We start from the raw sequence: 57,671 nt of genomic DNA on the forward strand, positions 1-57,671 counted from the left end.
GTAACATTTTTTAATTTTAATTTTATTGAGGTATTATCATGGCAACAGGAACAGTTAAGTGGTTCAACGAATCTAAAGGCTTCGGCTTTATTACTCCAGAAGATGGCAGCAAAGATGTATTCGTACATTTCTCAGCTATCGCTAGCGAAGGTTTTCGTACATTAAACGAAGGTCAGCAAGTGAACTTCGACGTAGAGAATGGCCCTAAAGGCCCACAAGCTGTAAACGTAACAGCTTAAGTTTCTATTCGTATGAAAAAGCCTCGCTTAATGCGGGGCTTTTTTTTGTCTACACACTTTGTAGGTGTTTTTTAAGGTATGATTGATTTGAGGTATATTTAAGGGTTAGAGGTAATGGCTGATATATTTGATCAAGTTAATGCGGCACTGCTACCAAGTGCATTTATTATATTAATGGGTGTTTTGCTGAGGTATTGGGAGCCTGCGGGTCTTACATTACATGAAACTCGGCGTGTCATCAGTACCTTGGTGATTAATCTGTTTTACCCGGCACTTATTTTTTCTGTTATTCCTAATGTGACCCTATCGGGAGACATTTTTAGTGCTCCGATGGTATCAAATGTAGGTATTGTTGTTGGCATGCTTGCGTGTTGGGTTTTCTACCCTTGGTTAAAACGTCAAGGTTTGGGTAAACCTGAACTGGGCGCGTTAATGTTGGTTTGTGGTTTAGGGAATATTATTTCTCTGGGAGTGCCGTTACTACAGGCGATGCAAGGTGACGAGGCCGCAAGGTTCGCTATTTATGTCGATATTATGGTCATTACACCAATGTTGTGGATTGTTGGTTTGTGGATAGCGATAGAATGGGGTGATAATAACGAGCAAAAGCAAACTCCGTTAAGGTTTATTAAATCATTATTAAGCCTGCCGCCCATATGGGCCTTTGTTGTTGCAATTTTGATGAATATTTATGACATTAGTTTGCCGCTGTTTCTTCAAAAGGGCACCACGATGCTGGGAAATATTACGATGTCGGGTATGTTGTTGGTCGTGGGGATGTCGCTCTCATTTGGTAGCCTAAGGAAGCACAAAGGCATTGCTATTTTGGCGTCAGCAGTAAAGCTACTTGTCGTCCCAGCGGTCGTTTACTTTACAGCAAATGCAACCATGACAGATGTTAAAACAATACATGCGACGGTCTTGGTAGCAGCTACGCCGTCGATGATGGCAACAATGATTTTAAGCGAGCGTTATGGTTTGAATACGGAGCTATTGTCTACTGTATTAGTGGCAAGTACGGCATTATTTTTTATTACTTTGCCGATTTGGTTGGTGGTGCTGTAGGTTTTTTTTCGCTAGGGTCTTTGAGTTGATTTTGTAATTCATCCAGAGATGATTCAACCTCTTTAATGGGGGCGGAAATACTGTTATCGAGGGTGTTTTTAGCACGTTCCACGGATTGTTTTAATTCTTCGACACGAATTTGTTCGTCAATTTCATATTTAACTGTTTTTACCATACCGCGTGCCTTACCGAGCCATAAGCCTGTGGTACGTGCTACACGTGGAAGCTTCTCTGGGCCTATGACCAGTAGTGCGATAATACCAATGAGGCAGATTTCAAAAAAACCGATATCAAACATGCTTTTTAGTGTTAAGAGTGGCTGTTTATTAGAAGAGTTATAGGGGCAGTATAAGATAAACAACAGAGGTTAACCAAGAGTCATCAATCTTAGGTGATAGATTTCCCTTAAAAAAATGATCATGTAGAATGCTGTCTAATGAAAGAATTAGCTTTAATGGGCTTATTGATAGGTTGCTATATAGTGTAAGCCGTATCGTTGAATGCCTTATTATGAGTTGTCGGTAAAGGAACCTATTTGTAGTTATAAACTCAAAGGGGTGGTAAGTATTTATTAATATTGAGGAAAATATGTCTGTTACATTAACTGAAAACGCTGCAATGCAAGTGCAGGATCAATTGAATAAACGGGGTAAAGGGTTGGGCTTACGATTGGGTGTTCGTGAGTCTGGTTGCTCGGGTTACTCTTATGTCATTGATTTTGCAGATGAAGTTGAGTCTGAGGATACTGTTTTCGAAATGCATGGTGTTAAAGTCATCATCAATGAAGACTCGTTGAGTTTTTTAGATGGGATGGAGTTGGATTTTGCAAGGGAAGGTATTAATTCTGCCTTCAAGTTCAATAACCCAAATGTGAAAGATGCGTGTGGCTGCGGTGAAAGTTTTACCGTTGAGCCATAATTTTTTTCCTGTGCATAATTTAGTCTTCGTGATAGTTTTTACGGCTTATTAGCTGATTGCTAGAAAGGGCCGTAATCTGTAGACTACACACATTGTGACAGTTCGCTGTCAGATAACCTAATACCGTGAATTTACACGGGTTTTTCTAAAATTAATTTTTATTGTTGGAGTGATACTATGGCGCTTGAGCGTACTTTTTCTATTGTAAAACCGGATGCAGTTGCAAAAAATGTAATTGGACAAATTTATGCTCGCTTTGAAGAAGCGGGATTAAAAATTGTAGCGTCTAAAATGTTGCAACTTTCTCGTGAGCAAGCAGAAGGCTTCTATGCTGTGCATAAAGAGCGTCCTTTTTATAATGACTTGGTTTCATTTATGATCTCTGGCCCTGTCATGGTTCAAGTGCTTGAGGGTGAAAATGCTATTTTGAAAAACCGTGAAGTGATGGGTGCAACAAACCCAGCTGAAGCCGAAGCAGGTACTATTCGTAAAGACTTTGCAGATAGCATTGATGAAAATGCAGTTCATGGCTCAGATGCGCCTGAAACAGCGGCTGAAGAAATTAAGTTCTTCTTTAATGATGATGAACTGTGCGAACGTCTTCGTTAAACACTGATGAACTCAAAACAAAACTTGTTGAATTTAGATCGTAAGGGTCTGGAAACATTTTTTACTGAAATAGGTGAAAAACCATTTCGTGCGAAACAAGTTTTGAAATGGATTCATCAAGAAGGCATTTCTGATTTTGAGTTAATGACGAATATCAGCAAGGGGTTGCGAACACGCCTTGCTGATATTGCTGAGGTACGCGTACCTGAGATAGTCTTCGAACAAAAATCTGATGATGGAACCTATAAATGGGTGCTTGAGTTAGATGGGCAAAACCGTATCGAAACAGTTTTTATTCCTGAAGAAGGTCGCGGTACCTTATGCGTGTCATCGCAAGTAGGTTGTGCGCTTGAGTGCACTTTTTGCTCTACGGCGACACAAGGTTTCAATCGTAACTTATCTGTTGCTGAAATTATTGGGCAGGTATGGGTGGCGGTTAAGGCGCTAAAAGGTAAAGCCAATCTAACAAATGTTGTGATGATGGGAATGGGCGAGCCGCTACTTAACTTCAACAATACCGTTACGGCCTTACACTTAATGATGGACGATTTTGCATACGGCTTAGCCAAACGTCGTGTCACAGTCAGCACCTCTGGTGTTGTGCCAGCGATGTATCGTTTGGCCGAAGTGAGTGATGCGAGCCTGGCAGTTTCTCTTCATGCGCCGAACGACGAATTAAGAAACGAATTAGTACCAATTAATAAAAAATATCCAATTGCTGAGTTGTTAGAAGCCTGTAAGTATTATATTAAAGGCGAAAAACGCCGAAAAATAACCTTTGAATACGTGATGTTAAGCGGCGTAAATGATTCGGTTGAGCAAGCGCATGAATTAAAGCGCTTATTGGCTGATGTGCCGTCCAAAGTGAATTTGATTCCTTTTAACCCCTTTCCTAATACACACTACAAACGCTCTAGTAATAATGCGATCCACCGGTTTACCAATGTCTTGAAAGAGGCTGGACTGATAACAACAACACGTAAAACACGTGGAGACGATATTGATGCTGCTTGTGGGCAATTGGTTGGCAAGGTGAAAGATAAAACAAAACGACAGCTAAAGAACCAGAGGGTAACCGCGGTATGAATAAATGGATTATTCAAATAATAATGCTGTGTTTTTTGGCTACCCTTGTAGCTTGCCAGCCGCAACACGTTAAAGAAAATAGCGCCTCATCTATCCAAGGCACAGAAAAAAGCCCTGCTGATGTTTATGTATCCCTTGGTGTGGAATATATGAAAAGAGGGATGAATGAAGTGGCGTTAGAAAAACTAAAGAAGGCAATAGATGTTGACCCTTTTTCCAGTAACGCACATAACGTTCTAGCCGTACTCTACGACCGTTTAGGCGAAAAATCATTAGCCGGTGAACATTATAAAAAAGCAGTGACTCTAAGCCCAAGGAACTCAAGTGCACAAAATAATTATGCACGCTATCTATGTAGCATGAATGAATTTGAGTTGGCAGATCAACACTTTAATATAGCAGTTAAAAATCCATTGTATCGGTCTGCGGTGGCGGCGTTAACGAACGCAGGAACGTGTGCATGGAAAGCGGGGCAATTAGATAAAGCAGAAAGCTATTATCGTACGGCCTTACAGCGAAATAACCGTTCGGCTGTGACATTATTACAAATGGCCAAATTAAAATTTGAAATGCAGAACTACTTATCCGTACGGGCTTATCTGCAGCGCTTTAAAGAAGTAAGCAAGCATACACCAGCCTCTTTATGGTTAGGTATTCAAGCAGAAGATAAGCTGGGCGATAGCGATAGTGTTGCCAGTTATATTCTTCAATTAAAACGACTTTATCCAGACTCGCACGAAATGGGCTTGTTAGAAAAAAGTAAGTTCAACCGTTAACAATAACACAAGGCCAATGAGTAAAAAGTTACAAGCCATTCGTGGTATGCATGATATTTTGCCCGATAAAACACCATTGTGGCAGCGATTAGAAAAAGCGATGTCAACAGTGTGTCAACAATACGGTTATTCAGAAATACGCATGCCGTTAGTTGAAAGTACGGATTTGTTTTGTCGCTCGATCGGTGAAGTGACCGATATCGTTGAAAAAGAAATGTACACATTCGATGATCGCAATGGAGACTCACTGAGCTTGCGGCCAGAAGGAACAGCAAGTTGCGTAAGAGCTGGTTTAGAGCATGGTTTGTTTTATAACCAAGTTCAACGTTTATGGTATCAAGGCCCTATGTTTCGTCATGAACGTCCGCAAAAAGGGCGTTATCGACAGTTTCATCAAATTGGTATTGAATGTTTTGGTATGTCGGGCGCAGAGATTGAAGCTGAAGTCATTCTTATGTCGTATAGACTCTGGAAAAACCTTGGTTTAGCAAGCGAATTAACCTTAGAGATTAATACATTGGGTACGCTCGAAGAGCGGACAGCCTATAAAGATATTTTGGTGGCGTACTTTAAGCAACATTTAGAACAATTAGATGAAGATAGCACACGTCGATTAGCCACGAACCCACTGCGCATATTGGACAGCAAAAACCCAGCCATGCAAACATTAATCGAATCAGCGCCACAATTAATAGATTCTTTAGGTGAGCAGTCCACGCAACATTTTGAAACGTTGCAAGGCTATTTGATGGATGCAGGTATTCGATTTAAACATAACCCACGGTTGGTTCGAGGTTTAGATTATTATTCACACACGGTGTTTGAATGGACCACTACATCACTAGGTGCACAAGGAACTGTTTGTGCTGGTGGTCGTTACGACGGTTTGATCGACCAACTGGGTGGTAAGCAAACCCCTGCTGTTGGTTTGGCAATGGGCGTTGAACGTTTGGTACTGCTGTTGGAGCAGCGTGAATGGCCTGAAGCAACACCCTTGGCTTATATCGTTTATCAAGGTGAGCCGGCTAGAAAAGAAGCGATACAATTGGCTGAACGTTTACGGGATCAATTGCCAGAAGAAGGCATTGTTCTTCATTGTGGCAATGGTAGCTTAAAAAGTCAGTTTAAAAAGGCAGACAAGGTTGGTGCCAAGTTCGCGCTCATTCTAGGTGAAGCAGAAATTGAAGAAAATAAAGTGAGTATTAAGTTTTTACGTGACAGACAAGAACAACAACAAGTGCCGAATAATCAAATAGACGCATTTTTAAAAAATAACAGTTAAAACGGAAAAGATGATGGACACTTATCAAACAGAAGAAGAACAGGTTGAACGGATCAAAAAATGGTGGGCAGATAACTCTCGTTCACTTATTGCTGGAGTCGTGTTGGGTTTAATAGGCCTTTTTGGTTGGCAAAGTTGGCAGGGCCAGCAGCAAAACCATGCGCTGGAAGCTTCAGATGCCTACCAGCAATTGGCCCAATCAATGGAAAGTTCAACGTTTGAAGCGGCAATTGTCTTGGCTGAAGAAATTGATAAAACCTATAGCGATACACCTTATGCAGCGTTGGCTGGCTTGCAAAAAGCCAAAGCACAACTTGAAACTGGTGATCGTAAAGCGGCAGTTGAATCACTAGAAAAAGTGGCTGATTTGGATGGCAATAAAGCCCTTCAACATATTGCGCGTATACGTGCGTTTAGAATTAGACTGGCTGATGGTGATGCGAATGGCGTTGTGAGTGATCTTGAATCAGTGATTTCGGGAGAAAACGGGATTAACCCAGGACAATTTATTGGCCAATACGAGGCATTAAAAGGTGATGCATATCGCCAGTTGGGTAATGTAGAAAAAGCTAGATCTGGCTATATGGCAGCATTGAGAAACGCAACATTAGATAGCCAGTTGATCCAGTTAAAACTGGATGATCTAGGACCGCCGACTATTGTTGACGGTACAGAAACTGTACAAGAGATAGAAAAATGAGTCGGTTAAGCCTAGTTATTTTGCTGCTTTTTTTAGCAGGTTGTGCGGGAATCGTAGAAAAAACCAAATCGGCCGGTAAGAGCTTGGAAAGTGGCATTATCGATATGATGAGCACATCCGAAGAAGATGAGTCTGCACCTCCACGTGAATTGGCTGAAATTGTTGAGGAAGTTAGCCTTACACCTGTCTGGCAGCAAAAAGCAAGTGAAGGCAAAGGCTCTAAATACCTGAAGCTTGAAATGGTCGTGTCAGATGGCAAGCTTTTCGTAGCGGATTTAAAAGGCAAGGTCCTTGCAATAGATCAAATGACGGGTGAACTAATATGGGAAGTCAAAACTGAACTTCCGATCTCAGGTGGCTTAGAGGTGGGTTATGAACATGTCTTCTTTGGCACCACAGATGCTGATGTTGTTGCACTAAAATTAAATGATGGTGATACAGCATGGACTTCACAAGTCTCTAGTGAAGTATTGTCAACACCGAGGTTTTCAGATGGGCTTCTTGTGGTTCGTAGTGTTGATGGCGCAGTGAATACACTGGATGCTGCAAACGGTGAAGAGCGTTGGTCGTATATTCGCGATGTACCAGCATTAAGTTTACGTGGTACCAGTTCTCCGGTTGTTAAAAGTGGAGGTGTTATCTGTGGCTATGCTAATGGTAAATTGGTGGTGTTGCGATTAAAAGATGGTCTGCAGATCTGGGAAACAAGTGTTGCCGTAGCGAGAGGCCGTGGTGCACTATCACGGATGGTAGATGTGGATTCAGATCCATTAGCAGGAGAGCGTTATATTTATGCAGCCACCTTCAATGGCGGGGTTGTAGCCGTTGATGTAAGGTCTGGCCAAATTGTGTGGCGTCGCTCAGAAATGTCGTCATATAAGAAAATGATTGCAGACTGGGTGTCCATTTATGTTGTTGATGTGAATAACCACCTATGGTCTGCTGACCAAAATGATGGCAGCATTAATTGGCTACAGGATAGTTTAGAGCACCGCCAATTAACACCCCTTACTCAAGCTGGAGATTATTTGTTAACGGCTGATTACGAAGGCTATCTTCATGTGATAAATAGCACGGATGGCGCGTTGGTTGGACGTTTAAGAGTGAGTGATGTCGCGATTTCTACAGCGCCTATTATTGATGATGGCTTGATTTATGTGCAAGACATAGAAGGTGTTATAACGGCCTTACGAATGGACACTCTGTCGGTCACGGAAGAGTAAACGATGCTACCTGTTATTGCCTTAGTTGGCCGACCTAATGTCGGTAAATCAACATTATTTAATTACTTAACGCGTACACGTGATGCATTAGTTGCTGATTACCCAGGGCTTACCCGTGATCGACAATATGGGTTAGTAAAACGTGCAGATATCAAATCTCTAGTGGTTGATACGGGTGGAATTACGGCAACTGCAGACGGCATTGATGGCGTTGCTGTAGAGCAGGTCGAGCGAGCACTTGAAGAAGCTGATGTGGTTTTATTTTTGGTTGATACGCGCCATGGTATTCACCCTATTGATGAAGAAATAGGGCAAAATTTACGAAAACTTGGCAAACAAATCGTACTTGTTGCAAATAAAACTGATGGTTTAGATGTTAATACACATATCGCAGAATTTCATAAAATGGGCTTCGATAAACCATGGCCGATTGCAGCAACACATGGGCGAGGTGTGGTTGAGCTCTTAAGACATGTATCAAACATTTTGCCGAAAATAGAGTCATTTGATGACACATTGGCAGGAGAAGGAATCAGGGTTGCTGTCATTGGGCGACCTAATGTAGGCAAATCGACACTGATTAATCGCTTGCTGGGTGAGGAGCGGGTCGTCGTTTTTGATCAGCCCGGCACTACGCGTGATAGTGTTTTTATCCCTTTTGAACGTGATGGCAAACAATATACATTGATTGATACGGCTGGTGTTCGTCGTCGTTCAAAAGTATCAGAAGCCGTTGAGAAATTTAGCATTGTGCAAACACTACGTGCAATTGATGACACGCACGTGGTCATTTACATGATTGATGCGAGTGAAGGGGTGACCGATCAGGATGCGAGTTTGCTCGGAATGGTACTGGAATCAGGACGAGCATTGGTTATTGGTTTAAATAAATGGGATGGCTTGTCGGAAGATCAACGAGAAAAAGTGAAGCGTCAAATTGATGTGAAATTAAGTTTTCTTGAGTATGCGGAACGTTACTTTATTTCTGCGTTGCATGGCAGTGGTGTCGGTAAGTTATTTGAATCAATTGGGGCGTTATATCGATCTGCGATGATTGATATGTCAACACCACGGTTAACCGAAATTCTTGAAAATGCGATCAAAGCTCACCAACCCCCATTGGTAGGTGGTCGTCGGATTAAACTGAAATTTGCACACCAAGGTGGGCAAAACCCACCTGTCATCATCATTCATGGTAACCAAACGGTGTCGGTTCCTGGTAGTTATAAGCGATATTTAATGAATGCCTTTAGAGAAAAGCTAGGGTTAGTGGGAACACCGGTAAGGATAGAGTTTAAATCGCCGGATAATCCTTATGCTAAAAAAACAAGGAAGTCGGCGACAAATATCGAAAAAGGCAAAGTCAGTAAATTAAAAGAGAAAAGAAAAAGCAAACCTAAACATCGATAACTAAACCCTTCTTAGGCCGTAGGGTCACTCGCTTTTTCCTGAATTTTAATACCCTGGCCTTCGTGTTTGAGGTTTAAAAGCTCAGGATATTTTTTAGTACGTTTCTTTAAGCTGTGCCGAATTGAACGAATGAGGTACCTGGTGTTAGTGTCCCAAGGTAAGTCAAATTCATTTTTACAGTGTGTGCAGGTAAAAGTGGCTGTTTCACCATCATGGATAATAGTGGTGATTGTCCAATGGTCGCATTTAGTGCAAAGGTCTTTGATATGCATAGTGATGATTACTTGTTTTTGCTAAGTTTGTGTATATGGTCGCTAATAAAAAATGCAGGGTCAACCTTGCTTTTATTAAGATAAATATTCCAATGCAAGTGGGCACCTGTTACTCGACCGGTGGTGCCAATTTCGGCTATTTTTTGCCCTTGTTTAACAGTGTCTCCTGTGCTGACAAAGGTTTTGTTTAAATGGAAGTAGCCGCTAATCAACCCCTGTCCATGATCAACCAATACTGTGTTGCCGTTAAAAAAATAATCCCCGACGTCTAGAATAGTGCCTGCAGCTGGTGAGGTAACAGGGGTGCCCGTAGGCGCTGCGATATCTAAGCCGCTATGTGGTTTTCTCGGTTGATTATTAAAAAAACGTTTTAAGCCAAACGGACTGCTGAGTCGGCCATGCGTTGGTAAGCTAAACTCAACTTGTGGGGGCGTGTCAGACCAAGTAGATAAGGCTTTAGAGAGCGTTTTTTTCTCGCGATTGATACGCTCCATATCCATTTTATTTGGGTTGATCATGCGTTTATTTTTGGGCGTTTTTTTTAAAGTAATGTATTGAGCTGGGTAGGTTTTATCGCTAACTTCAAATGTCGTGACTTGAGCCGTTTGTTGATCTAGCAATTTATGAGTGCCAGGTTTTGCTGACAAGGGAATTCCAACAATAGCCACCCATTGATTATTTTTAAGTAGGGTTAACACTTTATTATTTTGATAATAGAGGGCCGGCTGTGTTTGAGACTTCAGTGGAATAACGGCAATACCACCGGGTACGGGATGATGTTGAGGGAAAGCGTGCGCCGTTTGCATAAACAAAAGGCTAATAGCGAGTACATAAGCGTTAAGTGTTTTCATGGATACTTTCTATATTGGTTTTCAATACCCCATTCGTTAATTGAATATTGATTTTTTCACCTAAAACAACCTGATGAATATTTTTCACGATTGTACCATCAGCCTCACGCTTGCTGATGCTATAGCCTCGCGCTAAAGTAGCTAAGGGGCTGAGTGTCTCAAGCCCTTTGTTACAGTCGGTAAAACGTAAGCGTGCTTGTTGTAAGTTCAGTTGTATTGGTTTAGGTAAGCGTTGTTGAAGACGTATTAGCCGTTGTTCTAAAGCGTGTGCCTGATGACTAGGGTTATTGTTTAAGAGGCGGGCGCGTAGTTCGGATAGGCGGAGTTTTCGCTGTTGTAAAACACGTTGAGGTGTTTGCATTAAACGAGCATGGTAATCATCTAAGCGCTGGGCATGAGCTTGCAATTGTGCGCCTGGGTGGGAACGCTTTAATCGGTGGTGGAGGTGATTTAAGGTTTGTTTTTTATCTGATAAATGACTCGATAATGTATTTGTTAACTGCTTAGCTAAATAATTAAAATGACTCAGCCATTGGTGTTGGTCAGGGCTGACCCGTTCGGCTGCTGCGGAGGGTGTGGCGGCGCGATGATCCGCAACAAAGTCAGCGATGGTAAAGTCTACTTCATGACCAATGGCGCTAATAATCGGTATAGATGAGTGATAAATTGCTCGTGCAACAATTTCTTCATTAAAGGCCCATAAATCCTCTAATGAACCACCGCCACGAGCGAGAATAAGAACGTCACAATCTTTACGCTCATTAGCCAACTTGATGGCACTTACAATTTCGTTTTTAGCACCATCGCCTTGCACGGTAACGGGGTAAATCAGCACAGGTAAGGCGGGGAAACGGTTATTTAATACGGTTAAAATATCATGAATAGCCGCCCCGCTGGATGAGGTGATAACGCCGACTTTTTTGGCTAATTCAGGCAGTGGTTTTTTATGTTGCTCATCATAAAGCCCTTCGAGTGACAGTTTGTTTTTTAACATCTCAAACTGTTGTCGAAGAGCGCCTTCGCCAGCAGCTTCCATGTGTTCAGCAATTAACTGGAAATTTCCACGAGCCTCATAAAGGCTAACCCGAGCTTTTAAGGTAATGCGCATGCCATTGTCTGGTTTGAAACCTACTTTGCGAAGTTGGGCGCGAAACATGGCACATTGCACTTGGGCTTTATCGTCTTTTAAGGTGAAGTAAATATGCCCGGACACAGGACGAGATAAGTTAGATATTTCACCTTCGATGCAGAGTGTTAAAAATGTTCCCTCAAGCAAAATTCGTGTTTCCCGACACAACTCGGAGACGGTATAAATGTGTGTATTGTCGCGCATAATGTCGGAAAGCTATCTATTAGATGATTATTAACGGAGCATACCTTATAATGAGCTGCTTTTTCTACGACAAGCCCGAGATAATATGCGATTCGAACAAGAAGCTTTAACATTTGATGATGTTTTGTTGGTGCCAGCTCATTCTACGGTACTTCCTCGTGATGTCAGCCTGACAACACAGCTTACACGTGGCATTTCTCTAAATATTCCTATTCTATCTGCCGCGATGGATACAGTAACTGAGGCTCGTTTAGCCATTGCGTTGGCTCAAGAAGGCGGCATCGGCATTATTCATAAAAACATGACGGTTAAGCAGCAAGCGCTAGAGGTAATGAAGGTGAAGCGTTTTGAAAGTGGTGTTGTTAAAGACCCGATTACTGTTACGTCCGATACGACCATTCGAGATGTTATTGCAATAACCCGTCAACACAATATTTCAGGTGTTCCAGTTGTTAATGGCACAGACCTTGTGGGTATTGTAACCAGCCGTGATTTACGTTTTGAAACGCACCTAGATGGCTTAATTGAATCAGCGATGACGCCTAAAGAAAAGCTGGTTACTGTTCAAGAAGGGGCGAGTAAAGAAGAGGTCATTGGTCTGTTGCATAAACACCGTATTGAAAAAGTGTTGGTGGTGAATAAAAACTTCAAACTTTGCGGCATGATTACCGTTAAGGATATTCAAAAAGCTAAGGACTATCCGAAAGCATGTAAGGATAACCAAGAACGTCTTCGCGTTGGGGCAGCCGTTGGAACGGGGCATGGAACAGAAGAACGCATTGAAGCTCTAGTTGATGCTGGGGTTGATGTGGTTATTGTTGATACTGCCCATGGGCATTCTCAGGGCGTTTTAGATCGTGTTTCGTGGGTAAAAAAGAATTACCCCGATTTGCAAGTTATTGGTGGCAACATTGCTACCGCTGATGCAGCCTTAGCATTGGCAGATGCGGGTGCCGATGCGGTTAAAGTAGGTATTGGTCCAGGGTCTATTTGTACCACACGTATCGTTGCCGGTGTTGGTGTGCCACAAATTACAGCAGTTGATAATGCTGTTCAGGCATTGAAAGGAATGGGTATTCCCGTTATATCTGATGGAGGCGTACGCTACTCTGGCGATGTGGCAAAAATTATTGCTGCTGGCGCCAGCTCGGTAATGTTAGGTAGCCTACTTGCAGGTACAGAAGAAGCACCGGGCGAAGTGGAGTTATTTCAAGGCCGTTCCTACAAAAGCTATCGCGGTATGGGCTCATTAGGAGCGATGTCTCAACAAGAAGGGTCAAGTGATCGTTATTTCCAAGAAAGTAGTGATACTGAAAAGCTAGTGCCAGAAGGTATTGAAGGTCGCGTGGCTTATAAAGGCAGCATGGTCAGTATTGTACATCAGCTTATTGGCGGCTTACGCTCTAGTATGGGGTATACCGGCTGTGAAAGCATTGAAGAGATGCGGCATAAAGCAAAATTTGTTCGAGTTACCAGTGCTGGCATGCGTGAAAGCCATGTCCACGATGTGACGATTACCAAAGAAGCACCAAATTATCGTGTTGAACGATAATAAAGAGGTTTAGTTTGAATACACAGCAACACGAAGATATCCATTCTCATAAAATTCTAATTTTAGATTTTGGTTCGCAATACACACAATTAATTGCTCGACGCATACGCGAAATAGGTGTGTATTGTGAAATTTATCCATACGATGTTGAATCGCAATCGATTCGCGATTTTAAGGCGAATGGCATCATTTTGTCAGGTGGCCCCGAAACTGTTACAAATGGTGATGCGCCCCAAGCGCCCAGCATTGTTTTTGAATTATCTGTGCCTGTCTTAGGTATTTGTTATGGCATGCAGACAATGGCGGCTCAAATGGGTGGTCGTGTTGAGGCATCTGAGGTTAAAGAATTCGGTTATGCCAGTATTCGAGCACGTGGACATACAGAGTTATTAAGAGATATTGAAGATCATACCACGCCAGAGGGTTATGGCATGTTGGATGTGTGGATGAGCCACGGCGACAAAGTGGTTGAGCTGCCTGAAGGTTTCAAATTGATGGCAAGCACCGAAAGCGCTCCTATCGCAGGTATGGCTGATGAGGATAAACATTTTTACGGCCTACAGTTTCACCCGGAAGTAACGCATACAAAACAAGGAGGGCGAATTTTAAGTCGCTTTGTTTTGGATATTTGTCAGTGTGAGGCATTGTGGACGTCAAAAAACATTATTGACAGTAGTATTGAATCTGTTCGCGAACAAGTTGGTAACGAACAAGTGGTGTTAGGTTTATCGGGTGGTGTTGACTCTTCTGTTGTTGCTGCGTTATTGCATAAGGCGATTGGTCAACAGCTGATCTGTGTATTTGTTGATACGGGTTTGCTTCGTTTAAACGAAGGGGATCAAGTAATGGCCATGTTTGCTGAACACATGGGGGTTAATGTTATACGTGTTAATGCCGAACAACGCTACCTTGATAAATTAAAAGGTGTTTCTGACCCTGAAGAGAAAAGAATTATTATTGGTAATCTATTTGTTGAAATTTTTGATGAAGAATCAGCAAAGTTAACCAATGCAAAATGGTTGGCCCAAGGCACCATTTACCCGGATGTTATTGAGTCAGCAGGGGCTAAAACAGGTAAGGCGCATCTTATCAAGTCACACCATAATGTAGGTGGCTTACCAAAAGACATGAAGTTAAAGCTGGTTGAACCTTTACGTGAGCTTTTTAAAGATGAAGTTCGGCAAATTGGGGTGGAGCTTGGCTTACCATCGGATATGGTCTATCGTCACCCGTTTCCCGGTCCAGGCCTTGGCGTAAGAATATTAGGTGAAGTAAAAAAAGAATACGCAGATTTATTGCGTCTGGCCGATGACATCTTTATTAGCGAATTATATAAACACGACTTGTATCATAAAACTAGTCAGGCATTTGCGGTGTTTTTACCGGTTAAATCAGTGGGTGTTACTGGTGATGGTCGGCGCTATGAATATGTTATTGCATTACGTGCAGTTGAAACGATCGACTTTATGACAGCGCGTTGGGCGCAGCTTCCTTATGACTTTTTAGGACATGTGTCGAACCGTATTATTAATGAAATATCAGGTATTTCCCGTGTTACCTACGATATTTCAGGAAAGCCACCTGCCACGATAGAGTGGGAATAACTCCAGAAAACAGGTAACAGGCTGAATGAGTTTAAAATATTCAGCTTGTTACCTTTACTTCTTGTGCTATTAAGCTGTGTTAGGCAAATTCTTTCAACACTATAATTCGTGATACTCTTGCCCTTAAGTTAGGGGGTGAATAATGCCTATGCCGTGTCAAAAGTGCTATGTAGGGCACAAAAAATCGACAACTCCCTAATATTATTTAAAGCGTGTGGCAAAAAAATGCTATTTTGACCATAGCTACACCCTCATTGTATTGAACAGCACTACATAAGCGAGGGTTGGCAGAAAGCTTTATATATGCAGGCCTTTATGGAAGCTATGTGAAGTAACGCCAACATGCCACAAGATCAGCAGGAGTTTTAAAGATGAGTAATAAGTCCAGCCATAAACCAAGCTTGAAATGGCCCGTAAGAGTAAGAATTTTGCAGGCCCTCGTTGTTACGGTTGTTATTGGCCTAGCTGCTTGGCTGTGGTGGCTTGCACAAGCAAAGGGTTTGCCAGAAGGTTTTGCTGCAGGTAATGGGCGGATCGAAGCGGTAGAGATAGACGTTGCGGCTAAGACCGCAGGTCGGGTCAAGGATATTTTGGCTAACGAAGGTGATTTTGTCCAAGCTGGGCAGCAACTGGCAAGGATGGATGTGGCGGTTCTAGAGGCGCAACTGCGCGAGGAAGAAGCGCAACTGAGACGTGCACTTATCGGCATTGAAACCGCACAAAGCCATGTAACCCAGCGTGAAGCTGAGAAGCGGGCAAACGAAGCATTGATTGCTCAGAGGAAGGCTGAGCTTGATGCCGCGAAGAAACGCCTTATCCGTTCGCAAGAGTTAGTATTGAAAGGGGCTGGGCCTGTATCACAGCAAGATGATGACCGCGCCGCTTTTCAGGCCGCGAAGGCCGCCGTAAGTGCTGCTGAGGCTCAGGCGGCTGCCGCACAAGCTGCTATAGGGCGAGCTAAATCTGATGTTATTGGAGCAGAAGCTTCTGTGGAAGCGGTACGAGCGGGCATCCAGCGCATTCAAGCAGATATCGAAGACAGCGTCCTGAAGTCGCCGCGTGATGGCCGTATCCAATACCGTGTTGCACAGCCGGGCGAGGTGCTTTCTCCGGGGGGCGTGGTGCTGAACATGGTCGATCTAGCAGATGTTTATATGACTTTCTTTTTACCGACCGAGCAAGCTGGACGTGTCGCTTTAGGTGCCGAGGCTAGGCTCGTACTAGATGCAGCTTTGCAATATGTTGTCCCAGCCAAGATTTCCTTTGTTGCCGATGTGGCGCAGTTCACTCCCAAGGCAGTAGAAACGGAAGAAGAGCGTCAGAAGCTAATGTTCAGAATTAAGGCGCAGATTGACCCGCAACTGCTCAGGAAACATCTTTACCAAGTCAAAACCGGCCTTCCCGGTATGGCTTATGTACGGCTCGATTCGCAGGCAGGCTGGCCCCCTGAGCTGCAAGTCAAGCTGCCAAAATGAATCAAAATAACAGCGAAAAGACGAATAAGCACGATCAGTTAGCTATACCGGTTGCCCGCTTGCAAGCCGTCACCTTACGATACAAGAAGGCGCATGCGCTTGACGGCATTAACCTTGATATTCCAGCCGGTTGTATGGCTGGGTTGATTGGCCCAGATGGAGTTGGTAAATCGAGCTTGTTGGCGCTGATTGCCGGCGCTCGCGCAGTTCAAGATGGTAAGGTCGAGGTACTTAGCGGTGATATGGCGAATGCGCGCCACCGACGAAGCGTGGGGCCGCGGGTTGCTTATATGCCACAGGGCCTGGGGCGCAACCTCTATGCGACACTGTCAGTACGTGAGAACCTCGACTTCTTTGGTCGTCTGTTTGGGCATGACGGTGACGAAAGGGCGCGTCGAATCGAGGCGTTAACCGAAGCCACAGGGTTAAAGTCGTTTCTCGATAGAGCGGCAGGTAAACTTTCAGGTGGAATGAAGCAGAAGTTAGGCCTTTGTTGTGCATTGATTCACGACCCGGATCTCCTGATTCTTGACGAGCCGACTACCGGTGTCGATCCGCTCTCACGACGCCAGTTCTGGGAGTTGATTGACAGAATCCGTTTCTCTCGCCCCGGCATGAGTGTGCTAGTGGCAACCGCCTATATGGAGGAGGCAGCTCGCTTCGACTGGTTAGCCGCGATGTATGGTGGCCAGGTATTGGCTTGTGATAGCCCCGAAGGCTTGTTACAGGGTCAAGGAGTGGATTCGTTAGAGGCGGCATTTATCCAGTTGTTGCCAGAAGACAAACGACGAAACTATCGTGCTGTGGACATACCACCGCGACTGAAAGATGGTGCGGATACTGCGATTGAGGCGCAAGATTTGACCATGCGATTTGGTGACTTTACTGCGGTAGACCATGTCAACCTGCGTGTCCCACGAGGTGAGATTTTCGGCTTCCTAGGTTCGAATGGTTGCGGCAAGACCACGACCATGAAGATGTTGACAGGTCTTTTACCGCCGAGCGAAGGCCGGGCTTGGCTGTTTGGACAAGAGGTGGACCCACACGATCTTGCAACGCGCCGCCGCGTTGGTTATATGTCACAGTTCTTTTCGCTGTACACGGAGCTGACGGTACGACAGAACTTAGCGCTGCATGCCCGGCTGTTTCATGTGCCCGCCGCTGATATTTCGCGACGTGTGGAAGACATGATTGAGCGTTTTGACCTAGCCACCGTAGTGGATAGTTTGCCGGGTGGATTGCCTGTTGGTCTTAGGCAACGTTTATCGCTAGCGGTGGCGATGATCCACAAGCCAGAAATGTTAATCCTCGATGAGCCGACTTCGGGCGTCGACCCAGTTGCGCGCGATGCTTTTTGGCGTATGTTGGTTGAGCTGTCGCGTGATGATGGTGTGACTATTTTTATTTCTACCCATTTTATGAACGAAGCTGAACGTTGTGACCGTATTTCGCTGATGCATGCGGGTCAGGTGCTGGTAACTGACACGCCTGATGCTTTGATCAGGCAGCGGGGAGTGGAGACATTGGAAGAGGCGTTTGTGGCGCATTTAGAAGAAGCATCGGAGACAGAAACTGCTGAAAAACAAGCAGATGAGAGAGCATCGCTCGATTCAATAAATGCCTCGACAGCTCACGTTGAGTCGAAGGGTTGGCGGCGCTGGTTCGACTCTCGACGGATGATCAGTTATGCCCGACGAGAAGGGTTGGAGCTGCGCCGTGATCCGATACGGCTGACCTTAGCATTGGTCGGTAGCGTGATATTAATGTTCGTGATGGGCTACGGCATCAGCCTAGACGTGGAGGACCTTACGTTTGCGGTGCTAGATCGAGATCAGACGGCGATGAGTCGCGACTATACACTTAATCTTGCTGGCTCACGCTACTTCATTGAGCAAGCACCGATTACCAATGTTGCCGATTTGGATCGGCGAATGCGCGAAGGCGATATCAGTTTGGCCATTGAAATTCCGCAGGGCTTCGCGCGCGACATCGCCAGGGGGCGACAGGTCGAGATTGGTGCCTGGATTGATGGCGCGATGCCATCACGAGGTGAGACTACTCGAGGTTATGTGCAAGGGATTCATGCCCAGTGGCTCGCGACCAAGGCGCGTGAAGCCGGCTACGCTGAGGCTTTGGCAGGTCTCGTTAATATTGAGACTCGGTTCCGTTATAACCCAGATGTTAAAAGCCTAGTTGCTATGGTGCCGGCTGTTATTCCGCTTTTGTTGATGTTGATTCCGGCGATGCTCGCGGCGCTCAGCGTGGTCCGGGAGAAGGAGCTTGGCTCGATTACCAATTTTTATGTTACCCCAACAACGCGGCTCGAATTTCTGCTGGGTAAGCAGCTGCCTTATGTGATGCTATCTTTTTTGAGTTTTTTATTGCTGACACTGCTTGCGGTGACTGTTTTCGGTGTGCCGCTGAAGGGTAGCTTTCTGACCTTAGCAATAGGGGCACTGCTTTATGTTGGTTGTGCAACTGCGGTGGGTTTGCTGATCTCTACTTTCATGCGCAGCCAGATTGCGGCAATCTTCGGTACTGCAGTATTGACCATCCTGCCAGCAGCCAATTTTTCGGGCATGATTGATCCAGTGTCATCTTTAGAAGGAATGGGGCGGATGATTGGTGAGGTTTACCCAACGACTCATTTTTTAACAATCGCACGGGGTACTTTCTCAAAGGCGTTGAACTTTTCCGACCTGCATGCGTCTTTCCTTCCGTTGGTATTGGCTGTGCCGGTGTTGATCGGCTTGTCTGCCGTAATGCTTAAGAAGCAGGAGCGATAGTCCATGCGTCTTGCTAATATTTTCCACATTGGTGTTAAGGAGTTGCGCAGTGTCGTGCGTGATCCGATTATGCTTGTGTTGATCGTTTATGCCTTTACCGTTTCAGTTTACACGGCCGCTACGGCCATGCCGGAGAGTCTCAACAAGGCGCCGATTGCGGTTGTAAACGAGGATCGCTCTCCGCTGTCATGGCGTATTGTTAGTGCTTTTTACCCACCGTATTTTGTTCCGCCTGACGTGATTGATCAAGCACAGATGGATGCTCGCATGGATGCTGGCCTTGACACCTTTGCACTGGATATTCCGCCGAACTTTCAACGTGATGTGCTAGCGGGGCGGCGGCCAACGATTCAGCTTAATGTTGATGCCACGCGGATGAGCCAAGCCTTTACCGGTAGCCGATATATACAAACCATCGTTGCTGACGAAGTACAGACCTTTGCGCAGCGCTACCGTGAGGTGCCTGAGTTGCCGGTCGACTTGGCGCTACGGGCGCGATTCAATCCCCAGCTTAATAAGTCGTGGTTTGGTGCGATTATGCAGGTCATCAACAACGTGACGATGTTGTCTATTGTTCTTACTGGCGCGGCGCTGATTCGCGAACGCGAGCACGGCACCGTCGAGCACCTGCTGGTAATGCCGGTTACGCCTTTTGAGATTATGACCAGCAAGGTCTGGGCAATGGGGCTGGTTGTACTTGTTGCTACCGCCTTTGCATTAACCGCGGTTGTGCAAGGCTGGCTGTCGGTGCCGATTCAAGGCTCACTGGGGTTATTCCTAGTTGGCGCGGCATTGCATTTGTTTGCGACTACCTCAATGGGTATTTTCCTCGGCACTGTCGCCCGTTCGATGCCACAGTTTGCTCTGCTACTGATGTCGGTGTTACTGCCGTTGCAGATGCTCTCCGGTGGCTCGACGCCGCGCGAGAGCATGCCGGAGCTAGTTCAATTGGTCATGTTTGCTGCACCGAATACACACTTTGTGATGCTTGCTCAGGCGATTCTCTATCGTGGCGCTGGTTTTGCCGCTGTCTGGCCGCAATTTCTTGCCATTACGGCGATCGGAGTCGTGCTGTTTTCACTTTCGCTATCACGCTTTCGGCGTACTATTAGTAGCATGGCATAAGAAGATTCTCTGGGCGATGAGTGAATGAGAGTAACGGCCTAACTGCTCGATTTACATAAAACTGGTAGCATTTATAGTGGTTATGTTAGTGATGTGGTAGGTTAGTTACATATGAATCAAACGCTCCTAAAGTACAAGTTAGTGTTGCTTCCATTAGTGTTGGTCATGCTTTTAGATTTTGCGTTGTTGGCGATTAACTACTATGTTACTGCTCAAATTGAAGTATCTGCTAAGAACATCAATATCGCGGGTCGACAGCGGATGTTATCGCAGAAAATTATAAAGTTAGCGTCTCTTATTCATAATTCATCGCAGCATCAGACAGTTCCTCTGGGTGATATGGATAAACTGGCTAAAGCAGTTGCCTTATTTGATGAAACATTAAATGCTTTTAGTGAAGGTGGTACGGCTACAGCGGCTTCAGGTGAGGTCATATTTATTGACAAGCTGGTTGATGAAGATGCTAGAGAACGCTTATTTGACGCTCAGTATATTTGGCGACCATTGCATGAGGAATTAAGCTATTTTCTATCATCTCAAGCAGTTTCAGCATCATTTTCCCACCAGATGATGAAGGACTTGGCTAAGCATGATGAAGAACTATTGAGCTTGATGAATGAACTAACCATTAGTTTAGAAGAAGAGGCTAAGGCTGAGACATTTTTTTTAAGAAGTATTCAAACAGCGACAGTTTTACTTATTTTTGTTTGCTTTTGTATTGCTACAATAAGACTTATTCGTAGAGAAGACTATTACGATAATCTGATGGAAAAAACGACAGATATTGTGATTGGGGTTGATGTTAAAACAGCGCTGACCACTTTTGTTAGTGGGTCTGTGGTTGAATTACTTGGCTTCAACCAACAACATTACCTTTTAAAGCCAGCGAGTTTGTTTTTTGTAAAAGAATCGAAAGCTGTTTTTTCGGAAATATTGGAGGCAGTTGATAAGACAGGCCGTTTACCTACTAGTCGGTGTGAGGTGCGATTGCTAAAAAGTGATGATAGTATTTTAGTCGCAGACATTGTGATGCAAACCGCGTTGAGTGAGAACGGCAAAAATGTAGAAGTTACGGCTGCCATTAGAGATATATCGGAAAGGAAAGCAGCTGAAGCCATTCTTATTGAGCAAGCACATAAAGACGAGTTAACGGGATTGCCCAATCGTATTGTGTTTTATGAGTTGGCGGAACATGCGCTTAGTATTGCGCAAAGAAATAAAACGAGACTGGCGATACTGTATATCGATTTAGATCAATTTAAACCTATTAACGATACCTATGGGCACGGTGTTGGCGATACGGTGTTGCAAACAACGGCGAATCGAATTGCTGCTTGCATTAGGAAATCTGACAGTGTTTTTCGTATTGGTGGCGATGAATTTATTGTGTTACTTGAAGGGCAAGTGGATGATGAGGGGGTAAGGAGTCTTGCCGAGAATATTATTCAATCAGTTTCTAACAGCATAATGGTCAACGGTGATAGTTGTCAGATTGGTGCCAGTATTGGCGTTGCATTTTATCCAGACGATGGCGCAGATATTGATGTGTTAACACAAAAGGCAGATAAAGCGATGTATACAGTGAAACATTCAGGACGAAACAATGTGGCCTTTGCTGAATAAATAATGCTTATGAATGATGAGGCTTGGATGCGCAGAGCGATCAATTTAGCGCATAAAGCAGAAGAAGTTGGTGAAGTACCTGTCGGTGCAATTATCGTCAAAGATAATGAGTGTATTTCTGAAGGTTATAACCTGCCTATAAAGAATAATGACCCAACTGCACATGCTGAAATAGTGGCTATTCGTGACGCTGGTCTGCAACTTGATAATTACCGCCTTGTTGATACAACCCTTTTTGTCACTCTTGAACCTTGCGTGATGTGTTTGGGGGCTATTCAACATGCGCGAATTAAACGCATTGTGTTTGGTGCGTTAGATGAAAAAAGGGGGGCTGTTTGTAGTGCGCTATCACTCACTAAAGCTAGTTATGCAAACCATCATGTTGAATGGACAGGGGGCGTGCTGGCAAAGGAGTGTTCTGAGTTATTAAGCGCTTTTTTTAAAAAAAGGCGTAAATGAAAGGGCTATAGGAAATGTTAAGGCAGTTATCAGCTTAATCACGATGGCTTACTATGTTATTTCAACTGTGTTGATTATAGCGCAAGGAAAATAATGGCAAAATACAGTGAAAAGAGGTGGCTTGCTAACGATGGAATGCCTATGCATGCCGTTAGGTGGCAGCCTGATGTTGAGCCGATAATGACGGTGTGTTTAATTCATGGTTTGGGCGAGCATAGTGGTCGCTACAAAGACATGGTTGAATACTATACATCCTGTGGTGTTGAGATTGTTTCGTTTGATTTGCGAGGGCATGGAAAGTCTGGTGGTCAACGTGGTCATAGTGCTGATTTTCAACAAATGATACGGGATATTAAGTGTTTTATAGATGAAGTATCAAATATTGACGTTGCCAAGCCCTGGTTTATCTACGGTCACAGCTTGGGTGCAACACTGAGCATTCAATATGCGCTGTCACATCCAATTGGTTTCAAAGGCGTCGTGTTGAGTTCACCCTTGTTTAAACCTGCATTTGAGCCAGCTAAATGGAAATTACTATTGGGTCGACTTGTGCAAACAGGGTGGCCAACTTTATCGTTATCGAACGAGATAAACGAAGTCGCCTTATGTCGGGATAAAGAGATATTGAAAAGCCGAGCGGAAGATTCTTTAATTCATCACCGGATTTCAGCTCGATTAGGCATTCAAATGCTAAGTGAGGGCGAGCAACTGTTACGAAAAGCCTCAGAAGTGGACTTTCCAGTCTTGTTGATGCACGGTGATGCTGATGCGATCACAAGTCATACAGCGAGTACCATATTTTCTGAGCGCGTCGGTCAGCAATGCCGTTTGAAGATCTGGCAAGGTTTTTATCATGAACTTCATCATGAACCAGAGAAAGAAAAGGTTTTTGAGTACGGTTTAAATTGGATGAAAAGAGAGTTACAGCGCTTGTAACTCGATATTTAGTGTGGCGTCGGTATCAATTTTGTTTTGTTCATCACTTAATGAGTTAGGCTCAAGTTTTTTAAGCATTTTGATATATTGGCGAACATTATCAATATAGGTGACGGGTTCTTTACCACGTGCGTAGCCGTATTTTGTTTTTTGATACCACTCCTTTTCAGCAAGTAGTGGTAGTCGCTGTTTTACATCAATCCATTTGTCTGGGTCGCCGCCTTGTTGTTGGGTCAATATGCGCGCATCTTCTAAGTGGCCAAAACCAATATTATAAGCGGCCAAGGCCATCCATGTTCTGTCGGGTTCTTCGATCCGTTTAGGGATTTTTTTTATTCGAGTTGATAAATAATGTGCGCCGCCTTCAATGCTTTGCTCGGGGTCTAATCGATTAGTTACGTTCATTTGTTTGGCAGTGGCTTTAGTCAGCATCATAATGCCGCGAACACCCGTTGGCGAAACAGCGTGTTTGTTCCAGTGAGACTCTTGATAGGCAACAGCCGCTAGTAATTTCCAGTCAAGATTATATTTTTTTGCAGCTAAATGAAAAGACTTAATGAGCTTAGGGAGCCGAGTGTCAGCATGGTGCCAGAAGGTACAAATTCCAACGTAATCTAATTGTTTAGAATAGCCGAAGTGCTTGTCTTGTAGCTGCTCTAAGACACCGGTGGATTTAAGTTCTGCGAGAAATTTAACCGCTTCATTATATAAGCTGTGGTCTTCACCAAGAGGAAAAGCCCACGCTATTTTTTCAGGTTTTGAAATATCAAAAGCAACGTTTAAGTTGGGAAATTGACCGCGAATGAGTTGAAATTGATTGGAGTCGACGACGGTGTAGTCAAGTATATGATCGTTCACTAGAGAAACTAACTCTAGAACAGTTGAATCGGTGCTTTCTATCCAAGACAGGTTTTTATGTGTTTTTTGAATGCTACGTAAGTTTTCGGCATGACTGGTGTTGGCAATAACTTCTAAAAAAGAACCGCTCAGTTTCGCCACGGACTTAGGGCGACGCGTTCGATAATGATATACAAGCTGTTGCGTGACTTCGTAATAAGGCGGCGTGAAATGTAAGCGTTTTTTTCTGTCTGGGGTGATACTTAGTCCAGCAGCTACAAAATCAGCCTCATCCTCAGTTGATAATTGCACCAATTGTTGAAATTCTTTTGCAATAATGAAGCGTATATTAACACCGAGCTTTTCCGCAAACAGTGATGTTAATTCATACTCAAAACCATGGGTTCCGGCTTCGTCAATGATATACGTTGATGGATCTATTCGCGTCAGAACAACAAGCTCACCACGGTTAAGTACTTTTTCTAATGATGAAGGCGCTGGTGTGCAGCCTGAAAGTACAGACACAGCAAGAAAAATAAAAACGTATTTTATGCGTGAGGGGTTAAGCATAACCGATAGGCTAAAGGGGTTTGTACATAAACGTAATAAATAAACTCTGATAAAGTTTTAGTGTTAGGTAGCTAGATATTAGCAAAAGCAGGGTATTTTACATAACCCAATTGAAAGTAGGGGCGCTCTGAATGAATGCTATAACTGGGTTATTGGTGAGTAATAATTTAAAAAGTTACGACAACCAGATTAGCAAACACTGCCGTGGTGCTAACCTGATTGTTTAATAAGCCGAGGTGAAGCTTATAATTAGAGCCTGCCTCCTGAGTTGAAAGGCTTTAATTACTTAACTACTTGGTTGAGTTCGCCAGAGTCGTAACGAAGTACCATTTCTTCTAGGTTAATGGGTTTAATACTGCTTGCCTGTCCAGATGTTCCAAACGCGTCCATACGATCTTCGCATATACGTTGCATTGCGTCGGTTGATACAGCTAGGAACTTTCTAGGGTCAAAGTTTTTGGGGTTTTCTGCTAAGTGCCGCCTGATAGAACCAGTACTAGCTAAGCGTAAATCGGTGTCGATATTCACTTTTCGTACACCATACTTGATGCCCTGTTGGATTTCATTAACTGGTACGCCATAGGTTTCACCAAGGTCGCCGCCAAAATCATTGACAATTTTTAGCCAATCTTGAGGAACCGATGAAGAACCATGCATTACAAGGTGAGTATTAGGCAGTCTTGCGTGGATCTCTTTTATGCGTTGAATAGCTAAAGTATCGCCAGTTGGGGGTTTGGTAAACTTATAGGCACCATGACTGGTGCCAATGGCGATAGCCAATGCATCAACCCCCGTTTTTTTAACAAAATCAGCAGCTTCCTCAGGGTCGGTTAGCATTTGTTCGTGTGTTAAAACGCCAGAGGCGCCAACTCCATCTTCTTCACCTGCTTCACCAGTTTCAAGAGAACCGAGACAACCGAGCTCACCTTCAACAGACACACCACAAGCGTGCGACATTTCAACTGTTTTCCTAGTAACCTCAACATTATATTCATAACTACTGGGTGTTTTGCCGTCAGCTTCTAAAGAACCATCCATCATGACAGAGGTAAAACCTAACTGAATAGAGCGTTGGCAGATGGCAGGGCTGGTGCCGTGATCTTGGTGAAAAACCACAGGAATGTGTGGGTACTGTTCAACCGCAGCGAGAATTAGGTGTTTTAGAAATGCTGAACCAGCATATTTTCTTGCCCCGGCAGAACCTTGAATAATAACAGGACTATTAGTTGCGTCTGCTGCTTGCATAACAGCATGAACCTGTTCCATGTTATTGGCATTAAAAGCTGGTACGCCGTAGTTGTTTTCAGCAGCGTGGTCGAGTAGTTGGCGTAGAGAAATTAAAGCCATTTGAAATCCCCTTATAGAATTAAGTTGTTTGGTGACGAATGAGTGTTATTCGTTGATAAGGCTAGTTTAACTTTTATGGCAGCGTGTTTCTATTTTAATAATGTTTCAACTATAAAAAAACCACTACCGAGTGGTAGTGGTTTCCAACATAGACTTAATTTGATGTTTATTTTTTTGGTGTTAGAGCCGCTGCGCTTTCTTTAACAATGTTAAGTACTTGCTCGTTATAAGCTTTCGTGTCTTCGAATAAAGATTTGCTATCAGCAACAAATTTTTCAAGGCTTGATTGAGCGAGTTCGACTTGCTCTTTGGCAAAAGCATTAAGTGCCTCAGGATTATTAATGTTAGTTGCTGCTTTGATGCGGGCTTCAGCTAATTCGGCATAGTTTTTAGCAGCTTCTTGTTGTGCCGCGGCCATTTTTTTAAAATGAGTTTTGTTTAATTCAATTAATTTAGTGATAGGGGCTGCAAAAGCATTAAAGTCGTTCATGAAATTTCTCCAAATAAGGTTGAGTAAATCTAATTTAAAACAAAGGTTAGAAAGGCCAGTTTAAAGTAAAATTTATTGCGGCGCAACATTTGTTTTGTGAGGTGCTTCAACCCTAATAAAAGGTAGCTAACAATAGTTAATTAAAGAAACAAAAAATAATCAGGCTATTTTTTTGTTTCTTTATCAATTTCTTTTTTTAGCTGAACGGTGCTTTCCTGAAAAAGTTTAATTACTTCAGCGTTATAGCCTGTCATGGTTTCAAACATAACACGGCTGTTATCTACCATTTTTTCATAGTTACTTTGGGCGAGTGCCATTTGATCGGTGACAAAACTAGCTAATGCAATAGGGTCTTTAATTTTTGTTGCAGTTTGCATGCGTTGCTGAACAAGTTTTTTATAATCTTCGGCTGCTTTTTTTTGAGCGTCCATGAGGGTGTCGAAGTGATGAGTATTTAATTCAACAAGTTTTGATATAGGTTGAGTGAAACTGTTTAAGTCCTTAATCATTATGATCTCCTGATAAATTTTCACTAAATACATGACGAATACTTTTTTGTATATCTAAGGCAGCCTGCTTGGGATCTCGAGCATCACGAATAGGTCGCCCAACTACAATATGGTCGGCTCCATTATAAAAGGCTTGTTCAACGCTGACGACTCGTTTTTGGTCGTCATCTGGCTTATTATCGACGGGTCGAATACCAGGCGAAACAACCAAGAAGTTTGGACCTAATGAGTCCCGTAGTCCTGGGGCTTCTAGTCCAGAAGAAATAACACCATCACAACCCAGTTCAATAGCTCGTTTGGCGCGTGAGGTGACGAGTTCTTCAACATCGCATTTAAACCCTAAGTCATCTAGGTCGCCCCTATCTAAACTGGTTAAGACGGTAACAGCAAGAACTTTCAGCTGGCCTTTTTGCTCGGCGGCAGCCTGCATAATGGCGTTGTTGCCGTGTATGGTGACAAAATCAACTTTCTTATCGCTAAGCTGTTTAACAGCACGACCAACTGTTGCAGGCACATCAAAAAATTTGAGATCAACAAAGATGCGTTTATTTTGTTCATTGAGCCAGTCGATTAGCTCAAAATAATCACCAGACATGAATAACTCAAGTCCAATTTTGTAGAAAATAACGCTGTCGCCTAATAGCGTGACTAACGCTTTAGCCTGTGGAATATCAGGGACATCCAAAGCAACGATGAGTCGTTCATTAACAGGAATAGGTTTGTTAGAAAGCCATGACATGAGGCGCCGCTCCATAGTGTTTAAAGTATGGTGGATATTATAACGCCCTGTCGCCCGCTTGCCGATGGAAATTTGTCATGGCATGGGTTAAGCAAATATTCAGCTTTTTGGTTATGATGTACGTTATTAATGATAAGACAATAGCTAGCATGGCGAAGTATTTAAACTAACATTATAGCTAGATAAGGAAGCCGTTAAATTAGGGTTTGGATTATGGGCATAAAAAAACATAAAAAGGGTTTAGGCCAGCAATTAAACCTTGCTTTGTTGATAGGAGCTATTTTTTTATCAGTCATCTCATCAGCTTTAATTTCATATAAAGCCTATGAGCAAGAGCGGGCCGATTATGTTCAACACGGTAAGAGAGTAGCTGAAGCTTTAATCGATCAGCTTTCAACTCCTTTTTCTGGCGGTATTGAAGAACTATTAGGCTATTTAGCGACCCCTTTTTTTAAACTTGAGGGTGTGCAAAGCATCATTATTTTTGATGCAGATTTCAAAGAAATATCATCGGTCAAAAAGAACACAGAGTATGAGTTAATAAGCGGCTGGCAAGATGTTGACTTGGAGGGAACGAGGCTAGAGCGTGAGACGGAACAAGCCTTTTACTTTACCGCTCGGCTCAATAATAATGGGGAAATACCTGCTGCATACTTAATGCTGATACTTGATAAGCCGTCCTTAGTTCAGTATGCCCAGACACTATTTGTCGCCAACGTAGGCATTATTATTGCGGTTGCGTTGGTTTTATTAGTACTGATGAGCTTGCTAGTTCGGCGTTTAACAAGGCCGTTAAAAGACTTTTCATCGATCATGATTCAAGCAGCATCAGGTGAGATCGGGCTTAGAGCCGAACATGAGGTTGCTGCGGAACTTGGCCATATGTCTGAAGCGTTCAATCAGATGATGAAGGTGCTGGAAACGCGAAGTAGTGAACTTGAACAGTCGAGGGATCAAGCCGTACAAACAGCTAAAATTAAATCAGATTTTGCAGCGAACCTAAGCCATGAAATTAGAACGCCACTTAATGGCATTTTGGGCATGGTTAATTTGCTCAAAGAAATGGGCTTGCCACAGCATCAGCATGAATACCTTGAGGTAGCGAGTAAATCAGGTGACTCCTTATTGCAAATGATCAATGATGTGTTGGACTTTAGTAAAATGGAATCGGGGAATTTTCAGCTGGCACTGGAGGATATTGATTTAAGGTTGTTGCTTGAACAGCTAGCGTTGTTATATGCAGAGAAAATACAAGTTAAAGATTTAGAGCTTTGTTTGGATTTGCCCACCGACAATGTAATGTTTGTTCGAGGTGATGCGGTAAGGATTCGACAAGTCATCAGTAATTTATTAAATAACGCGGTCAAATTCACAAGCCAGGGGCATATTACTTTATCAGCAAAAATTGTGTCATCCTCAAAGGGGCGTTCTTTGATTGAGATAGCAGTGACTGATACGGGTATTGGAATACCGGAAGGCGCATTAAGTGAAATTTTTAGGCCTTTTGGTCAGGTCAGTGCAGAAACAACCAATCAATATGGTGGAACCGGACTTGGATTGACGATCGTTAATCAAATGACAAAGTTAATGGGGGGTTCTGTATCGGTTACTAGTGAAGTCAATGAAGGGTCAAGCTTCAGAGTATTACTTCCAATGCAAACGCATAATATTTCCTTCGAAGAACCTGCCGATGAGGTTGAATTATTGAGTGGAAAACGGGTGATGTTAATTGAACCGTTTGAAGAAACTCAACATTATCTTGAAGGGATGTTCGATGCGTGGGGGGTTGAATGTCAAATAGTTAACAGTTTAGATGAGGCCATTTTCATCCTAAAGGACGAGTTAAAGTCGGGCAGAGGGTTGGATAGCTGCCTGTTTAATGTTGATTATAGTTTGGGGGATATGACTGCGTTTTTAGCGAGTTTTAAGGCGAATGAGGAATTTTCTGGTACAAAGTTAATTCCGATGGTCCGGTTTGGCAGCAAAATTAGCTCTGCAGACGAAAGCTTGCCGTTATTTGTAGGATCAATTGACCGTCCTGTACGGTATGAGAAGTTACGGATGACATTAATAGATGTATTCTCTGAAGGTAAGGGGAGCACGTCAGCGGAGATTGGGAAAAAACCCAAGATCAAGACATCAGATGTTTTGCAAAGTATAAAGGCCCTAGTTGTCGATGATAATGTGACTAACCAACTGGTAGCCGAGGCAACACTAAAGGAAATAGGTATATCGTCTGATGTGGCCAATGATGGTCTTGAAGCACTGAATGCTTTTAAAGAAAAAAACTATGATCTGATTTTGATGGATTGCAATATGCCAGTGATGGATGGGTATGAAGCAACTAAAGCAATCCGGGCGTTAGACCTTAAGTACCGGCAGCCGATTATTATTGCTTTAACGGCGAAAGATCAACCAGGTGACTTTGAACACTGTATTAATAGCGGGATGGATGACTATTTATTAAAGCCGTTTCAATTGTCAGCGTTATTGGCCAAGCTTGAAAAACTATTCGGTTTCCCTCTAATAGACGATGAATCATCAGGTATAGAGCTTGAAGTGTCGGAAGGCTCAGTAATTGTTGAATCGGCATTCAAGGAGCTCGTTGCTAATACTGGCAGTGGTATTCAACAAATTGTTCAATCCTATCTACTCGATACACCTATCTATATTGTTACCTTAATTGCCGCAATGGAGGCTGGTGATACAACAAAGTGTTTGGATGTGGCGCATAAAATTAAGGGCAGTTCACGTAACTTGGGGGCGGAAGATTTTGTATCTGTTTGTGTTGAAATAGAGGAGGCCTGGTCTCGTAACACTGTTGATGAATCGATAATTGCGCCATTAGCTGAGCGGTTAGAAACAGAGTTCACCTTGGTTGAAGCATCTTTGAACAGCAAGTTAGCGACGTTAGAACTTTCTGATACAGAACAAACAAAGCGAACGAAAGAAGTGGTGTTAATTGTTGATGATGATCAAAGTACGCGAATGACGGTAGCAAGTGTTTTGGAGCGCGAAGGGTATCAAGTTGAACTGGGTGCTAATGGTCGTGATGCAGTGAGGTTGTTTGAAGTGTTAAGGCCTAATGTGATTATCATGGATGCAATGATGCCCATTAAAGATGGTTTTGAGGCCTGTCGAGAAATCAAGGCAATGCAGGGTGGTTCGGATGTTCCAGTGCTTATAACCACGGCCCTAGAAAGTGAAAAATCTGTGGATTTAGCCTATGAAAGTGGCGCCGCTGATTTTGTACCCAAGCCGATAAACTTGTCAGTTTTAAGACAGCTAGTGAGACGTTTGTTAGACAAGCAGTTTGCTGATCAACATGTACATAAATTAGCTTATAAAGATGCATTAACGGGTCTACCCAATAGAACTGCTTTTGTTGAACAGTTTCAGCAAGAACTTGAACATGCCAAGAGAAAAGATTCAAAAGTGGCGGTTTTCTTTATTGATCTAGATCGGTTTAAAGATGTTAATGACAGCATGGGCCATGAAGCTGGTGATATTCTGTTGAAAGCGCTATCTGGGCGGCTAAAAAACTGTATCCGCTCAGGAGATATGTTGGCACGAATCGGTGGTGATGAATTTGTGGTTGTATTAAGTGATATGACCGGTAAAACAGCACCTGACCAGGTTGCTAAGGCCATGTTAAATGCGCTAAAAGAACCATTTAGCCTCGCCGGGAACGAGGTTTTTGCAGGGGTTAGTATTGGTTTGGCAATATACCCGGATGATGGTCTATCAAAAGAGACGTTGTTGAAAAATGCAGATACGGCGATGTATAGAGCAAAAGCCGCTGGGAGAAATACTTACCGTGCTTATACGCAGGAAATGAGTGAGGTATTAGAGCAAAGAATGCGTATTGAAACTGAGCTACGGAAAGTGTTGGCGGATAATGAGTTATCGCTGTACTTCCAACCGAAACAAGACACATCAACAGCGGAAGTGATAGGCTCAGAAGCATTAGTTAGGTGGGAGCACCGGTTAAGAGGAATGGTATCACCAGCTGAGTTTATACCTGTTGCCGAAGAAATGGGGCTGATTAAAGAAATTGGTTTGTGGGTGCTAGACACCGCGTGCGCAACAGCAAAAAAGTGGCAATTAGAATATGACTACTATGGCACTGTTGCAGTTAATGTATCCGCGGTACAGATGGCAGAGGAAAATTTTGTATCATTGGTTGGTATGTGTTTGGCTAAACATGAATTAGAACCAAAATACATAGAATTAGAAGTAACTGAAAGTATGGTGTTGGACAATATTGATGCGATGTTGGAAAAATTAAACGATATTGCAGCAATGGGCGTGAGTATTTCTATTGATGACTTTGGTACAGGGTATTCATCATTTAATTATCTTAAGCAGTTACCAGCGAACACCTTAAAATTGGACATGGAGTTCATCAAAGAGATACCAGAAAATGAAGCTGATATGGCTGTTGTTGATGGAATGATAGTGTTGGCACATAATTTAGGTATGAAGGTTGTGGCTGAAGGGGTTGAAGCACAAGATCAATATGATTTCCTAGCAGAGCATAGTTGTGACCTAGTTCAGGGCTATTTAATTAATAAGCCACTGTCGGAAGACGAATTTATCGCAGAGTATGCCCGTTCAGCTGAAGAAGTAGGTCGCGTTTAAGAAGCGTAACAACTGATCGTTAATGATGGCAGGCCTGCAACGGGTCGGTTATCCTAATGGTTTATTTTTAATAATAGAGTTTTTCGTGCATATTATTTACTTACATGGTTTTTGCAGTTCTGTAGATTCCTTTAAAGCGCAGTTAGTTAAAAGCTATATTGAGCGAAACAATGTTCATACCTTGTTTTTAAAAGATTTACCCCCTTCTCCAGCTCAAGCGATGTCCTTGGTTGAGGCGCACATAGCCTCGTTAGATGATCAATATTGGGGTGTTGTTGGTAGTTCTTTAGGGGGCTTTTATGCAACGTATTTAAGTCAAAAGTATGCCAAGAAAGCAGTGTTAATTAACCCCGCTGTTGATGCGCATTTGATACTTGAAAAAGCCTTGGGGAAGAATACTAATTATCATACCGGAGAGAGCTTTGATTTTACTCAAACGCATCTCCAGGAGTTGCAGCAGTTACACTTACCAAAGCTTCAGCAAGCGCAAAACTTACTGTTACTCACCAAAGTGGGTGATGAGGTGTTGGATTTTCAAAAAGGGGTTGATTACTACCAAGGTAGCGAGCAAGTGGTGCTTGAGGGCGGTGATCACGGCTTTGCTGATTACGAAAATTATTTAGAGAAAACATTCGACTTCTTAACTTCATAAAAGGTTAAGTTTCATCATAAATCGGTTGTTATACAGCCACCATGTTTCAAATCGGCATGGATTAATTGAATTAGGATAGAGAACATGATTGAAGGCCATTTAAAGAAAATGCTCAGCACCTTGAGTAACCCTGTTGAATATGTATTGCCCATCGGTGATGAGCGTATTGGCTTGAACCAATATTTGGGTAAAACCATCGCGTTAACCTATGAAGGTGAGATCAACTGTCTAAATTGTGGAAAACGAACAAAGAAAAGCTATAGCCAAGGCTTTTGTTATTATTGTATGACTAAGCTGGCTCAGTGTGATTTATGCATTATGAAACCTGAAACGTGTCACTATCACTTAGGTACGTGTCGAGAACCTCAATGGGGCGAAGAGTTTTGTTTTCAAGACCACTTTGTTTATTTAGCAAATTCATCTGGCTTAAAGGTTGGCATTACTCGCCATACACAGGTGCCAACGCGTTGGATTGACCAAGGAGCAACACAGGCCTTGCCCATTTTTAAGGTGCGAACACGTCTACAGTCTGGTCAAGTTGAGATGGCTTTAAAACAACACGTGTCGGATAAAACTGATTGGCGGAAGATGTTAAAAGGCCAAGCGGACCATAAAAACCTATATGAACATAGAGACCGCCTTATTGAGGCTGCAGCCTCTGAGTTAAGCAATATTCAGGCGGCTAATAAAGACGGGGATATAGAGTTAATAAAAGATGCTAAGCAGGTAGAGATTAATTACCCCGTTGTTGAATATCCTCAAAAGGTTACCTCCTTTAATTTTGATAAAACAGCTAGGGTCGAAGGCCGTTTAATGGGCATAAAAGGACAATATCTAATATTAGATAGCGGGGTCTTAAATATAAGAAAGTTCACCAGTTACAAGGTTCAATTTGATGCATAAAACAGACAAGGCGCCTAGCGTCATTATTTTTTCACAAGGCGATGAAGTGATTACAGGTGCTTTGGTAGACACCAATGCTGCTTTTTTGGCTGATCAGTGTCGCTTGCTAGGCTTCGATGTTATTAGGCATATTACTGTTTCGGATGACTTAGCAGACTTGGTTCAAGTGCTTAAAGAAGTAGATGCGATGGCTGATGTTTGTTTGTGTACAGGTGGTTTAGGGCCAACACAAGATGATTTAACCGCCGAAGCCTTTGCTCAAGCCTTTCAAGTAGAACTTGAAATGGATAGTGAGGCTTTAGTGATGATTGCTGAGTTTTTCGCGCAATTAAAAATGCCTATGGCCGATGTAAATAAGAAGCAAGCACTGTTGCCCACAAATTCGACACGAATTGATAATCGTTGGGGAACGGCGCCTGGCTTTACTGCCGTCGGTCAGCAGTGCCGGTTTTACTTTATGCCAGGTGTACCGTATGAAATGAAACAGATGATGGAGACGTTTGTGTTGGCCGATTTACAGCGCCAATTTAAGCTGGAGCAGCCCCGTTTGATTACATTTCGAAGCATGGGCATGGGAGAGTCTGATATCCAGCAAGCCGTTAATAGCTTAGAGATTGACAATGATATTCGTGTGAGTTTTAGAGCGGGTATGCCAGAGAATGAATTAAAGCTACTCTTTCCACAAAGCCATACCAAAGAGCAGGTTCAATATTGGGTTGATAACGTTAGTGATGCATTGGGTGCTAGCCTTTTTGCCATTGATGGTTGGGGTCAATCAGTCAGTAATTTACCGGATTGTGTCGATCAGTTAATGACCGAAAAAAAGTTGACACTGAGTCTTATTGAAACCTTATCGCAGGGTGATATCGCCCGCCAGTGCCAAGCAGATTGGCTATTAACTTCAGCTGTTTATCCAAAAGTTTCAGGCATACAAACTGCGTTTAGCACGGTGCAGCAACCCATTGGTGAAGCGTTGGCGCTTGAGATAGCAAAGGAAAATCGTGCTCGGCATAAAACAGCGTTAAGCCTTGTGCAACTTCATAAGAAAGTAAATGATACAACAGTGGCTGTTTTTACCGCAGTAGCAGATGCTCACGGCCACATTTCAAGCACAAAGGAAGTGTGGGGGAGAGCGCTACGTCAACAAACAGTAGCGTCAGCACTTGCGTTCAATTTAATTAGAAAATTTATTCAAAATCAATAATATGCCATTACTTAAGCTAGATAATGTTAGTGTAGCGTTCGGTTTAAAACCAGTGCTAGATAATGCCGACCTGCAAATCGATGAACAAGAGCGAGTGGGCTTAATTGGCCGCAATGGCGAAGGAAAGTCGACCTTGTTAAAAGTATTGGCTGGGCAAGTGTTGGCCGACTCAGGTCAGGTCTGGCGGCAAGCGGGCATTACCATAGCAACACTTGAGCAGTCACCGTTACTGCCCGATGCCTCCACCGTTTATGATGCTGTTGCTGATAGTTTGGGTGAGGTGGGTCACTTAATTGCTCGTTATCACGACATGTTGCTTGACCCTGATGTTGACTTAGAAGCGCTGGGCAAATTACAACATCAATTTGAAGCATTAGATGGCTGGTCATTACAACAACGTGTTGACTCAGTGTTAAGTCGTTTAAATTTACCCGCCGATAAAAAAATAAATGAAATGTCAGGTGGTTGGAAGCGACGTGTAGGGCTAGCCCGTGCCTTGGTAGTCGAGCCTGATGTTTTACTGTTAGATGAGCCAACTAACCATCTAGATATGGAAACAATTGTTTGGTTAGAAAAACAACTTGCAACCTTTCGCGGTGCCGTGGTTTGCATTACACATGACCGAGTTTTTTTACAAAATATAGCGAAACGTATTATAGAAATAGATAGAGGACAGCTAACCAGTTGGTCGTGTAGCTATGAGCAATACCTTGAAAGAAAAGCGGCCGCATTAGAGTCCGAAGCAAAAACAAATGCAGAATTTGATAAAAAGCTAGCGCGTGAAGAAGTCTGGATTAGACAAGGCATTAAAGCGAGAAGAACACGAAATGAAGGTCGTGTGAGGGCTTTACAACAGTTACGACGGGAACGTGCAGAGCGAAGAAACCTAGCCGGCCCTGCGAAACTAGAGGTTGAATCAGGTGAAAAGTCTGGCAAGTTGGTGATAGAGGCGGAGGATATTTCTATTGCCTATGGCGGGCGTAAAATGGTTGATCAGTTTTCATGTCGGTTAATGCGAGGTGACCGCATAGGATTGGTAGGACCAAATGGTATTGGCAAAAGTACGCTCATTAAAGCGTTGCTAAAAGAAATTGAATTAGATTCCGGTGCTGTAAAACACGGAACCAAACTAAAAGTCGCCTATTTTGATCAGCACAGAGATGTTCTGGATCTAGAGAAAACGGTTATTGACCTAGTCTCCGACGGACGAGAGAGCATTACCATTAATGGGCGTGACAGGCATATTATCAGCTACTTAGGTGATTTTTTGTTTGCCCCTGAACGAGCACGATCACCAGCAAAAGTATTATCTGGTGGCGAACGTAATCGAATTTTACTGGCGAAGTTATTTAGTCAGCCGGCTAACTTTATCGTGATGGATGAACCGACTAATGATTTAGATGTTGAAACATTAGAGTTACTAGAAGAGTTACTGGTTGACTATGAAGGTACCTTAATACTGGTGAGTCACGACCGTAAGTTCTTAGAAAACGTGGTTACTAATTTTTGGTTTTTTGAAGGGGATGGTGTCATTACTGATTATGTAGGCGAGTTGCCTAATTGGAGTCAAATTATTAAAGACAGTAGTCAGGCCGAGCAACCGAGTAAAACGGTTAGTGAAAAAAAACAGCCTAAAACCGTTAAAAAACCGAAATTAAGTTTCAAAGTTAAAAAAGAATTAGATGACTTACCAAAGCAGATCGAGGTGCTTGAAGAAACGTTAGCGAAGCTACAGCAATTAACGAGTACGGCGGAGTTTCATGCAGGAGACCGAGAAGAGATAAAAAGCAAAATGGCTGAATTAACGTCTATCGATGAACAATTACAAGAAAAGTATCAACGTTGGGATGAGTTAGAGTCTCAACTACAATAAATACAAAAGGTTTAAGTTTGCTGATATAATTCAGCGCCCTAAAACGCAAGCACAGTGCGTTTTATAAGTTTTATGGAGAGATGTCAGAGTGGCCGAATGAGCACGCTTGGAAAGCGTGTGTACCGCAAGGTACCGAGGGTTCGAATCCCTCTCTCTCCACCATTAACTGCAAACGAAGCGCCATCTGCCGCAGATGGCATAGCCAAAAAATCAGTGCTGCATCAATATTGAAGGCTTCTACAACTAGCCCTATTGAACGGTAAAAAGTAATAATCAACCTTCATGATTATTGATAGTAATGCTGGCTGTTCGCCCTGATATAAGTGCTATGTTATCAGGAATTTCATCAATCGCTATGCGGACTGGTACACGTTGTGCCAACCTTATCCAGTTAAAAGTTGGATTGACATTGGCGATCAGTGTATTAGAGGATGTTGCACGTTCACGGTCTTCAATCGCGGATGAAATCCCGACGACATGTCCGCTGATAGCTTGGTCTTCTCCCATAATATGAACTGTTGCAGGCATGCCAGTGCGAATATGGCTTAGTTTTGTTTCTTCAAAATACCCAGCGACATAAAAGCTATCAATATCGACCAACGCCATTACCGGTTGTCCGGCGGTTGCATAGGTTCCTGGGCGCAGTGAAAAATTGGTTACGATTCCATTGATCGGGGACTTCACTTGCGAGCGCTCTAGATTAAGGCGGGCGAGTTTCAGGTCTGCCAATGCTTGTTCATATTTCGCCTGGGCCTGCTCAGCTACAGAGATACGGTTATCACGTTCTTGTTCTGAGACAATGGTGTTTTTTAGGGTTTTATATCGTTTTTCCTCCCTGTTTGCTGCAGCAAGTGTTGCCCTAGCATTGCTTAAAGCAGCTTCGTTTTGCGCTACAGTATTTTCCAAGCGATCGGTGTCGATAGAAAATAATACATCGCCCTTTTGAACCTGCTGGTTGTCCTGAACAAAGACGGCCTCTACTTGGCCGGATACATCGGAAGATAAGGCAACAATGTCGGCCTTGATCTTGCCATCGCGTGTTTGCGGAGTGTAAGTATAGTAGGAATAGATATGCCAGAGCACAAACGCTGCAAGAACGGTCAGCGTGCATGTCATCATGACTTTTAGGATGTGAATTGTTTTTTCTTTTTGCATATTTTAACCGGTTATAAGGTAAAAAGTTTTAAGTGAGATCCCCAGTAATATAAAAAATAGGGACATATCGAATAAGGGGCGATGCCAGACAACTTTGTAGATGTTCGTTTTTTCAAAAAGAGTTGAAATCATGATTCTTCCAATAAATGCACTTAGCAAGCATAAGAGTAACGGCGAGATAAAAATTCCAGCTATATCAATTTCTCCGATCATGGGGCATACCTCCAAGCAGGTGCATATTCAAACAACGCAAGACGAAGGCCAATGAGCCCCCTTAACAGTGGATGTTTGGCCGATTTCAACTCATGCTTCCAGGCGGTTGAAAGGGCGTTGTCTATTTTTGCCAAAAGCTTGTCTGACGGTTCTTTATGGTTAATGTCTTGGCGGATTGTGGTGAATAGGTCTTCCAGCACGCGACGAGTTTCTTCATTCAGGTAAGCACTGGTATGTCGTAGCTCGGCAATACTTGCAGCTGCACGCAAACGACTTAAAACACGAGAGCTAGTATTTATTTGACCGGTTTGTTCAAGCCTACTTGCAAGGGAACCAATTTTATCTAAAGACCGATTGAGGAAAGCGTCTCTATCGCGGGGTGTGGCGCGGTAAGTTAGGTTTAATACTTCTTCGCGACCCTCATGAATAAGTCGTTCCATGGTGTGTTTGGCGCCCAACGTGCGCACTAAGCCTAGCGAACAAAAGGCAATAAAAATGCCTAAAAGGTTGGCGATACAAATTTCAAGAAAGACACCAAAATCATAGGGTTGGTAGCTGCTTTGAAAATTAATGCTGCTAAAAGCCATAGCCAATAGCAGTATCGCCATCGGGTTTTTCGTTGCCCAAGCGCCTATTGGTAAGATAAATATCGCCATTATGATCAGAAACATGGGGTAATCATTGGCAAGCGGAAGCAGGCCATAGCTTAATATACTTGCGGCGAATAAGGCGATAATTGTAAACCGACCAAATAAGGTAATGGCGCGACCACCTTCGTCTGAACCACCAAAGAAGGCGAGAGCAGCAACCCCCATTAAAACTGCAGCGGGAGCATGATGCCAGCCTGTTGCATACCATAATACACAGAGCAGGCTGAAGGAGATAAGGCTGCCAATAAATATTTTTTTGGCAATATAGGTATCCGGATAAAGCTTAAATGAACGTGTATTGCTGACTTCTTTTTCAAGAATAGGCGGTAACGGCGAATCTTGTTCTAGTGACTGTTGGCATTGGCGTATTTCAGACCAGTTATGCAGTATAGCTTTTAGCAATTCGGCCATGTTTTCTTGAACTAAATGGCGCCAATCAGACATGGAATCCATACTATGAGCCGTTTGGGTTATTTGTGTAAGTAGGGCTTCGTCCGCTGGCTCGCCATTTTTTGCATGGGCGGCCGCTGTTTTTAAAGAGGCCGTTAACTTGTTGCGTATATCGGGTTCGGCATCGGCAATGCGAGATGAGATGGCTGATAGCAACGGCACTAAGCGCAATAAACGCAATTGTATGGAAAATATAAGTTGGCTTTCCCGTCGTGTAACAAGCGGGTCATAACGCAATTGAGCGGCCAGAGCAGATAAGGAGCTGATATCAGAGAGGGCTTTTAAGCGGTCATGTACTGCTTCGTCGTCGGTAATATGGCCTTCAAAGGCATCATCAATCCATTTCTCCATGTCAGCCAGCCAACCTTGCAATTTAAACTGCACACCAGGTTTTAAAGAACGTGGAGCAATAATGCTGTCGACCATGGTGCAGCATATGATCCCCAGACCAATTTCGCAGATACGAAATATGGCTATGTCAAACAGTGTGGCTGGGTGTTCTATATAGGGTATTGCGACGATCATTAAGGTCAGACCAAAGAGTTGAAAACCGTAGCTTCGCGGTGTTCGATCTAGTAAAGAACATCCAAATGCTACTGCACCAATTAGCCCTATAAAGGCAATCATTAAGATCGGTGTGTTTGCAAAAAAACTTACTAAAATCAACGAGACAAGCCCGCCACAAAATGTACCGGCAAATCGATAAACGGCTTTAGATCTTACGGCACCGCTCATGGGGTTCATAACCACGCAGCAGGTAACAATGGTCCAATATGTTTCGGGGAGGCCAATATGCGCGGAGACTGTAAACGCCATCATCGCTGCTAGGTACAGCTTGAATGCGAATAGCCACTGGTCAGGTTTAAAAATCATTTTTGATCAGTTTTGCCATTTAGTAAATAGGCTTGGCATCGCTCTTCCAACAGACGCATTACGCGCGTTGTTGTCTCAATATCTTCTTCTGGCACATCACCCATCAGCTTAAAACGAAGGTCCTTAAGTGTTGCTTCCATTTTGCTAGCGTGGCGCTTTCCCTTCGGTAGCAGCTTAATGGCTTTGCTTCTACGATCATTGGGAACATCACAACGAACGAGTAGCCCGGTCTCTTCGCCTTGATCAAGTATACGAACCAGCGCGGCTGCATCAATACCAGCTTCAATAGCCAGCGTTTTTTGTTGAACATGAGGCCCGAAACGCGATGCTAGTAAGACGATAATGGCTAATGATGTGGAAATACCATGATCAAAAGGAAGAGTGCTAACAGTTTGCATCCAAACTCTCCGTGAAGGCTGAATAACATTAGTAAGGTCAAAGAGATGTTGGTCTAGAGAGCGTTTTTTAGTAGACATTTTGTATAGTTCAAATGTAAGTTTTTATATATATTATAAATCAATAGTTGATTTGTCAACTATTTAAAAGTATCGACAAGCATCTAACATGGTTATGCTCAGTGTGCTGTATGAAGCTTTTCAAACAGCATGTTTAAATATTTCAGGAGAGGGTGAGGTGACTAGCGTTATATCCGTAGCCACTGTTAGGACCAGTCAGAACTTGGCGCTGACGAGACAGTAAGTTATTAGGCTTTTATGACACGCTGGCCAGCTTTCAACGGGCTCAGCAGGCGACAAAAAACAAAGCGTTATACGCTTTTCAAATTGCCGGCGAGATTAACGATAAACCAAGCGTTTATCGGCTATTCATTCATATAAAACTAGTTAGTTGGCTTTTCTGCAGTGCTTTGATGAGCTTCATAATGTATTACTTGAGGCTCAGAGTAGTTCGGAACATCATCATAACTAAAGGCAGCATAATATTTTGAGATTTTGCTAGAGCCAAAGCTGTCGTATGTGTAATTATCCGAACCAGCATAGAGCTTTACACCATCATAGGGTGAGCGAGGTGGGCGGAACCTATTGCGTACGACATAAGTGCCAACAAATGCTTTGGTAGGTGGGTTCGCCCATGTTAATTTCATTCGACCATTTTCATTGCTTGCTTTTAATTCAGTAACCGCTGCCGTTGGTTTTTTGCGACGCTTGATATATTTAACGACTAATTTCACTTCATTTTTATGGCCAGCCTCATGCCAGTCAATCAATTTTGCATAAGATTCTGACTCAGAGGTGGCTCGTATTACAAAAGCAGCTGCCTCATTAGATTCGTGTTTTTCTTCTAATGTTAATTGACTATATTTGTCGAAAATGAAGTACTGCTTTTGCTTGCGAACAAGGTCTTGCGTGGTTGCTTCATAACCAACATATTCGATATTAGTTCGATTTCTGATATCAGAATAGCTGATGGCATTAATGTCGACAAACTCAAGATTAAAGCAGATATCACGATCACTGGGGGGTGTGTTTTTATTTTGTAAGCAAATAAAGGCTTCGGTAATAACCGTTTCTTCTGGGTTCGGTAAACTGTACAGATTAAACTCAATATAGCCGTATGTTTTACCATCATTTTCGCTAAAACCAGACAGGAGCTTGTTTTCCACAATACCCTCTTTTGACAGACTACAAAGGCGCGTGGGTGATAAGACCACTTCTGTTTCAGGGACGGTATAAATGACCTCAAGGTGCGGGCGATAATGAATCCCGCCACCAAATTTTCCATAGCCAATGTCGAATTGCATCATTTGTGAATCACGCCCAAGAGGCAGTGTTTTGGGGCCATCTATGCGAAATAATACCGAGCGTTTTGCTAGGTTTGATTCTAGAATTCGACATTCATGAGCACTAAAGGTCCAATGACTCCAGATACCTTGTGTTAGGGCGTCTGATGGAACTGTTTGGCCTAATGTTTCAATGCTTTCGGCCTGCTCTATATCTTCAAAGTTTGTTATATCGGCTACGTTATCTTGCTCTAAAAATGAAATCGACCAATCTCCAAACTGCTCAATTTTTGCGGCGACACGATTCATTGGGTAGAGTGAAGCCCTGGCAAACTTAATAACAGCATTTTCAGGGATGTTATCGAGGCTAAACTCAAGAACACCGGTACAGATACCTTTGGATTGGTTGATGCCAATAAAGAGTGAATTGTGACCAAAATGTTGGCGATTTTGCTCGCCAGTGTATTGACCAACATAACCGACATTGGATTTACCGGGGAATAGCACCCTAGAAAATTCATTATGATCTAGTAATGTTTTTAATCTAATTTTTGTAGCAAAAGGCGATTTAATATTACTCAAGCGATGAACCGCACGAATATAGTAAAAATACATGGTGCCACTATCGAGTTCTATATCTGTAAACTCTTGTGCATGGGTAATGCCAACTAAATTACTTTCGGTGCAGGCTTGTTTGTTTTTTGTATTGCGATAGATTTCAAAATAAATATCCTCATCTTCTTCATACGTCCACGTTAACGTGGCAGATTTACTTTCAATCTTAAGGATATTAAGTTCAGTAACGCGTTTTGGAGCGTGTGTGGAATAATTAATTGCCTCACCTAATGCATATTGTACCGCCGGTATATTTTCATTAATCGACTGGGTCATGTTTTGCATATAGTCGGGAATATTACGGGTACCGACTTCGACAACAGTGGCAAGAATGCCTCGGCTATAATAGTATTCTCGTCCGCTTCCACCGATCAAGTTTGTAGGCGGTTTACCACGATGAATACCGTATTTACGCCCTGTTACTTTGTAGATTTTTCTGGCCATATTGGCGCATAGCATATTCAGGTCTGTGCCTTCATGTTCGGCTTCATGATTAAACTTGTGGGCAGGGAAAAAAACATTTCCCTGAGAGTGGTAATCTAAAGCAATCGTAATGTTTTGATGACTGTCCACAAATTGTTTGATGGCCTGAGTTTCTGGCTCACTAAAGGGCTGTGGCCCACTATAGACGTTTGATGAAGTGTTTTTTGAGCCTGGGAAACCGACACTAAAGTTACGATTAAGGTCAACACCATAGGTACCATCGTGATTGAGACGACGGTTCTTTCGCCAAAATGAGAAATGCTTCATTGAGTATTCGAAGCCATCCGGATTTAAACAAGGCACCATATAAAGCGTGTTACGGCTTAAGATGTTGATAAGCTCAGGGTTGTACTCATGGTTATCGACGATATATTCAATAAACTTAACAGCCAGCTCGTTACCAATCCATTCTCTGGCATGAATGGTGCCTGTATACAAAAGAGCGGGTTTAGACTCTGCCTTTTCTACATCGAAAGAAGCGGTGATTAGCATAATCTCACGTTGTTCGTGAGTGCTGCCGATACTCTGAAGTTTAAATAAATTGGGGTGCTGAGAAACAACATGTTGTAAATACTGTTCTGTTTCTTGGTATGTTTTATATTGTTTTTTCACTGCAGTCGATTCTTCTTAAAGTAAGGGGCGTTAGATTAAGGGGGCTTATTGGGGGCGTATAAAGCCAGCTAATGCTTATTTGGACGATGCTAACACGTTGATCACATTAAGTTAACACCGATGCCTAGTTGCTAATGCTGCGTTGTTTGCGGCATTAGCGCATTGCTTATAAGTATCAAGGCTTAACGTCCCTATTTAGAGTAAAACGGGTGTCATGTCATTTGCCAAACCTTTAATACTACGTGGTTGTTTTTTTACCGTTAGTTGAAAACATAATAAATTCGGTAGTAATGCTTTAACTTCATCGGCTCTTCCTTTGAATGTGCCATCATTACCCCATATCGCAATCGTTTTTTCAGCGCGTTGATGATTTTCTAATAAGCTGACATCATTATATGTGCCGATTGGGTCGCAGGCCTTTTTAAGGCCTGAAATGTTCTTCGCTCGGTACGCAAAAAGACTGCCAATAATAATGCTGCCATAGTCATGTTGTTTCGCATAAGTGCTACATTTTTTTATTAAAGCATCATCATAATGGTCTTCTTCGCAAGTTGGGTGTAAAGCAATAAAAAATAAGCTCGGTTTTTTAATATCCCATGTTCGGCTCAGTGAATAACGGTATGTCTCATCGGTGGGTGGTATGACAAACGCATTGTCGGCATTTGAGCTAATGGACTCAGCTGTTTTAGCAGAATTTTTTGATGTGGCTGGAGCCGGTTTTGAATCGGATTGTTTTTGACGACCTAAATTATCTTGAAAATTCCAAATATCACTGGGCCACTCTTCTTGACTAAGGTCTTTTACTGAGAGCTCGTTAGTGCTTGTTTTGGCAAGTGGTGTAAAGCAGTCGGCATCTGAGCTAGGGGTATATTGACCAAAGGTGATTTGGCGCATGGTTCTTAATAAGTAGGGCGATATCTTACCAAGCTCCTCCCAGTTATTAATGGGGAAATGGGGCTTTTTAAATTGACCGTTACCAAATAACCACATCAAATATTGGCCTATCCAGTCCCTAATATAAGGGAAGGCCGCAAAGGCCGTTGCGCACTCTAATATGCGGTACTTGCCATCTTTTCCAACAGCGATGTCACAGGCCCAGTATTCTGCTTTTGCGGCTTTAGAAACACGTACAGCTAAATCAAGCACTTCCTTTGGCACGTTTTGGTAATCAATGCTGCCACCCTGACTGGTATTGGTTAACCACTCACCTTCTGGTGGACGGCGCCAAAAGGCACACACCGGTTCGTGACCGATTAACATGACGCGAATATCAGCTGACATGGGGATAAAATCTTGAACGTAAATGGGGTTGTATTTTTTGCTTTCTAGTAGTTGTTTGGCTTCATCAAAAGTATCGACCTTATGAACAAAATAGCCACCATAATTTGACGGCCCATAGGATTTTTTAATGATTTTTGGGTAACGAGTTTTTTCAAGAAACTGGTAGCCTTTTTTACGGTCGTAAAAAATATGTGTTGGCGGAATAGGGATGTCATATTTTTTACAAAAGCGTGTAACGTTTTCTTTGGATTTATTAGAAAACTGTGTGTCTAGTGAGGGGACAAAGCGGACGTTAGGCAGTGCTTTGGAGATTTCACGAAACGTTTCATACGCTGTTGCCGGAATATTACCAATTAAAACATCAATTTTTTTGTTTTTAATGTCGTTAATAAGGCGTTGCTGGTCATTTTTCCAATGATAAGTGACGGTTTCAATTTTATCCGGCCAACCTTTAAAGTTAGATGGGTGAAAAAATTGCAGTACAAAGTCCATGTACAGTAAACCTAATGTTGGGCGTTTTTGACTGCTATTCATTTGTTTTTCTCGTTTAGTTTTTTTTCAATTAAGTTGACGATGGCGTTAATTTTTTTAGTATTAAAATCTAAGCCTAGTTGTTCTTGTTCTGGTGTGGCAAAAGCAGGGATGCCGTTGACTTCTAAAACCACATATTGTTCACGTTCTTGATCATAAATCATATCGACGCCAGCAATATCCAGGCCGGTTAATTTGGCGGCCTTTTTAGCTAAAGCGACCAGCTCATCAGTTGGTTCACGTAGTAACAATTTGCCGCCACTGGTAATATTGGTTTTCCAGTCGCCAGCAGGGGCTTGACGGCCATAGCAACTGATGTATTCACCGTCGACAATATCAACCCTGAAGTCAGTGTTATCGTAATCAATAAAGCGTTCAACGTAAAAATGCCGAAGATCGGTATGTTTTATAAAGGGTATCAGCATATCAAGGGCCGCGTCGTTTTCAATTTTAACAAGCCCCATGCCTCCCCAGCCCTCAGTAGGTTTGTATATAATCTTGCCACCCCATTCTTTTAAGATTCTGCGTAGTGTATGAACATCATTACGATGGCATAACTCATATTCTGGCGTGATGATGCCATTACGTTGTAATAAATGAGCTGTTTTGAATTTATCTTCGGTTAGGCTAAAGGCCGTATAGTTATTAATGATCGGTATATATCGATCCAGCGCCTCATAAAGATATAGTTGGTACTGTGTTTGTTGGCCAGCGTTGTAGCTAAAGAACAAATCTAACTCTTCCATTCTAATACCATCACAATAAATAGCGCCATTTGTGGCTGTTGCATTTCTTAAATTTAGCTCGGTAATTGCAGAAATGTCGCGTTCTTGTAATTGGGCAATGATCGAATTTTGAATAACATCACCACCACCATTTTGATAGATCCATAACCCAATTTCATAGGTAGACATGTTTTTTTATCCTCAGATGAAGCGCTCTATAAGATTACAGCAATATTAGTACCAAGCCTGTAAGTCTTTGTTTAGAGCTTGCTTAAAGCTGTTTTAGGTGCAAATAGTCGCACCATATCAGCGCTTTTTGCTTTTATATGGTGCGGTGCAAAAAATAAATGCTGGTTTTTTTTATTTGTTGTTCAAAACTGCGATATATTTCTAAGTATGGGGTGAATAATAGTGTTTATATCTTGAGACTAGGTGAACAGGGTTATGGCTATGTTGTTTGGATTTACCCTGAATTTGGTTAGGCCTTTTTTTGACTGTTAATAAAGCATGGTGAAGGGTGAAATGGATTTTTCTGAATTAGCAGAATTAATTAATATTAATTCTTATACGAAGAATAAGCAGGGTGTCGATAAGAGTGGTGCCTTGTTTCAACTATGGATGGAAGAGATTGGTTTCGTGACCTATGTTTACCAGCGAGAAATGATAGGTAATCATTTATTGTTTACCTCAACTCAATCAACAGGTAAAAAATTACTGCTGTTGGGCCATTTAGATACCGTTTTCCCGCCTTTGAGTTTTGAAACCTTTAGTGAAGATGAGCAGTGGATATATGGTCCGGGTGCTTGCGATATTAAAGGCGGTAACTATGTTGCTCTTTGTGCCTTGAGAGCTGTTAAAGCTGCCTGTGGTCAAATTGGCAATATAGATATGTTATTGGTCAGTGACGAGGAAACCGGCAGTGATGATTCCAAACTGATTAGCCAACAATTAGCCGAACAATATGATTATGTGTTGGTGTTTGAGGCTGCAGGAAAGAATAATGAATTGGTGACTGGGCGAAAAGGCGTGGGCACATTCTTTATTGATATTAAAGGTAAGGCCGCACATGCTGGAAACCATTATTCCGAAGGAGTTAATGCTAATTTAGAGGCGGCGCATAAATGTATTCAATTAACTGAATTGACCGACTTGGAAAGAGGGACCACAGTGAATGTTGGTAAGTTGGAGGGCGGTATTGGTGCCAATACTATTTCTCCGCATGCTCGTTTAATTGTTGAAATGCGTTATACCAATATGAAAGAAAGAGATCGAGTGCTTGAGGCAATACACGTGATTACCCACACGCATGAAGTTGAGGGAACTGATGCCAGCTTATCTGGGGATATTCAGCGAGATGTCATGGAGCCTAATGAAAAACAGCAGCGGTTTTTAAGACAATTAGAATCCATCACCGGTGATCGATTGTTAACAGAACAACGGGGTGGTGTTAGTGACGCAAATATTTTTGCTGCGAAGGGTTGTATTACCTTGGATGGGTTTGGCCCCTTTGGAGATGGGGACCATACTATTCATGAACGAGCGAATAAACAAAGTTTTATAACGCGTATTGAGCAAGTTAGAAAAATCTTGATGCATTATAACCAAGGTTTGGAGAAGGATTAACGCGTCTACTCAGTGCAATGAAGTTGATAAAAACCATGTGTGATCAAGTCGTTCGCTCGCAAGGCTAAACAAATATCTTATTTTGGACGAATAAAAGGCCTACTTATCTTAAGTGGCCTGTAGGATAAACTGTATTTTGTAGCCGTGGCTACATCATTATTAAACCTTGCTTGGTATCAAATTTTTCATCGCTATTCGTAAAACAGTAGACATCTAGCCGTTGTTTTTTTAGGCCGTTATAAAGCCCTTTGTGTTTACTTAATGGGGTATCATCATGACAGTAAAGTTGTTAAAAATTTAATGAATCAGTGGCTTAGCCCGCCCTCTGGCATTCATTGGTATAAGCAAGTTGTCAACGATCGGGGTTTATATGGGTCAACAAGATTTAAAACAAGAATCGAGGTGCTGGGGGGTGTTTGATTTGACACCCAACACAAGGTTGCAATTTAACTGTGGGGACCTTTTGCTGGATATTGCGTCTGGCGAGAAAGATTGGCTTATGCAGTATGAATTGAAAACAAGCGACACAGTGCACAACCCGTGTATACAACTGATGGGTACGGGTGAGGAGGGCTGGAGCTTGGCGAACAAGCAACGTATTGTGTCAAACAATATACCGCAAAAGCTTTCCTTGACTCCTGTTATGTCTGACAGGGCTATTGTCTGTCGTGCGACCACGACTGTTGTCTTGTTGCCAAAAGAACAAATATCGCTCTATGTTGCTGTTCCATTGTGGTTGCAACTGAGTATAAGGGGCGGAAAAAAACCATTGTTAGATGTCTCAACAGAGCGTATTTCAGATACATGGTTTGGCTTAAATTCACGAGAAGGTGTGATGAGTTATGCTTTGCGTATGAGCGAGCAATTAGATATACAACCTTCAACCAACCACGGAATGCGAGTGACGATTGAGATTAGAATTAAAAATGAATCCAATGAACAACTAAATTTAGATAAAGTAAGTGTGCCAGCACCACATCTTGCGCTTTATGTAGATGAAGTTGGTCACTTTTGGACACGCCGTATTACTATGGTTCGTGAACAAGATGAACAGGCGACCCTGACCATAGATAAAGTAATGAGTACAGGTTTAGCCCATCAAAACCTTACCCTAGTGAGTGCAGCAAGAGACGACCTGGGGCAACATAAAATAACAAAGGCCTTATCAGCTTTGTTTGGTTAGCCAATAATACCCCAGGACATAACAGATGGATAATGTATTCGCCAACATAAATACCGAGTTAACAATGGCCGTTGTACGTGCGCTGATTTTTTTTATAGTCGGTATTATTTTATCTCGAGCAGCTAATAATGTGGTGACCCGCTGGTCAACGCATAAGCTGGATGCGCATAAACAGTTATTGGTCGCAAGAGTGGCCAGTTACCTTGTGCTGCTGATGTTCTTTTTTATGGGTTTAAAAGCACTCGGGTTTGATTTAGGGGTGTTGATAGGTGCAGCTGGAATTATATCGGTTGCGATTGGTTTCGCCTCGCAAACCTCCGCCTCAAACATTATTAGTGGGTTGTTTTTAGTGTCTGAACGGCCCTTTTCGATTGGTGACATGATTCGTGTAGGTTCAACCATTGGCGAGGTTATTTCTATTGATTTATTATCGGTCAAACTAAGAACCTTTGATAATTTATTTGTACGAATCCCCAATGAAACATTGATCAAGTCAGAAGTCACCACATTGACGCGTTTTCCAATTAGGCGAATTGATTTGGCGATAGGTGTTGCCTATAAAGAAAGCATTAAGCATGTGCGCAAAGTGATGGAGCGGGTCGCCGATGCTAATCCGATCTGTTTGGATGAGCCTAAACCGACTTTTATTTTTAAAGGGTTTGGCGATTCCTCGTTGGATATGCAGTTTTCGGTTTGGGTAAAGCGAGAAAATTTTAGCGAACTAAAAAATGCTATTTATGAAGAAATTAAAGAAGCCTTTGATGCCGAAGGGATAGAAATACCCTTTCCACACCAATCCATCTATGCGGGTAGTGTTACCGAGCCGTTCCCTATACGCGTGGTAACAGAGGAAAATGAGGCTGGACGTTAATTCGTAGTGAATAACGCTACTTAGAGAGCTTTATCAACTGGGCTTAGCCGCAAAAACTAATGTTTGAAGCTGACTGATTGGGCTTTATGATATCTGCGCTTTTAGTCATGGTTTTCATCGGCAATTACTTTTTCTCGTTGGTATAAAATAATGGCGGCGGTTCGTAGTGCGCCTAGTACAAACAAAAAAGCAGAAAGGGCATAAAGCATACTGGGATCAATTTTATGCTTGAATAAGGCAATTAAAATTTCACGAATAATGAAAACAATCGCTGCGTCAATAATTAAAGAAATTTTTAGTTTGTGAGAAATAAAGTAGTCGGTTATCGAACGCGATAATTCAATATAATTTTTTGAAAAACGTACTGAACATTATTTGCTCCTAAGCACGTCATTCGACGTGTGCTATTAACGATAAAATAGACAATAACACGAATTGCTTTGAGTCCTTATTTAATAATATAGAAAGCGCTAAATCAGACTGTCATAAACCGTTACTATGTCTTATGTTAAAAGAAACGAAAGGGCTAACAGTTGATTAAAAGATCCGCTGGCTGGTAGAGGTGGAGAGTGTATTTCATAAGAAGGGTTTGGCTGATTTTTACACATAAACAATGTATTTAAACATTAAGAAAGGGGAATAGAATGACCGATGAAGTAAGCCAGTTAGTCGAACGGCTCAATGATGCTCATCATGATGAACAAAGGGTTGTCTTTGAAGATGCTGTTGATCAACTCGAAGGCACTGAGCTGGCTTTATTACTCGAGTCATTACCTGTGGCGGAGCGCTTAGAGCGATGGGAACAAGTGCCAGATGAAGAGCGTATTAATGTGTTGGTCACAATGCGCTCGGAATCACGCCAGGCAATTTTTGACAGTATTGATGAGGAGAAATTACACGCTCTATTGAATAATGTTCATGCTGAAGACCTTGTTCAATTAGCCGATACGTTGCCTGAGTCAGTGGTTGACGAAGCCTTGCAAAATATGGCTGAAATGCAACGTGAACATTATCAGCAATCGGTTCAATATGAAACTGATCAAATTGGGCGTTATGTCGATCACGGGCTATATATTTTGCCCAGAACAGCACGTGTTCGTGATGCCTTACGGGGGCTTAAAAAATCGTCTTTTGAGTGTGCAGATTGCCTTTATTTAATTAAAAGAAATGGTGATTTTGCAGGGACCGTATTAATTCAAACATTATTTTCTGCTCCGCCAGAGCAATCATTGCAGGCATTAAGTATTGACGAGCCAATGACAGTGCCTGCTGAAATGAGTCGTTCTACAGCCTCCGATAAAGTTGAACATTCGGGTTTGATGGCGCTGCCTGTGGTTGATGCGAATAACAAACTATCTGGGCGTATTACTTTGCGCCAAGCCCTTGAAATAACGCGTGAAAATTATGAAAGCCAATTAATGGCAACAGCGGGTTTAAATGAAGATGAAGACCTTTTTGCGCCTGTATTACGCAGTTCTAAACGAAGGGCAACTTGGCTGGGCATTAATTTGTTAACCGCATTTTTCGCATCTTGGGCGATTGGCCTTTTTGAAGCGACATTGCAACAAGTTGTTGCGCTAGCTGTTTTAATGCCTATTGTCGCCTCTATGGGCGGGATTGCCGGCAGTCAAACATTAACCTTAATTATTAGGGGACTTGCATTGGGGCAAATTGCAAAAGGTAATATCCCACCCTTGTTAATCAAAGAGGTCAGTGTCGGTGCGCTTAACGGTGTGTTATGGGCTATTGTAATTGGCGTTATTGCCTCTTTCTGGTTTGCTAGTATCAACATTGGTTTAGTCATAGCAGCAGCGATTGTATTAAACATTATTGCGGCAGCTTTTTCAGGCGTGGTGATTCCAATTATTCTTGACCGATTGACTATTGACCCAGCCTTATCGGGTTCAGTTATCTTGACAACAGTAACTGATGTGGTGGGCTTTGTTGCATTTTTAGGTTTGGGAACCTTATTTCTGCTTTAATGCGGTATTGACGTTACTTTTACTCTTTCGCAAGGTTTAGTGGCGTGGTTATAAGGTGATGGTGCAAATTTAAAAATTATTTAGAGGTTATGCTTTGTTTACAGTGTTATTAAGGGGGAGCCTATTCGCTGTATTGTTGTCATTATTTTTTATGGCGGGCCTTGTGCAGGCGGAAGATCTGATCATTTCGGTGCAATTAGATGGCGCGCCTGAAGGCAAAAAGGACACCTTGTTAAGTGGTCTGAGTATTGTTAAACATCAAAAAAATCAATTGTTATCGTCTAAACGTATTCATCGCTTACATGAACAAGCAGTAGATGAGCTTTCCGAAATGCTGCCCGTGTATGGTTATTACAAGGCCAAAGTTACTAGCAAATTAGAAAAAAAAGACAATATCTGGTTGGCGAGTTATCAGTTAAATTTAGCTGAGCCTGTCACTATTCAAGCGGTCAACGTGACAATCGAAGGTGAAGGCTTGCACGATGAGAGTTTTCAGCGGTTATTAGAAAATTTTCCATTAAAGGAAGGGGAGGTGCTTAATCATGAACAGTATGAATCAGCCAAGAAAAACCTACGACGATTAGCTGCTGAACGAGGTTATTTTGATGGTGAGCTGACTGAGCATCGGGTTGAAGTGAGTTTAGCTAACAACAAAGCGACTATTTATTTAGTGTATCAATCCGGTGTGCGGTATGTCTTTTCGAAGACTGTCTTTCCTAAAACGGTTATTAACAATGAACTATTGTTAAAACTATCGCCGATCAAGCAAGGCGCGCCTTATTTAGCCTCTAAGGTCTTGGCGCTGAGAAGTAATCTAAATAATAGTGGTTATTTTAATTCCGTGTCAGTGACGACGCTGATTGATGAACGTCAAAATGGCGTAGTCCCCTTAGCTATTTCCTTGGAACCGGAAACGCAGTATCGCTATTCTGCGGGGTTGGGGTTTGGAACCGATAGTGGTGCGAGGGCTTCACTCGGCTGGGAAAATAGATATGTTAATAATCGCGGGCATCGCTTTAGTGCGGGCACTAAATTTTCACAAATTGGTAATAGCTTGTCGGCGGACTACCAGATGCCCTTTTGGAGCCCTAAGATTTCTGATGTTGGTTTTAATGCCGAATTTAAAAACAAAGATACAGATAGCAGCGAAAGTCGTTCATTTGCAGTCGGCAGTTATTATAAAACTGATCGATGGGGCTGGAATGAAACCGGCTCAATAAAATTTCTAAATGAAAATTTTGACGTGTCAGAAGATGATAATACCTCGACCTTGGTGATTCCTAGTATTGCTTGGTCAAAAACATGGGCAGATAACAGTATCTATACCCGACAAGGTGGTCGGTTATCCTTGTCATTGTCGGGTGCCAGTGAAGCGGTATTATCGGATACGACGTTTGCGCAAATGGTTTTAAGAGGGAAATATATTCAATCGATTGGCGAAAAAGGTCGGTTTATTACCCGTGGTGCTTTAGGGGCGACAGACGTGAGCGATTTTACAAAACTGCCTAGCTCATTGCGGTTTTTTGCCGGTGGCGACAGCAGTATCCGTGGTTTTGATTTTGAATCACTAGGGTCTGAAGGTGACGATGGTGAGGTCACTGGTGGACGTTATTTATTGGTTGGAAGTGTGGAATACGAACGCATGCTGGTGGGCAACTGGGGAGTTGCCGTGTTCAGCGATTTTGGTAATGCCGTTAACAGTTTGCATGATCCCCTAGAATACAGTGCAGGCCTTGGTATTCGCTGGAAATCGCCCATTGGCCTTATTCGATTTGATATAGCTAAAGGGTTATCAGATTCAGCTGATTCAATCGGCTTCCATGTGGTCATTGGGCCTGACTTATGATGTATCGCGCTGGTCTACGTGTATTGTTAGCCACGTTTCTTTTGATAAGTGTGCTGTTGGCTTGGCTTGCGTTGACCGAATCTGGTCTTTCGGCGGTGCTATCGCTCAGTCAAAAATTGGTACCCGAATTAACGGTAAAAAAAGTGTCTGGCCGCTTGCTTGATGGCGCTGTATTTGAACAAATAAACTATCAAGTTGACGAGCATAACCGAGTGTCTATTAATAATTTAACGTTAAGTTGGCAGGCCGCTCAGTTAATAAGAGGGCGGTTAACAATTAACGAGTTGCTGATTGATGATGTGTTGATGACACAGCAGGGAAATGGGGCACAGACCTCAACGCCTATCAGTTTGCCTGCTATTTCATCGCCGTTAGTATTATCGCTGAAGAAGGTTCGTGTTAATACGCTAACAGTGCAGCAAGGGCAGGCTATGACGCAGCCGATCAGAAACCTTCAGGCGGCATTGAGTCTTTGGGGAGACATCCTAACGATTGATGCTTTATCCCTCGACAGTACAGGTAAAGCAGGTTTAAAACTGAATGGATCGATACAGTTAAGCGGTGATTACCCTACAACTTTAGCGTATGAGTGGTTTGCAAAGGATCCGACGTTGAAAGGACTGGCTGGGAAAGGCGATATTAAAGGTAATGCAAGCGAATTACGAGTTGAGCAGCGAGTTATTAAACCGATGCAGTCGACCAGCACGCTGACGATAAAAAATTTACTCGGTAAACTGAGTTGGCAAATGAATGCGCGCATTGCACAGCTTAATCTGGCTGATTATGTAGACGGCCAAACAGGGCATTTAAATAGCATTCAAGTAACAGCCCAAGGCGATATAAATCAAGCGGATATTAAGTTTGATGCAGGCTATCAACAAGAAGGCTGGCCCGTGTTGGCGTGGAGCGCTCAGCTGCTGAGTAAAGACCTTGATAGCTGGACGCTGAACAGCATTTTAGCCAATGAAAACGGACTAAGGTTGTCCCTGTACGGCGCTGTTAATAACGTGATGACGTTACCAATACTTGAGCTAACTGGGCAGTGGCAACAGTTCGCTTGGCCGATGTCTAACGGAGCTAGCGGTATAGCAAGTCGAAGCGGCGAATTGACTATTCAAGGCGGGCTTGATGAGTATAAGCTTGCAATAAATGGGGTGCTGGAAGCGCAGCAACAGGCCTTCAATTTTAAAGGGGTGATGGAGGGCAGCTCGAATAAGCTAAACATCACACAGTTTCAACTGAACGGTTTAGACGGTCAGGCTTCTTTAGTGGGCTGGTTAGATTGGCAGAACCAAATACCTAGTTTTCAGGCTAATGTCACAATAGAAAACATTGACTTGCCAAACATTTTGAGTGAGACGGCCTTATTAATTAAAGAAGGGCAGGTATCGTTTGCCGGTACGGTTGCCGATGCTACGGCTAAAATCGACGGCGATTTATCAATCAATTCGCTACCCGTGTCAGTACAAGCACAGGCAAAAATTAGCCAGCAAGGTGCGAAAGATTTAAATATGAAGCTGGCTGTTGAGTCTGGCCAAATGAGCTTTATTGGCGAAGCGCAATGGCAAGATATGCTCGCGCTTAAAGGCTCAGTGAGGCTCAATAAAGTTAACCCCGCATTTATTTCGTCACAATGGCCGGGGCAATTATCTGGTGGTTGGCAACTGGTGGCCGAAAACCTTAATACTAAGGCCGTGGGTGTATCAATAAAGGGGCTGGATATTAGCGGTACCTTAAGGCAACGACCGGTGCATTTTAGCAGCGATTTTTCATACCTTGCTGAGCAGCTGACGGTCAAGAATCTCCAACTACAGTCCGGCCAATCAGTTATCACAGCGTCGGGGCAAATAAATGGAGGGAAAACGCTAAATTGGGTTGTTAATTCGTCTAATTTAGCAGATTTTCATCCCGAGCTAACGGGGAAATTAATGGCCTCGGGCACAGTCGGTGGGAACCTTGCTGTAGCGCAAATATCTGCTGATATTGATGGCAGCACATTGGCCTATTCTAACCTCGTGAGTATTAATCAATGGAAAAGTAAGCTTAGCCTAGATATGAGTCAACAGGGCGTTATGAGTGGTAAAGGCTCGCTTGTCGGCTTAAGTGTTGAAAATTCAGCGCCGCTTGATGTCAAGGTGGATCTTAACGGTACGACAGATAAGCATCAAGTTTTTGTTGATGTGGCTAACAGGGAGTTAAAAGTATCAGCTCAATTGGCCGGTGGCTTGTCTGGGGCAAATTGGCAGGGTGAGTTTTCACAACTGACGCTAGAACATGTTCTAGCAGGGCAGTGGCGCCTTAGCGAGCAAGGTGCAATACGTATCGCCAGTACGCATGGTTCAATTGATAAGCACTGTCTACAATCAGCCACTGGCTCAGTCTGTATACAGGCAAATAATTCGGCCCATGGCGATTGGAATATTCAAGGTGAGTTGGCTACCATTCCGCTAACGCTTTTACAGAGCTTTTCCAATTCACTGGACCCATTAGAAGGGAATTTAAAAGGTCGGTTTGAACTGGCTGGCAGAAATCAATATCCAATAAGTGGCCAAGGTGTTTTCAGTTTGACTGATGGTCGGGTTTTGCTAGAAAAAGATTTAACGCTTGAAAATACAGTGATCGCCTTACGCAATGCCAATATCGATTTTCAGCTTAACGGGAAAGGAGCTGTTGCGAATATGTTGCTTGAACCTGATTTAACCGGTGTTTCAGCGTTAACAGGCCAAGTTAGTGTGCCTTCCCTGAAAACGGTTATTGATACGCCACAGCAAGCAGGGTTGTCAGGCTATTTCAGCTTGTCGGTAAAAGATTTATCGGTTTTTGATACGTTGTACTCTGAGTATGAACACTTACAAGGCCAGTTGAATGTTGATATCAAATTAACTGGTACGGTGGCGAACCCTGCTGTTACAGGAAACGTATTGCTTGCTAACGCGGGAGTAGAGTTGACCAGTTCTGGAACAGTGTTATCAGCAATTAATGCGAGTTTAGAAGGTGGGGTGGATACAGGTATTCACTTAAAATATAAGGCGAGCTCTGGTGAAGGTGATTTTTATGGTGATGGTCAAGTTGTTTTTGCTGATAAAGGCTGGCATGCCTCGTCTACACTGGTAGGCGAGAATGTTGAGGTTTTGAATTTACCCGAAATGCATGTGATCGCATCGCCGAATTTATTATTTAATATGACGGCTGACTCAGCATACCTCGAAGGAAGCATTAATATACCGACCGCAGACTTAGCACCGATAGAGTTTAATATTCCTGTGTCTGCTAGTAAAGATGTGGTTGTTATTGATAAGACGTTAGCAAAAGAAACAAAACCTATTTCAACCCGGGTCAAATTAAACGTTAATTTGGGTGATAACGTACAGATTAAAGGGCTGGGTTTTGAGGGAGCACTAACTGGCGGATTATTAGTTAGCGGTGAGACAGATAAACTGCTTCTTGGAACTGGCGATATCGTTATTAATAAAGGTACCTATAGGGCATATGGCCAACAACTAGCGGTTGATAATGGCAAAATACAATACTCCGGAGGCGCACTGGATAATCCAAATTTGGATATAAAGGCGGTAAGAAAAGAGAAAAAATTTACAGCGGGCCTGCACTTGTTAGGCCCGGTCGATAACCTTCAAACCTCGTTATTTTCTATACCGTCGATGAGTGATGACGAGGTGCTGGCTCATTGGTTATTGGGCCGCTCTTTGTCGAACGCGAGTGCATCGGATGCTGCTTTGTTAGCCTCTGCTGC

Annotated in this window: 46 protein-coding genes and 1 tRNA gene (1 of these 47 running past the window's edge); 30 read left to right on the forward strand and 17 right to left on the reverse strand. The window is 42.9% G+C overall.

Features of this window, described 5'->3' with window-relative positions:
* Positions 1-38: 38 nt before the first annotated feature.
* Positions 39-239: a cold-shock protein gene (locus tag KUG63_RS02365; RefSeq protein ID WP_015005410.1), complete on the forward strand. Its 201-nt coding sequence runs from the start codon at positions 39-41 to the stop codon at positions 237-239.
* A 114-nt stretch (positions 240-353) separates the two neighbouring features.
* On the forward strand, positions 354-1,304 hold the full coding sequence (locus tag KUG63_RS02370) for an AEC family transporter (protein ID WP_287553906.1): 951 nt from the start codon (positions 354-356) through the stop codon (positions 1,302-1,304).
* Here KUG63_RS02370 and tatB read toward each other — a convergent pair.
* Positions 1,273-1,602, reverse strand: a complete 330-nt coding sequence (gene tatB / locus KUG63_RS02375; protein WP_020161890.1) for a Sec-independent protein translocase protein TatB — start codon at positions 1,600-1,602, stop codon at positions 1,273-1,275. The genes KUG63_RS02370 and tatB overlap by 32 nt on opposite strands.
* Positions 1,603-1,892: 290 nt before the next feature.
* On the opposite strand from tatB, the gene iscA reads away from it, so the two are divergent.
* The 8 genes from iscA (at position 1,893) to der (ending at position 9,308) form a co-directional block, all read left to right on the forward strand.
* Positions 1,893-2,222 carry an iron-sulfur cluster assembly protein IscA gene (gene iscA, locus KUG63_RS02380; RefSeq protein ID WP_287553909.1) on the forward strand — a complete coding sequence of 110 codons (330 nt, stop codon included), beginning with the start codon at positions 1,893-1,895 and terminating at the stop codon, positions 2,220-2,222.
* A 177-nt stretch (positions 2,223-2,399) separates the two neighbouring features.
* Positions 2,400-2,831, forward strand: coding sequence for a nucleoside-diphosphate kinase (gene ndk, locus KUG63_RS02385; RefSeq protein ID WP_015005414.1), 432 nt, complete (start codon positions 2,400-2,402; stop codon positions 2,829-2,831).
* Between the two features lie 6 nt (positions 2,832-2,837).
* Complete coding sequence (rlmN, locus tag KUG63_RS02390; RefSeq protein WP_287553910.1) at positions 2,838-3,917, forward strand: 23S rRNA (adenine(2503)-C(2))-methyltransferase RlmN; 1,080 nt, start codon at positions 2,838-2,840, stop codon at positions 3,915-3,917.
* Positions 3,914-4,693 (forward strand): type IV pilus biogenesis/stability protein PilW, encoded by a 780-nt coding sequence (gene pilW / locus KUG63_RS02395; RefSeq protein WP_020161891.1) that lies wholly within the window; start codon positions 3,914-3,916, stop codon positions 4,691-4,693. Before rlmN ends, pilW begins: the two co-directional genes overlap by 4 nt.
* Before the next feature lie 16 nt (positions 4,694-4,709).
* Entirely contained in the window at positions 4,710-5,975 is a 1,266-nt protein-coding gene (hisS, locus tag KUG63_RS02400; RefSeq protein ID WP_277642031.1) for a histidine--tRNA ligase, read from the forward strand.
* 10 nt (positions 5,976-5,985) lie between these two features.
* A complete protein-coding gene (locus tag KUG63_RS02405) occupies positions 5,986-6,675 on the forward strand; it encodes a YfgM family protein (RefSeq protein ID WP_287553912.1) in 690 nt (229 codons plus the stop codon).
* Positions 6,672-7,898, forward strand: a complete 1,227-nt coding sequence (bamB, locus tag KUG63_RS02410; protein ID WP_015005419.1) for an outer membrane protein assembly factor BamB — start codon at positions 6,672-6,674, stop codon at positions 7,896-7,898. Before KUG63_RS02405 ends, bamB begins: the two co-directional genes overlap by 4 nt.
* A gap of 3 nt (positions 7,899-7,901) precedes the next feature.
* Positions 7,902-9,308: a ribosome biogenesis GTPase Der gene (gene der / locus KUG63_RS02415; protein WP_287553914.1), complete on the forward strand. Its 1,407-nt coding sequence runs from the start codon at positions 7,902-7,904 to the stop codon at positions 9,306-9,308.
* Positions 9,309-9,319: 11 nt separating this feature from the next.
* Here der and KUG63_RS02420 read toward each other — a convergent pair whose 3' ends face one another.
* Genes KUG63_RS02420 through xseA form a run of 3 tightly spaced genes read right to left on the reverse strand, consistent with a single transcriptional unit; the run spans position 9,320 to position 11,764 of the window.
* Complete coding sequence (locus KUG63_RS02420) at positions 9,320-9,580, reverse strand: hypothetical protein (RefSeq protein ID WP_015005421.1); 261 nt, start codon at positions 9,578-9,580, stop codon at positions 9,320-9,322.
* A gap of 8 nt (positions 9,581-9,588) precedes the next feature.
* Positions 9,589-10,431 carry a peptidoglycan DD-metalloendopeptidase family protein gene (locus KUG63_RS02425; protein WP_020932896.1) on the reverse strand — a complete coding sequence of 281 codons (843 nt, stop codon included), beginning with the start codon at positions 10,429-10,431 and terminating at the stop codon, positions 9,589-9,591.
* Entirely contained in the window at positions 10,418-11,764 is a 1,347-nt protein-coding gene (gene xseA / locus KUG63_RS02430) for an exodeoxyribonuclease VII large subunit (RefSeq protein ID WP_015005423.1), read from the reverse strand. Before xseA ends, KUG63_RS02425 begins: the two co-directional genes overlap by 14 nt.
* Before the next feature lie 85 nt (positions 11,765-11,849).
* On the opposite strand from xseA, the gene guaB reads away from it, so the two are divergent.
* The 8 genes from guaB to KUG63_RS02470 all read left to right on the forward strand — a co-directional run bounded on the left by guaB (position 11,850) and on the right by KUG63_RS02470 (position 23,324).
* Positions 11,850-13,316: an IMP dehydrogenase gene (gene guaB, locus KUG63_RS02435; RefSeq protein ID WP_015005424.1), complete on the forward strand. Its 1,467-nt coding sequence runs from the start codon at positions 11,850-11,852 to the stop codon at positions 13,314-13,316.
* A 14-nt stretch (positions 13,317-13,330) separates the two neighbouring features.
* A complete protein-coding gene (guaA, locus tag KUG63_RS02440) occupies positions 13,331-14,920 on the forward strand; it encodes a glutamine-hydrolyzing GMP synthase (RefSeq protein WP_020932895.1) in 1,590 nt (529 codons plus the stop codon).
* A 371-nt stretch (positions 14,921-15,291) separates the two neighbouring features.
* Positions 15,292-16,395, forward strand: coding sequence for an HlyD family secretion protein (locus KUG63_RS02445; RefSeq protein WP_016389743.1), 1,104 nt, complete (start codon positions 15,292-15,294; stop codon positions 16,393-16,395).
* The gene (rbbA, locus tag KUG63_RS02450; protein ID WP_020932894.1) at positions 16,392-19,181 is read left to right on the forward strand and encodes a ribosome-associated ATPase/putative transporter RbbA; all 2,790 of its coding nucleotides are present in this window, start codon (positions 16,392-16,394) and stop codon (positions 19,179-19,181) included. Before KUG63_RS02445 ends, rbbA begins: the two co-directional genes overlap by 4 nt.
* 3 nt (positions 19,182-19,184) lie before the next feature.
* Positions 19,185-20,306, forward strand: coding sequence for an ABC transporter permease (locus KUG63_RS02455; protein ID WP_287553916.1), 1,122 nt, complete (start codon positions 19,185-19,187; stop codon positions 20,304-20,306).
* Between the two features lie 111 nt (positions 20,307-20,417).
* Positions 20,418-21,929 carry a diguanylate cyclase domain-containing protein gene (locus KUG63_RS02460; RefSeq protein WP_020161896.1) on the forward strand — a complete coding sequence of 504 codons (1,512 nt, stop codon included), beginning with the start codon at positions 20,418-20,420 and terminating at the stop codon, positions 21,927-21,929.
* Positions 21,930-21,932: 3 nt separating this feature from the next.
* Complete coding sequence (gene tadA, locus KUG63_RS02465; RefSeq protein ID WP_015005430.1) at positions 21,933-22,388, forward strand: tRNA adenosine(34) deaminase TadA; 456 nt, start codon at positions 21,933-21,935, stop codon at positions 22,386-22,388.
* A 93-nt stretch (positions 22,389-22,481) separates the two neighbouring features.
* The gene (locus KUG63_RS02470) at positions 22,482-23,324 is read left to right on the forward strand and encodes an alpha/beta hydrolase (RefSeq protein ID WP_015005431.1); all 843 of its coding nucleotides are present in this window, start codon (positions 22,482-22,484) and stop codon (positions 23,322-23,324) included.
* Here KUG63_RS02470 and mltF read toward each other — a convergent pair.
* From mltF to pyrF, 5 genes are all read right to left on the reverse strand, one after another.
* On the reverse strand, positions 23,310-24,731 hold the full coding sequence (mltF, locus tag KUG63_RS02475; protein ID WP_277642040.1) for a membrane-bound lytic murein transglycosylase MltF: 1,422 nt from the start codon (positions 24,729-24,731) through the stop codon (positions 23,310-23,312). The genes KUG63_RS02470 and mltF overlap by 15 nt on opposite strands.
* A gap of 282 nt (positions 24,732-25,013) precedes the next feature.
* A complete protein-coding gene (gene fba / locus KUG63_RS02480) occupies positions 25,014-26,078 on the reverse strand; it encodes a class II fructose-bisphosphate aldolase (RefSeq protein ID WP_015005433.1) in 1,065 nt (354 codons plus the stop codon).
* A gap of 166 nt (positions 26,079-26,244) precedes the next feature.
* Positions 26,245-26,568: a phasin family protein gene (locus KUG63_RS02485; RefSeq protein WP_016389738.1), complete on the reverse strand. Its 324-nt coding sequence runs from the start codon at positions 26,566-26,568 to the stop codon at positions 26,245-26,247.
* 164 nt (positions 26,569-26,732) lie between these two features.
* On the reverse strand, positions 26,733-27,077 hold the full coding sequence (locus KUG63_RS02490) for a phasin family protein (protein WP_015005434.1): 345 nt from the start codon (positions 27,075-27,077) through the stop codon (positions 26,733-26,735).
* On the reverse strand, positions 27,070-27,816 hold the full coding sequence (gene pyrF, locus KUG63_RS02495; RefSeq protein WP_020161898.1) for an orotidine-5'-phosphate decarboxylase: 747 nt from the start codon (positions 27,814-27,816) through the stop codon (positions 27,070-27,072). Before pyrF ends, KUG63_RS02490 begins: the two co-directional genes overlap by 8 nt.
* Before the next feature lie 213 nt (positions 27,817-28,029).
* Here pyrF and KUG63_RS02500 point away from each other — a divergent pair, with 213 nt between their 5' ends.
* The 6 genes from KUG63_RS02500 (at position 28,030) to KUG63_RS02525 (ending at position 37,251) form a co-directional block, all read left to right on the forward strand.
* A complete protein-coding gene (locus tag KUG63_RS02500; RefSeq protein ID WP_287553918.1) occupies positions 28,030-32,457 on the forward strand; it encodes an EAL domain-containing protein in 4,428 nt (1,475 codons plus the stop codon).
* A gap of 22 nt (positions 32,458-32,479) precedes the next feature.
* Entirely contained in the window at positions 32,480-33,109 is a 630-nt protein-coding gene (locus tag KUG63_RS02505) for a YqiA/YcfP family alpha/beta fold hydrolase (RefSeq protein ID WP_041932956.1), read from the forward strand.
* An 84-nt stretch (positions 33,110-33,193) separates the two neighbouring features.
* Entirely contained in the window at positions 33,194-34,012 is an 819-nt protein-coding gene (locus KUG63_RS02510; RefSeq protein ID WP_015005438.1) for a DUF2797 domain-containing protein, read from the forward strand.
* A complete protein-coding gene (locus KUG63_RS02515) occupies positions 34,005-35,216 on the forward strand; it encodes a competence/damage-inducible protein A (protein ID WP_015005439.1) in 1,212 nt (403 codons plus the stop codon). The genes KUG63_RS02510 and KUG63_RS02515 overlap by 8 nt, the downstream gene beginning before the upstream one ends.
* 1 nt (position 35,217) lies before the next feature.
* Complete coding sequence (locus KUG63_RS02520) at positions 35,218-37,089, forward strand: ATP-binding cassette domain-containing protein (protein ID WP_020161901.1); 1,872 nt, start codon at positions 35,218-35,220, stop codon at positions 37,087-37,089.
* 74 nt (positions 37,090-37,163) lie between these two features.
* Positions 37,164-37,251 (forward strand) — tRNA-Ser (locus KUG63_RS02525).
* Positions 37,252-37,362: 111 nt separating this feature from the next.
* Here the strand turns inward: KUG63_RS02525 and KUG63_RS02530 are convergent.
* From KUG63_RS02530 to KUG63_RS02560, 7 genes are all read right to left on the reverse strand, one after another.
* Positions 37,363-38,244: an HlyD family secretion protein gene (locus tag KUG63_RS02530; RefSeq protein ID WP_016389732.1), complete on the reverse strand. Its 882-nt coding sequence runs from the start codon at positions 38,242-38,244 to the stop codon at positions 37,363-37,365.
* A gap of 3 nt (positions 38,245-38,247) precedes the next feature.
* Entirely contained in the window at positions 38,248-38,457 is a 210-nt protein-coding gene (locus tag KUG63_RS02535; RefSeq protein WP_287017326.1) for a DUF1656 domain-containing protein, read from the reverse strand.
* Positions 38,454-40,430 carry an FUSC family protein gene (locus KUG63_RS02540; RefSeq protein WP_287553919.1) on the reverse strand — a complete coding sequence of 659 codons (1,977 nt, stop codon included), beginning with the start codon at positions 40,428-40,430 and terminating at the stop codon, positions 38,454-38,456. The genes KUG63_RS02535 and KUG63_RS02540 overlap by 4 nt, the downstream gene beginning before the upstream one ends.
* A complete protein-coding gene (locus KUG63_RS02545) occupies positions 40,427-40,828 on the reverse strand; it encodes a MarR family winged helix-turn-helix transcriptional regulator (protein ID WP_287553920.1) in 402 nt (133 codons plus the stop codon). Before KUG63_RS02545 ends, KUG63_RS02540 begins: the two co-directional genes overlap by 4 nt.
* Positions 40,829-41,268: 440 nt before the next feature.
* A complete protein-coding gene (locus KUG63_RS02550; protein ID WP_287553921.1) occupies positions 41,269-43,878 on the reverse strand; it encodes a M14 family metallopeptidase in 2,610 nt (869 codons plus the stop codon).
* Between the two features lie 195 nt (positions 43,879-44,073).
* On the reverse strand, positions 44,074-45,693 hold the full coding sequence (locus KUG63_RS02555; protein ID WP_020932885.1) for a DUF1643 domain-containing protein: 1,620 nt from the start codon (positions 45,691-45,693) through the stop codon (positions 44,074-44,076).
* Positions 45,690-46,604, reverse strand: coding sequence for an ATP-grasp domain-containing protein (locus tag KUG63_RS02560; protein WP_020932884.1), 915 nt, complete (start codon positions 46,602-46,604; stop codon positions 45,690-45,692). Before KUG63_RS02560 ends, KUG63_RS02555 begins: the two co-directional genes overlap by 4 nt.
* 333 nt (positions 46,605-46,937) lie before the next feature.
* On the opposite strand from KUG63_RS02560, the gene KUG63_RS02565 reads away from it, so the two are divergent.
* The 3 genes from KUG63_RS02565 to KUG63_RS02575 all read left to right on the forward strand — a co-directional run bounded on the left by KUG63_RS02565 (position 46,938) and on the right by KUG63_RS02575 (position 50,092).
* The gene (locus KUG63_RS02565) at positions 46,938-48,038 is read left to right on the forward strand and encodes a M20 family metallopeptidase (RefSeq protein ID WP_026362575.1); all 1,101 of its coding nucleotides are present in this window, start codon (positions 46,938-46,940) and stop codon (positions 48,036-48,038) included.
* A gap of 370 nt (positions 48,039-48,408) precedes the next feature.
* Positions 48,409-49,221, forward strand: a complete 813-nt coding sequence (locus KUG63_RS02570; protein ID WP_287553922.1) for a hypothetical protein — start codon at positions 48,409-48,411, stop codon at positions 49,219-49,221.
* 25 nt (positions 49,222-49,246) lie between these two features.
* On the forward strand, positions 49,247-50,092 hold the full coding sequence (locus KUG63_RS02575) for a mechanosensitive ion channel family protein (protein WP_277642047.1): 846 nt from the start codon (positions 49,247-49,249) through the stop codon (positions 50,090-50,092).
* Between the two features lie 101 nt (positions 50,093-50,193).
* On the opposite strand, the gene KUG63_RS02580 is transcribed toward KUG63_RS02575, so the two are convergent.
* A complete protein-coding gene (locus KUG63_RS02580; protein ID WP_287553926.1) occupies positions 50,194-50,436 on the reverse strand; it encodes a phosphate-starvation-inducible PsiE family protein in 243 nt (80 codons plus the stop codon).
* Positions 50,437-50,736: 300 nt separating this feature from the next.
* Between KUG63_RS02580 and mgtE the strand changes: the two genes are divergently transcribed.
* The 3 genes from mgtE to KUG63_RS02595 all read left to right on the forward strand — a co-directional run.
* Entirely contained in the window at positions 50,737-52,074 is a 1,338-nt protein-coding gene (mgtE, locus tag KUG63_RS02585) for a magnesium transporter (RefSeq protein ID WP_015005453.1), read from the forward strand.
* A 151-nt stretch (positions 52,075-52,225) separates the two neighbouring features.
* Positions 52,226-53,920: an autotransporter assembly complex protein TamA gene (locus KUG63_RS02590; protein ID WP_020932878.1), complete on the forward strand. Its 1,695-nt coding sequence runs from the start codon at positions 52,226-52,228 to the stop codon at positions 53,918-53,920.
* Positions 53,917-57,671, forward strand: the 5' portion of a protein-coding gene (locus tag KUG63_RS02595; protein WP_287553923.1) for a translocation/assembly module TamB domain-containing protein. 277 nt of this gene lie beyond the right edge of the window; the window shows 3,755 of its 4,032 coding nt (coding positions 1-3,755); it begins with the start codon at positions 53,917-53,919; its stop codon lies off the right edge, out of view. Before KUG63_RS02590 ends, KUG63_RS02595 begins: the two co-directional genes overlap by 4 nt.

The organism is Cycloclasticus sp. (genome assembly GCF_019090545.1).
Taxonomy (GTDB): domain Bacteria; phylum Pseudomonadota; class Gammaproteobacteria; order Methylococcales; family Cycloclasticaceae; genus Cycloclasticus; species Cycloclasticus pugetii.

Excerpts from the sequence above, each read along its gene's own strand:
- KUG63_RS02365 (WP_015005410.1), top strand. The coding sequence starts at position 39 with ATGGCAACAGGAACAGTTAAGTGGTTCAACGAATCTAAAGGCTTCGGC.
- KUG63_RS02370 (WP_287553906.1), top strand. The coding sequence starts at position 354 with ATGGCTGATATATTTGATCAAGTTAATGCGGCACTGCTACCAAGTGCA.
- tatB (WP_020161890.1), bottom strand. The coding sequence starts at position 1,602 with ATGTTTGATATCGGTTTTTTTGAAATCTGCCTCATTGGTATTATCGCA.
- iscA (WP_287553909.1), top strand. The coding sequence starts at position 1,893 with ATGTCTGTTACATTAACTGAAAACGCTGCAATGCAAGTGCAGGATCAA.
- ndk (WP_015005414.1), top strand. The coding sequence starts at position 2,400 with ATGGCGCTTGAGCGTACTTTTTCTATTGTAAAACCGGATGCAGTTGCA.
- rlmN (WP_287553910.1), top strand. The coding sequence starts at position 2,838 with ATGAACTCAAAACAAAACTTGTTGAATTTAGATCGTAAGGGTCTGGAA.
- pilW (WP_020161891.1), top strand. The coding sequence starts at position 3,914 with ATGAATAAATGGATTATTCAAATAATAATGCTGTGTTTTTTGGCTACC.
- hisS (WP_277642031.1), top strand. The coding sequence starts at position 4,710 with ATGAGTAAAAAGTTACAAGCCATTCGTGGTATGCATGATATTTTGCCC.
- KUG63_RS02405 (WP_287553912.1), top strand. The coding sequence starts at position 5,986 with ATGATGGACACTTATCAAACAGAAGAAGAACAGGTTGAACGGATCAAA.
- bamB (WP_015005419.1), top strand. The coding sequence starts at position 6,672 with ATGAGTCGGTTAAGCCTAGTTATTTTGCTGCTTTTTTTAGCAGGTTGT.
- der (WP_287553914.1), top strand. The coding sequence starts at position 7,902 with ATGCTACCTGTTATTGCCTTAGTTGGCCGACCTAATGTCGGTAAATCA.
- KUG63_RS02420 (WP_015005421.1), bottom strand. The coding sequence starts at position 9,580 with ATGCATATCAAAGACCTTTGCACTAAATGCGACCATTGGACAATCACC.
- KUG63_RS02425 (WP_020932896.1), bottom strand. The coding sequence starts at position 10,431 with ATGAAAACACTTAACGCTTATGTACTCGCTATTAGCCTTTTGTTTATG.
- xseA (WP_015005423.1), bottom strand. The coding sequence starts at position 11,764 with ATGCGCGACAATACACACATTTATACCGTCTCCGAGTTGTGTCGGGAA.
- guaB (WP_015005424.1), top strand. The coding sequence starts at position 11,850 with ATGCGATTCGAACAAGAAGCTTTAACATTTGATGATGTTTTGTTGGTG.
- KUG63_RS02445 (WP_016389743.1), top strand. The coding sequence starts at position 15,292 with ATGAGTAATAAGTCCAGCCATAAACCAAGCTTGAAATGGCCCGTAAGA.
- rbbA (WP_020932894.1), top strand. The coding sequence starts at position 16,392 with ATGAATCAAAATAACAGCGAAAAGACGAATAAGCACGATCAGTTAGCT.
- KUG63_RS02455 (WP_287553916.1), top strand. The coding sequence starts at position 19,185 with ATGCGTCTTGCTAATATTTTCCACATTGGTGTTAAGGAGTTGCGCAGT.
- KUG63_RS02460 (WP_020161896.1), top strand. The coding sequence starts at position 20,418 with ATGAATCAAACGCTCCTAAAGTACAAGTTAGTGTTGCTTCCATTAGTG.
- tadA (WP_015005430.1), top strand. The coding sequence starts at position 21,933 with ATGCTTATGAATGATGAGGCTTGGATGCGCAGAGCGATCAATTTAGCG.
- KUG63_RS02470 (WP_015005431.1), top strand. The coding sequence starts at position 22,482 with ATGGCAAAATACAGTGAAAAGAGGTGGCTTGCTAACGATGGAATGCCT.
- mltF (WP_277642040.1), bottom strand. The coding sequence starts at position 24,731 with ATGCTTAACCCCTCACGCATAAAATACGTTTTTATTTTTCTTGCTGTG.
- fba (WP_015005433.1), bottom strand. The coding sequence starts at position 26,078 with ATGGCTTTAATTTCTCTACGCCAACTACTCGACCACGCTGCTGAAAAC.
- KUG63_RS02485 (WP_016389738.1), bottom strand. The coding sequence starts at position 26,568 with ATGAACGACTTTAATGCTTTTGCAGCCCCTATCACTAAATTAATTGAA.
- KUG63_RS02490 (WP_015005434.1), bottom strand. The coding sequence starts at position 27,077 with ATGATTAAGGACTTAAACAGTTTCACTCAACCTATATCAAAACTTGTT.
- pyrF (WP_020161898.1), bottom strand. The coding sequence starts at position 27,816 with ATGTCATGGCTTTCTAACAAACCTATTCCTGTTAATGAACGACTCATC.
- KUG63_RS02500 (WP_287553918.1), top strand. The coding sequence starts at position 28,030 with ATGGGCATAAAAAAACATAAAAAGGGTTTAGGCCAGCAATTAAACCTT.
- KUG63_RS02505 (WP_041932956.1), top strand. The coding sequence starts at position 32,480 with ATGATGGCAGGCCTGCAACGGGTCGGTTATCCTAATGGTTTATTTTTA.
- KUG63_RS02510 (WP_015005438.1), top strand. The coding sequence starts at position 33,194 with ATGATTGAAGGCCATTTAAAGAAAATGCTCAGCACCTTGAGTAACCCT.
- KUG63_RS02515 (WP_015005439.1), top strand. The coding sequence starts at position 34,005 with ATGCATAAAACAGACAAGGCGCCTAGCGTCATTATTTTTTCACAAGGC.
- KUG63_RS02520 (WP_020161901.1), top strand. The coding sequence starts at position 35,218 with ATGCCATTACTTAAGCTAGATAATGTTAGTGTAGCGTTCGGTTTAAAA.
- KUG63_RS02530 (WP_016389732.1), bottom strand. The coding sequence starts at position 38,244 with ATGCAAAAAGAAAAAACAATTCACATCCTAAAAGTCATGATGACATGC.
- KUG63_RS02535 (WP_287017326.1), bottom strand. The coding sequence starts at position 38,457 with ATGATCGGAGAAATTGATATAGCTGGAATTTTTATCTCGCCGTTACTC.
- KUG63_RS02540 (WP_287553919.1), bottom strand. The coding sequence starts at position 40,430 with ATGATTTTTAAACCTGACCAGTGGCTATTCGCATTCAAGCTGTACCTA.
- KUG63_RS02545 (WP_287553920.1), bottom strand. The coding sequence starts at position 40,828 with ATGCAAACTGTTAGCACTCTTCCTTTTGATCATGGTATTTCCACATCA.
- KUG63_RS02555 (WP_020932885.1), bottom strand. The coding sequence starts at position 45,693 with ATGAATAGCAGTCAAAAACGCCCAACATTAGGTTTACTGTACATGGAC.
- KUG63_RS02560 (WP_020932884.1), bottom strand. The coding sequence starts at position 46,604 with ATGTCTACCTATGAAATTGGGTTATGGATCTATCAAAATGGTGGTGGT.
- KUG63_RS02565 (WP_026362575.1), top strand. The coding sequence starts at position 46,938 with ATGGATTTTTCTGAATTAGCAGAATTAATTAATATTAATTCTTATACG.
- KUG63_RS02570 (WP_287553922.1), top strand. The coding sequence starts at position 48,409 with ATGGGTCAACAAGATTTAAAACAAGAATCGAGGTGCTGGGGGGTGTTT.
- KUG63_RS02575 (WP_277642047.1), top strand. The coding sequence starts at position 49,247 with ATGGATAATGTATTCGCCAACATAAATACCGAGTTAACAATGGCCGTT.
- mgtE (WP_015005453.1), top strand. The coding sequence starts at position 50,737 with ATGACCGATGAAGTAAGCCAGTTAGTCGAACGGCTCAATGATGCTCAT.
- KUG63_RS02590 (WP_020932878.1), top strand. The coding sequence starts at position 52,226 with ATGGCGGGCCTTGTGCAGGCGGAAGATCTGATCATTTCGGTGCAATTA.